Raw genomic sequence first — 55,385 nt, forward strand, 5'->3', positions numbered from 1 at the left:
CGCGCATCCGTAACAACTACGCCGCGCTGCTGTATCAGCGCGGCGAGTACGCCAAGGCATGCGAGCAACTGCGCGTCGCCAGCGACGATATCACCTATACCAACCGAGCCCAGCTCTTTGCGAATCTGGGCCAGTGCGAGATGGCCAGCGGCGATGCGACTGCAGCTCGCCAGTATTACGAGCGCGCGCTAGATATCGATGCGCGCGACGCACGTAGCCTGCTGGCTCTGGCTCGCATCGATCATACGCAGGGTAACAACGAACGTGCCTGGGAACGCCTGCAGCGTTATTTCACCGTGGCTGGCACCAACGCCGACAGCCTGCGCCTGGCCAGCGAGATCGCCAGCGCCCAGGGGGATTCGGCACGTGCTGCCTTTTACCGCCAGCAGTTGAGCGGCGCCTGAGGCCAACAGACCCCGTACTCGAGCCCTGCTCGGGAAAAGATCAGAAGGATTTTCGCCAATGAGCGAAATGAACGAATCATCGACCAAGCAACACGACGCACCCGGCCACGCTTCCGAAACGGCGGGTGACATGCTCCAAGGCGAGCGCGAACGCCAGGGACTGAGTCTCGAGGACGTCGCGCTGCAGCTGAATCTGAGGCCGATCGTCGTCGCGGGTCTCGAGGAGGATCGCTTCGATCAGGTGCCCATCGCTGCCTATCGCCGGGGTTACGTGCGAGCCTACGCGCGCTTGCTGGGGCTCGACGAGACTCGGGTCGTCGGGGCCTACGACGCCAAGCACGGCCGCGGCGACATGGAACGAAAACTGGCCCCAGTGCACACCGCCCGCCCGCCCTCCCGGGTTGGCGCCTGGATCTTCCGCCTGTTCACGCTGCTGGTCATCATCGGCCTGATCTCTCTGACACTGCTGTGGTGGCAGAGCCGCGAGGGCAACGATATCTTCGGTGGCGGCAGCGACGACAGCCCGATCGCCGTCGACCGTCTCAACGATGACGGCGCTGGCGTTTCTGCCCAGGCGCCGGCGACGGACAGTTCGGCGATGACGCCCAACACCGATACCCAACTACCGCCGCTGCCCACGCAGCAGGACACGCCGACAGCCGGGGCGGACGCTTCGACGGACGGCGTCGGCGCCACGGACAGCGGTGCGGGCGATGGCACCGGCGTTTCCGCCTCGGCGGAGACGACGCCGCCGAGCGGTGACGAACGTCAGGCCCAGCAGGTCGGCTCGACGGCCAACGATCTGGTCGCGTCCACCACGGCGCCGGCAAATGACGAGACAACGCCAGCCGCGGCCAGCGCCAACACGCTCTCCCTGACTTTCAACCAAGAGTCATGGACCGAGATATATGATGCCAACGACGACCGAATTTTCAGCGGTCTGCAGTCCGCCGGCAGCCAGGCGAGCGCGGAGGGAGATCCCCCCTTCCGGCTGACCATCGGCAACGCCAGCGGCGTGACGCTTCGATATCGCGGTGAATCGGTCGATCTGAGCCAATACACGGGCGGCAACAACGTCGCTCGCTTTACCCTGGGAGACTGAGAAGCGCCATGAATATGCCATCTCCGATCACCCGCCGCGCCTCCCGACGGATCCACGTCGGTGACGTCCCCGTCGGAGGCGGCGCCCCGATCGCCGTCCAGAGCATGACCAACACCGACACCAACGACGTCGCCGCCACCGTCGCGCAGATCCAGCGCCTTCAACAGGCCGGCGCCGACATCGTGCGTGTCTCGGTACCGGACATGGATGCCGCCGAAGCCTTCGGCAAGATCAAGCGCCAGGTCAGCGTTCCGCTGGTGGCCGATATCCATTTCGATTACAAGATCGCCCTGCGGGTGGCCGAGCTCGGCGTCGACTGCCTGCGCATCAACCCCGGCAATATCGGGCGCGAGGATCGGGTGCGGGCGGTGGTCGACGCGGCACGCCACCACGGCATCCCGATCCGGATCGGCGTCAACGCCGGCTCGCTGGAGAAGGATCTGCAGAAGAAGTATGGCGAACCGACCCCGGAGGCGCTGGTCGAGTCGGCCATGCGCCACATCGATCATCTCGACCGGCTCGATTTCCCCGACTTCAAGGTCAGCGTCAAGGCCAGCGACGTGTTCATGGCCGTGGCCGCCTACCGGCTGCTGGCCAAGCAGATCGAGCAGCCGCTGCATCTGGGCATCACCGAGGCCGGCGGTCTGCGCTCCGGCACGGTGAAGTCCTCCATCGGCCTCGGCATGCTGCTGATGGATGGCATCGGCGACACCATCCGCGTCTCGCTGGCCGCCGATCCGGTGGAGGAGATCAAGGTCGGCTTCGACATGCTGAAGAGCCTCAAGCTGCGCGCCAAGGGCATCAACTTCATCGCCTGCCCCAGCTGTTCTCGTCAGAATTTCGACGTCATCGCCACCATGAATGCCCTGGAGGAGCGCCTCGAGGACATCATGACGCCGCTGAACGTCTCGGTCATCGGCTGCGTGGTCAATGGCCCCGGCGAAGCCAAGGAGACCGACATCGGCCTCACCGGCGGCAGCCCGGCCAACCTGGTCTACATCGATGGCAAGCCGGCGAGCAAGCTGCGTAACGATCATCTCGTCGACGATCTCGAAGCGCTGATCCGCGAGAAGGCAAAAGAGAAAGAGAGCCGCGCTGACGCCCTGATTGCCCGCGAGGCGTGAATCCAGCGTCCCCGAGCTCCCACGCATGAGCGCGAGGCTTGACGCCTCGCGGCCCATCATCAGAGAGTAACCGACGAACGCCCAGGCGGGTGCCTGTGGCGTTTTGCTATAGGCAGGAGTGTCAGTTGAGCAACAAAATCCAGGCCATTCGCGGCATGAACGATCTGCTGCCGGATCGGTCGCCCGCGTGGCAGTATCTCGAGCGCCAGCTGCGCTCGCTGGTGGACCGCTACGATTACCGCGAGATCCGCACCCCGATCGTCGAGCAGACCGCCCTGTTCGCCCGCTCCATCGGCGAGGCGACGGACGTGGTCGAGAAGGAGATGTACACCTTCGACGACCGCAATGGCGAAAGCCTAACGTTGCGCCCGGAAAATACCGCCGCCGTGGTGCGGGCGGCGATGGAGCATGGCCTGCTCCACAACCAGACCCAGCGGCTCTGGTACATGGGTCCGATGTTCCGCTACGAGCGCCCGCAGAAGGGTCGCTACCGCCAGTTCCACCAGATCGGCATCGAGGCCTACGGCATGGCTGGCCCCGATATCGACGCCGAGATCATCCTGCTCTCCGCTCGCCTCTGGCGCCAGCTCGGCATGGCGGAACACGTCACGCTCGAGCTCAATTCGCTGGGCACGCCGGAAGCCCGCGCCGCCTATCGCGACTCTCTGGTCGCCTATTTCGAGGCCCATCGCGAGGTGCTCGATGAGGATTCCCAGCGTCGGCTGACGACCAATCCGCTGCGAATTCTGGACTCCAAGAATCCCGCCATGGCCGAGATGCTGGCCGGGGCACCGCAGTTGCTCGACCACCTGGACGACGCCTCCCGCCAGCATTTCGAGCAGTTGAAATCGACGCTCGATGCCGCCGGCGTGGCCTATCGCATCAACCCCCGGCTGGTCCGCGGGCTCGACTACTATTCACGCACCGTGTTCGAGTGGACCACCACCGCCCTCGGCAGCCAGGGCACCGTCTGCGGCGGCGGGCGCTACGACGGCCTGGTCGAGCAGCTCGGCGGCAAACCGACGCCGGGTGTCGGCTTCGCCATCGGCCTCGAGCGCCTCATGCTGCTGCTCGATACGCTCGACCTGATTCCGGCGGAGGCCCACGGTGGCGCCGACGCCTACCTATTGGCGATGGGCGACTCGGCGGAGCGCAACGCGATAGGACTCGGCGAGCGCCTGCGCGATGCTCTGCCGGCGCTGCGACTTCAGGTACACTGCGGCGGCGGCAGCTTCAAGAGCCAGATTCGTCGCGCCGATCGCAGCGGCGCCAGCGTCGCGCTGATCCTCGGCGAAGACGAGATCGAAAAGGGCTGCCTGACAATCAAGCCGCTGCGCGAAGATGGCGAGCAGCAGACACTCGAACTGGACGACGCCATTGCTTGGCTGGACCGCCAGTTCACCTGAAGCCTGAACGGGTACCGGCAGCCGCATGACTGCCGACGAACGCAGAAGGAGACCGCCCGTGGCGGAGCTTAGGACCGAAGAAGAGCAGCTGGACGCGATCAAACAGTGGTGGAAGTCGAACGGCAGCGCGCTGCTGGTGGGGATTGCCGTCGCCGCCGCCGGCGTCTTTGGCTGGCATGCCTGGCAGCGCTATGAGGAAGGCCAGTCCGCCGAGGCGTCCAACGCCTATCAGCAGCTGATCGCCATCGCCAGCAGCGACACGCTCGACGACAACGCGCGGACACAGGCCTTCACCCTGGCGGATGGCCTGCAAAGCGATCATGGCAGCACCCTCTACGCCGACCTGGCCGGGCTGCTGGAAGCCAAGATCGCCATCGGTGCCGACGATACCGACCGCGCTCGCCAGGCGCTCGACGATGTCGTCGCCGACAGTGACCGCCCCTACATGAAGGGCCTGGCGCGCATCGACCTGGCCCGTCTCCAGATCGCCAGCGACAACCCCGAAGCGGCGCTGGAGACCCTGAAGGACGCCGTGCCCGGCGCACTCGAGGCGCAGCGCCAGAACGTTCTCGGCGACGCCTTCGTCGCGCTGGAACGCCCGGACGACGCGCGCAAGGCCTATCAACAGGCGCAAAGCCTGGCCCAGGATGCTGACCAGACGATCTACGGCCTTCAGCTCAAGCTAGACGATCTCGGTGTGGAGGACGCCACCTGATGAAACTGACTCACCTACTTCTGCCCCTGGGCCTGACCGCCACGCTGCTGGCCGGTTGTGCCGGTAGCGTCGAACCGCAATATCCGCCCAAGGAGCTTCAGGACTTCACGCCCAAGGTCAGCCTCGAGGAGCGCTGGGATCAGGGCATCGGCGAAGGGCTCGGCCGCGCCCGCTATCCGCTCACGCCGATCGTCGATGACGGAACCCTGTATGCCGTCGACGAAACCGGCGACCTGCGGGCGATCGATACCGACAGCGGCGATACCCAATGGGACGTCAAGCTGGGAACGCCCATCTCCAGCGGCATCGGCGCCGACGGCGGGCGTCTCTACCTCGGCACTCGCAATGGCGAGGTGCTGGCGGTGGATCGGCGAGACGGCAGCATCGACTGGAAATCGCGGGTCTCCAGCGAGGTGCTGGCCGCGCCCCAGGTCAATAGCGAGCTGGTAGTGGCCCAGAGCGTCGACGGTGCGGTCACCGCCCTCGACCGCCTGACCGGCAACGAGAAATGGGTCTACTCCAGCTCCCAGCCGGCACTGACGCTGCGCGGTACCGGCGCGCCCCGGGTCATCGAGCCGGTCTCCTTCGCCGGCTTCGCCAACGGCCGCCTGGTGACGCTGGACAACCGCAGCGGCCAGCCGCTGTGGGACATGCGCGTCGCCGTGCCCAAGGGACGGACCGAGGTCGATCAGCTCGTCGACCTAGACGGCCAGCCGGTACTGACCCCGGATGGCCGGCTGTTCGTGACCAGCTACAACGGCCGCCTGCTGGCGCTGGAAGCCACCTCCGGCAAGGTGCTGTGGGAACACGAGGAGTCCAGCTACCTGACACCATTGGTGGTCGGCAACTACCTGTTCACGGTCAACGCGGCCAGCCACGTGATCGCGATCGACGCCGACACCGGCCGTGTAATGTGGGATTCCGATACCCTGGAAGGCCGCTCGCTGACCGCCCCCTCGTTCGTCGACGGCAACATTGCGGTGGGCGACTACCAGGGCTACATCCATCTCATCGACGCGTCGACCGGCGAGATGAGCGGACGCATCCACTTGGGTGGCGACGGCCTGTCGCTGCCCCTGCTGACCGGCGACCGTCGTCTCTATGCCCTTGGCAACGATGGCACCCTGGTTGCGTACGACCTGAAGACGCTCTCCGATCAGAACTGACCGGCACCGCGCTCTGCCAATCGGCCCCGCCTGAGCGGGGCCGATTGCGTTGGGAAGAATGGAACCGCCCGGCTCGGACTTCCCGCTGTTCGCGTGCTAGAATGACCGGCTATCAAGCGGTCGTACCGGGCTTCCTCGCAGCCCCTCCCGCCGGCCGTCCACCTTGTCACCGCCTTTTTGCGAATCGCCATGAACCCCGTTATCGCCCTGGTTGGCCGACCCAACGTCGGCAAGTCGACGCTTTTCAATCGCCTGACACGTACCCGCGACGCGCTGGTGGCCGATTTCCCCGGCCTGACCCGCGACCGCAAGTACGGCAGCGGCCAGCTCGGCGACAAGACCTACACCGTGATCGACACCGGCGGCATCAGCGGTGACGAGCAGGGTATCGACGCGGCCATGGCGGAGCAGTCGCTGACCGCCATCGACGAGGCCGATATCGTGCTGTTCATGGTCGACGGGCGTGCCGGGCTGATGCCGGCCGACCAGGCGATCGCCAACCACCTGCGCGTCAACCAGAAGAAGACCTGGCTGGTGGTGAACAAGACCGATGGCCTCGAAGAGCAGACCGCGATGGCCGATTTCTGGGCGCTCGGCCTGGGCGATCCGCGACCGATCGCCGCCTCCCACGGACGCAACGTCACCACGCTGATCGACGAGGTGCTGGAGCCGTTCCCCGAGCGCGACCCCAACGCCGGCCCGGCCGGCTATCATCCCGGCATTCACATCGGCGTCATCGGTCGCCCCAACGTCGGCAAGTCGACGCTGGTCAACCGCATGCTGGGCGAGGAGCGCGTGGTCGTGTTCGACGAGGCCGGCACCACCCGCGACGCCATCGAAGTGCCTTTCGAGCGGCGCGGCAAGCCTTACGTGCTGGTCGATACCGCGGGTGTGCGGCGGCGCAAGAATGTCAGCCTGATCGCCGAGAAGTTCTCGATCATCAAGACGCTCGAGGCGATCAAGGAGTGCCACGTCGCGATCATGGTGCTGGACGCCCGCACCGGCCTGGTGGAGCAGGACATGCACCTGCTCGACTACGTGCTCAGCAGTGGGCGCGCGCTGGTGCTGGCGGTCAACAAGTGGGATGGCCTGGAAGGGGAAGCCCGCGACAAGATGCGCTCGGACATCAAGCGCCGGCTCGGGTTTGCCGACTACGCCGAGCTGCACTTCATCTCGGCCCTGCACGGCACCGGCGTCGGCGACCTCTACAAGTCGGTCGACAAGGCCTTCGACAGCGCCAACAGCCACTGGTCGACCAACCGGCTGACCTCGATCCTGCAGGATGCCGTCAGCGAGCATCAGCCGCCGATGATCAATGGCCGCCGGATCAAGCTGCGCATGGCCCACCAGGGGGGCAGCAACCCGCCGATCATCGTCGTCCACGGCAACCAGACCTCGTCGTTGCCGGAAGCCTACCGACGCTACCTCACCAACACCTTCCGCAAGGTGTTGAAAGTCCGAGGTACGCCAATCCGATTCGAGTTCCGTTCGGGCAACAACCCCTACGACAACCAGGCTGGCGCCAGCGACCGGGAAAAGGCCCGCGAGCGCCAGTTGAGCCGCACCCGCGAGGCGAGAAAGAACCGCCGCTGACCTGCCTGGCGAGGCCAGCGGCGCCCGCGCCGTTCCTCGCCGCCGCGACGCCGTCGCTGGTCACGGGGCAACGGCGACCCGGGTCTGATTCCTTCCCCCCTGCTTGGCGTCGTACATCGCACGGTCGGCGGCCTCGAGCAGCGCCTCGGCGGGTTGCCAGTCGAGCGTACTCGCCACCCCCGCACTGAATGTGACGTTGAAGGTCTCCCTCGCTGCCACGCACTCGAGCTGAGAGAAACTGACCCGGATACGCTCGATCGCTTCGCGAGCGTGCTCCAGCGAGCACGAGGGCAACACCGCCACGAACTCCTCGCCGCCGTAGCGGCCGACATGATCGACCCGGCGCAGCCGCTGGCGCAGCAGGTTGGCGAGCAGGCGAATGACATAGTCGCCGGTGCCATGACCGTAGGTATCGTTGATCGACTTGAAGCGATCGATGTCGATCATCACCACGCAGGCCTCCGAGCCGGTACGCTCGGAGCGCGCCTGTTCGATCTCGATCAATTCCTTGATCGCCGGGTGCTTGATCAGGCCGGTCAGGCCATCACGGGCCAATGCCAGACTGAGCTGCCGGGAGCGCTGTGCCCTCGCCGTGACCGCAGCCACCAGCGCCACGTCCGCGATCGGCTTGACCAGAAAGTCGTCACCGGCCTGGGCCAGGGCCTGCGCCTGGCGGTGGACGTCGGATTCCGCCGACAGATAGACCAGTGGAATTCGCAGCCAGTCGTCGTCGAAGCGAATGAGGCGCGCCAGTTCCGGTCCGGAGCACCCCGGCATGTTGATGTCGATCAGTACCAGATCGGGCACGAAATCGCGCAGGCCCCGCAACACGTCGCGGGGCGCGGTGATGACCCGGGACTCGATCCCGGCGCCCTTCAAGGTCAGGCGAAAATGCTCGGCGAGCTCGAGGTCGTCGTCGACGATCAGCACCCGGTAGGGATCCTGCTGCGGAAGGTTGACCAACTGGCGGAGATGGCGCTCCAGCGAAGGCACATCGACGGGATGGGCAAAGAAGCCGTGAGCCCCGTCACGAACCGCCTGGAGACGAGCATCGAACCCGGTGTCGTCGCTCAGCAGTATCAGCATCGCCTGCGGCATGTCGGCGATACGATCGCGCCAGGTGACGCTGTCGACCCGGGCCGTGTCGACGATCGCGACGTCCGGCTGCCACTCACGAAACGACCTCTCCGCCGAGAGCGCGCGGCAGTCGTAGCCGAATCCGGTCAATGAATGGACCAGGGCGTCGGTCTCGCCATCCGCCATGACCGCGATCCGAATGGGCCGATCGCCGCTGGCGAGGTCATAGCCGGCTTGCGGCTCGGCGACGGCCGCTGCAGCGGTGGTGGCGAGCAGACGATAGCTGTCCCGAAGGCGGTCGTGCAGCGCCGAGAGCATCGGCGGCGTGGGCGCAGCCGCGCTCTCGATCACGGTCTGAAGCCACATCTCCATTTCACGGGCATCGCGGCTCAACTCGGGATAACCGAACGTCCCCGCGGAGCCCGCGATCCGATGCAGACCCTGTTTCAGTACCTCGAGCATCGCCGGATCGAGTCCGCTCTGGCGCGCGCTGAGCTCGCGTGCCTGAGCGGTGAGGGTCTGCAGGTCCTCGCCGAGACGCTGACTGTATTGTGCCTTGAGCGCCGCCAGCCGCGCCTGTATGTCACTATCCTGCATGGGATCGCTCCCAGATCTCCCGCAACTGCGTCGATAGCATCATGGGATCGAATGGTTTGATGACCACATCCAGGGCGCCGATGGCGCGGTAATGCTCGATCTCGCTGGGCTGGACCTTGGCCGTCATGAAGATGACCGGAATCGATTGTGTCGACGCCTGTTCCCGCAACCGGGTCAGCGTGGTGGGGCCGTCGATGCCCGGCATCATCACGTCGAGCAGGACCAGATCCGGCTGCCATTCATCGGCACATGAAAGCGCAGACTGGCCGTCATCGCAGCTGCGGACCTCGAAGCCGCCGACGATCTCGAGCGCGACCTTGGCCACCTCCTGGATCGAGATATCGTCCTCGACATGCAGAATCCGTTGGAGAGGTTTCATCTCAGCGGGTTTCCTCGTTTTGATTGTCCGACGGCGTAGCACCGCCCCGAAGCTGACGACCGAAGGCTTCCATGAGCGCCTCGGCAGAGAGACCGGGCTTGGCGATCGCCGTATCCATTCGTCCCAGCAGCGTCGGTGCCAGCGCCTCCTCGGACAGGATGATGACAGCCGGCTGGCGGGCCAATTGGCTCAGCATCGGAATGATCTCCCAGCCGGGCGATTGCGGCCCGGTGAGATCCAGCGATATCAAGCCGTAGTCATGGCTGTCGAGCAGATAGCGCGCTTCCTGCAGCGAACGCGCCACATCCAGCGTCATGCTGGGAGCGATCTGTTGCGCCACGCGGTGAGTCAGCTCGGCATCGCTCTCGACATGCAGGATACGCTCGCGCTGGGGCTTCAGACTCAGCGAACTTTGCAGTGCGCCAGCCAGCCGCTTCTCGTCGAGCGGTTTGGCCAGCCAATCGACGGCATCCAGGCGGCCGCCGATCTCCAGCGCCCCCTCTTCCGCCGCCGCCGAGACGATCAACACCGGCAACTCGCGGGTGCGCGGTTGCTCGCGCAGTTGACGCAGCAGCGTCAGGCCGTTGCCGTCCGGCAGCAGCAGATCGAGGGTGATGGCATCGAAGCTTCGGCGCTCGAGCCATTTCAGGGCTTCGCCAATGGTGTGCGCGGTTTCGGCCTGATAGCCCCAGTGCCTGACCAGTGTGGCCAGCAGCACTGCCGTGTCCGGATCGTCCTCGACGATCAGCAGCCGGGATCCGGTGGTTTCGATCTCGTGGCCGTCGACAGGCGCTGGCGACGCTTCCACTGACACTCTGGACTCGGGCGCCTGAGCCATCTCCGTGCAGGGCAGCTCGAAGAAGAAACAGGCGCCCTGCCCGGCTTCCGAGAAGAAGTTGATCGACCCTCGCATCCGCTCGATGAGCTCACGCGTGATGGCAAGGCCCAGCCCGGTCCCGCCCTGCTTGCGCGTGGTGGAGCCGTCGGCCTGGGAGAACTTCTGGAAGATGCGATCGTGAAACTCGGCGGGAATGCCCGGGCCGTGGTCGATGATGCTGACTCTTACCCGGTCACCGATCGGCTCTACCCGAATTTCGACCTGGGTGTGCGGTGGAGAGAACTTCGCCGCGTTGGAGAGCAGATTGCTCATCACCTGCTGAAGGCGCATCGGATCGACGTTGACACTCGCGCGATCCATGCGATCGGTCACCACATAGCGAGTCTGGAACTGGTCGGCGTAAGCCTGGTTGGCCTCGATCGCCTGGTCGACCAGTGGCATCAGCGGCTGTTCCTGCATCTGGAACGTCATCTTGCCGGCGACCAGTTTCTCCATGTCGAGCAGATCGTTGATCAGCAGGATCAGGCGCTGGGAATTGCTGTGGGCGGTCTTCAGCATCCCACGCATCGCATCCGGCGGTGTTCCGAGCGCGCCGCCCTGAATCAACCCCAGCGCACCGGAAATCGAGGTCAGCGGCGTGCGTAGCTCATGACTGACGGTGGAGATGAACTCGCCCTTGAGACGCTCGTCGCGCTTGCGCTCGGTCACGTCGTGGAGGAAGCCGTGCCATATCGTCCCGCCATCGTCCTCCCGCTCGGGGATCGACTGGCCGGCAAGCCAGATGACCCGACCATCGGGATGCAGAATGCGATACTCACACTGCCATGGAGTCAGATTCTCCCTCGACTCGGTGATAGACCGCAGAACCATCTCCCGATCCTCTTCCAGGATCGCCTCGATGACCGCGGAGGAGTCCTGTGCCGCCTGCTCGGGGGTGATCCCGTAGAACGCCTTGATCGCGTCACTGGCGTAGGGAAACGAGGGCCGCCCATCGGCATCGACCCGATACTGATAGATCATCCCGGGGGTCTGGGAGGCAATCTTGCGCAGCCGCTTGCTCAACTCCTCCCGCGCTTCGACTTCGTGCCAGCGCATCAGCGTGGCACCGACCCAACGCGCCAGCAGGCGCACGAACTCCTTGTCGACTTCGTCGAATCGACGGGGATGCGGCCGATCGCTGCTGAAGGCCAAGGCCCCGTAGCGCTGCCCATGTACCCAGATAGGGGCACCGATATAGCTCTTGAGCGAGTAACGCAAACGGCAGCGGTGCTCGCCGAAGCCATCGGTGTCGGCATCGGCGAAGGCGACGACGTCGGCACTGGCCATGGTCAATTCACAGAACGTGTCGCTGGTCTTCAGGTGCTGTCCCGGCTCGAACCGCTGATCGATGGAGTAGGCGGCCTGGATCAGATAATCCTCACCCTCGATACGGTTGGCAACGGCAAATGGCATCCCAAGATGCTCGGCACCTGCCTGCAGCGCCTTTTCCACCAGACGCTGGAAAGAGGTTTCCTGGAAGGCTGCGATATCGTTGAGGGTCTGCAGCGTCTCCTTCTGTGCCTCGAGGCGCTGGTTGAGGGACTCCAGGGTCGATTTCTGGCCCTCGAGCCGCTGCTGATGACGAAGCATGGTGTCACGGGTCACACGACGCGTGCCCCACAGCAGTAGCAGCAGGCAGGCCTCGGCGATCAGCCACGCCACCCCCCAGCGCAGCCAGGTGCTGATGATCAGCGCATCGCGATGCTCGAGTTGCGTCGTGATATCTTTCCAGACCGCCACCGCCGCGATCGCTCGCGAGCTGTCGTCCCCGGATTGGCTCAGCGGGACCAGCGTCAACAGATAGCCGCGTCCGTCATCGCCCTCGACCACGGACCAGTTCGCGCGGTCTTGCACCACCGGCATCTGGGTGCCGGACAACCAGTCATCGATCAGCGCGTTCGAGCGCTTGGTCACCCGCCACCGGGGTACGGCCCCATCGATATCGCCCTCTCGGGAAAGCACCGCGACACCGCTATTCAGTTGACCGGAGAGCCTGGCGACGTCGGGCACCACGGCAAACTCCACCTCGAGAAGCCCGACGAGCGTATCGCTCTTCTCGTCCTCGGGTCCGAAGATCGGCGCGACACCAGCCGTGGTCGCTCGGGAACCGTCGAACTCGATGCCGTAGACCGCCTCTCGCGTTTCCAGGCTCCGCCGTAACAGATAGTCGCTGTCCCCGGAGACCGGGGACGCGTCATGCGACTGCAGGCTCAGGAAAGGACTCGCGTCGTCGTCACCGGGCAGGAAGAGGTTGAGTTCCAGCGCATTGCCCGCTTCCAGCGCCCTCCAGTAGGGAGCGAGATTCTCGCGAAGTCGGGTCCGGATCGCCTGCAGCCGAGCTAGCGAGACGGGGCCCGTCGCCTGGGCCATGAGTCCGCGAACGACCGGATTGGCGACCAGCGTGGTCGCCAGCAGCTGGACTCGACGTTCGAGCCCGGCACGCGAAGCATTGATGGTGATTCCCTGTTCCTGAGACTGGAAATTCAGGTCCCGGGAAAAGGCCTCACGATCATTGAACAACGCCTGCAACAACATCCAACCGAAGAACAGCGTCAGCAGGATGCTGCCCAGGACAATCAACCATGTCGGTAAGCGAGAGACCTTCACCCGTCTGTCTCCTCATGAACGGTTCCCAAGCAAAGCATGAAATGACTCATGCTTTTTCATGAGGATAACGCATTCGCTTACGCCGTTGGCCGTTGAATGGATTGCGAACCGACCCACTGGCAGGCGAATTGCCACGCGGCACGACCGCTGCGCACGCCGCGCAGCGTGGCATAGCGCACCGCGTCGGCACGGGCCGCCTCGCTCCAGGCACCGTCTCCTCCCAGATGGGCGACCCAATGGCGGCAGGCCTCGAGGTAGGATTGCTGGTCGAACGGGTGAAACGCCAGCCACAGGCCGAAACGATCCGACAGCGAGATTTTTTCCTCCACGGCATCGCCATGGTGCAACTCGCCATCGACCAGGTGCGTCTCCTGATTGTCGGCCATCGACTCCGGCAATAGGTGCCGACGATTCGACGTGGCATAGAGCAGCACATTCTCCGGCGGCCCGGTCAGCGTGCCATCGAGCACGCTCTTCAACGCCTTATAGGCATCGTCGCTGCCCTCGAACGACAGATCGTCGCAGTAGACGACGAATCGTTCCGACCGATCCCGCAACCGCTGCACCAGGATCGGCAGCGCGACCAGATCGTGACGATCGACCTGGATCAGGCGGAGCCCCTCGCCGGACAGCGTATTGAGCAGGGCGCGCACCATCGACGACTTGCCGCTGCCCCGCGCGCCCCACAGCAAGGCATGGTTGGCGGGGTAGCCTTGGAGAAACGCTCGGGTGTTCTCCAGCAAGGCGCGCTTCTGGCGCTCGACCCCGATCAGATCCTCCAGCCGGACGCTATCACGCGGCGATACCGCGACCAGCTGTCCGCCGAGCGGGTGGGATTGCCACAGGGCCGCGACATCACGCGCCCAGTCGATGGCAGGCGGCTGCTCGGGCAGCCATCCCTCGACACGATCCAGTAAACGGCTCAGACGTAGCGCCAAATCACCATCCATCCTCGACTCTCCTTGAAACGAACAGGGTCAGACGATTCCGGCAACGGGCTCTAAGAGTGGGGGAAAGTAACGATGGAAATCGATCTTCCCGGAGGATTGCAGGCTGCCGGAAACGGAGTATCTTGTGCCGGCTGGCCCCTCGGGTCCAGTCGCGGCCCTCGGTCGACCCGCATTTTCGGCCTGGGAGTACCGATTCGGCACCGCCGCTCACCCAGACGTTTCCCATGGCTCATTTCAAGGAGTGACGATGGCGTTTCGCTTCCGCTGGCTCGCCGCATCGATCCTGGTGACTTCGCTCACCGGCTGCCTGGCGCTCCCCCAGGTCGGCTTCATGCTGGGACGAATCGCGCTGTCGTCGATGGGCGTCGAGAACGTGCGCATCGGCAACTACCACTTCTCGCCCGGCCTGGAAGGCATCGACGAATTGACGCTGCTGAGTTCGGGGCTGGCGCTGGCCGGCCTGCCGGTGAACGTCGATCTGCCGCTGGCGATGGTGCTGCCGGCGGGGACGCCGTCGGTCACGCTGCAGGGCTTCGACTGGCAGCTCCAGGTGCCCGGCGCGGAACCCGCCGCCGGCGAAGTCACCGAGCCGATTTCGCTGACCGGCGGCGAGCCCGCGACCGTCACCCTGCCGGTCTCGCTGGAGCCGGAAGGCCTCGACGCACTCTCGTCCAGGGCCGATCGCGTGTCGTCCCTGCTCTCGCTCGCCCGACGGTTGAGTCGCGCCGGCGAGCTGCCGACAGGCAGCCAACTGACGCTGACGCCCACACTGCCGGCCGCGCTCGACGGCATCGTCACGGCGCCGACCCTGACCCTGGACATCGGTGAACCCGCCGACGGCGGCCAGCAAGCCCCGTCGGCTTGACCGCCCTGCCAGGCCGGGTATCTTGGGCCAATCGGCACCCCCAACAACCTATGACCAGAGAGTTTCGGAGACCATCATGTCAGGAAGACCTTCCCCCCGGCTGATTGGCGCCCTCGGCCTCGCCGCCCTGCTGAGCGCCTGCAGCACCTCGCCGATGGGCCGCAACCAGTTGGCCTTCTACTCCGACGACGAGCTGGCGCAGATGGGCCAGCAGAGCTTCGCCCAGTACCAGCAGGAGCTGCCCACGGTCAGTGGCGCCCAGGCCAACTACGTGCAGTGCGTGGCGAAAGCGATCACCGCCGAGGTCCCCGCCAGTGCCGGTATCTCCGAGTGGGAGGTCAAGCTGTTCAAGGACGACACCGCCAACGCCTTCGCCCTGCCGGGCGGCTATATCGGTGTCAACACCGGGCTGCTCGACGTCGCCACCAACCAGGACCAGTTGGCTGCGGTCATCGGCCACGAGGTCGGTCATGTGCTGGCGCATCACGCCAACGAGCGCGTTTCCACCCAGGCAGCGACGCAGAGCGGGCTCTCCGTACTGCAGACGGTGGCAGGCCTGCAAGGCGCGGGTGGCGAGCAGGTGATGGGGCTGCTGGGGGCGGGTGCGCAATACGGCGTGATTCTGCCATTCTCGCGCCAGCAGGAGTCGGAAGCCGACCTGGTAGGGCTGGACCTGATGGCCGATGCCGGGTTCGACCCCAGCGCCAGCATTCAGCTGTGGCAGAACATGTCGGCCAACAGCCAGGGCGAGCCGCCGGCCTGGATGTCCACCCACCCCAGCAACTCGCAGCGGATGGAAGGCCTGCACAATCGCCTCAGCGAGGCCCAGTCGCGCTACGAACGGGCCAAGGCCAACGGCAAGCGACCCAACTGCAAAGCTTGATCCTCTCGCGTTCGGTCTCCCGGCAAGAGCCAATACGCTCGGGGTCTCCACCCAATGACGCCTTCCAGACGACGCTGGACGACAGTCACCCGTGCCGGGTCTTGCGTCATGGATGGCGCAAGCGGCGCGTTGGGCAGGGATGCCCTTTCGCGCCGACCCGCGCACGGGAGAGGAGAGTGGCGTTCGGGTTTTCGTCGTCTGGGGCGTCAAAAAGGGGAGCGCGAGGGGCTTGCCCCTCGCATTCATGAGCCAAAGCATCGTTGAGACTCGGCCAGTGGTAAGCTGATCCTGCTCGAATTCGTTGCCTCGCCAAAGCCCTAGCTACAACTCCCGCCTCAGCAGCTCCCGCAACGGCGCGGTATCCGGGCGCACCTGACGCCACAGCCAGAAGGACTCGGCAGCCTGCTCGATCAGCATGCCAAGCCCATCCACCGACCGCGCGCCCCGCTCGGCGGCCCAGCGCAGGAAGACGGTCGGCTCGGCGGCGTACATCATGTCGTAGGCCAGGCCATCCGCCGCGAAAAGGTGATCCGGCAATGGTGGCAGGTCGCCGGCAAGACTGGCGCTGGTGGCATTGACCACCAGATCGAACGGACCCTCGATGCGATCGAAGCCGCAGCCGGTGACATCACCCTTGCCGACGAACAGCGCCGCCAGCGCCTCGGCCTTCGACACGGTGCGGTTGGCCACCGTCAACGTCGCGATCCCGGCCTCCAGCAGCGGCTCGATCACCCCGCGCGAGGCCCCTCCCGCGCCGAGCAACAAGACCCGCGCACCGGTGAGCGGCGCAGCGTGGGCGTCCAGGTCGCGGACCAGGCCGACACCGTCGGTGGTATCGCCGTGCAATCGCCCATCCTCGCCTATCAGCAGCGTGTTCACCGCACCGGCAAGCTGGGCTCTCGGCGACAGCACCTCGGCCAACGCAAAGGCTTCTTGCTTGAACGGCACGGTCACGTTGCCCCCGCGGCCGCCGGCATCGACGAACGCCTGCCAGGCCCCCGCGAATCCGTTCACGGGAGCCTCGATAGCGTCGTAACACAGCTTCTGGCCGGTCTGTTCGGCGAAGGCGGCGTGAATGCGTGGCGATTTCGAGTGGCCAATGGGGTGGCCGAAAACGGCATAGCGGTCGGTCATTGGGGTAACGGTTCCTCGGTGGTATTCAGCCAGTCGCGGGGTTGGAGATAGGCGAGCAGACGCGCTTCCTCGGAGCCCGGCTGCGGCGCCCACTGGTATTGCCAGCGCGCCAGCGGCGGCATCGACATCAGGATCGACTCGGTCCGCCCGCCGCTCTGCAAACCGAACAGGGTGCCCCGGTCCCAGACCAGATTGAACTCGACGTAACGGCCCCGACGGTAGGACTGGAACTCCCGCTCCCGCTCCCCGAACGGTGTCTCGCGACGGCGTTCGGCGATCGGCACGAACGCTTCCAGGAAGCTGTCTCCCACTGACCGCTGGAAAGCAAAGCAGGTCTCGAACGGCCATTCGTTGAGGTCATCGAAGAACAGTCCGCCGACCCCCCGGGTCTCGTCGCGATGCTTGAGCGTGAAGTACTCGTCGCACCAAGTCTTGAAGCGGGGGTACACCGACTCGCCGAACGGCTCGCAGGCCTTGGCGGCGACCCGGTGCCAGTGTTTCGTGTCCTCGAGACTGGGGTAGTAAGGGGTCAGGTCGTAACCGCCGCCGAACCACCATACCGGTTCTTCGCCCGCCTTGTCGGCGATGAAGAATCGCACGTTGCCGTGCACGGTCGGCACGTGCGGATTGCGCGGGTGCAGTACCCACGAGACTCCCACCGCGTGGAAGCTGCGCCCCGCCAGCTCCGGACGCGCGACACTCGCCGAGGGCGGCAGTTTTTCACCGTGGACATGCGAGAAGTTGACGCCGCCCTTCTCGAACAGCGCGCCCTCCTCGATCACCCGCGAACGCCCGCCGCCCCCTTCGGCGCGCTCCCAGCTCTCCTCGCGGAATCGCCCACCACCGTCGAGCGCGGCCAGCGAGTCGCAAAGTGAGTCCTGCAGCGTGAGCAGATAGTCCTTGACGCTTTCGAGGTGGGAATGTGCCACGGTCGTCTTTCCTTCGGTCCGGAGAATAGGGATTCGGGGTGTATCGGCACGGCGGCTGCGTGCGACTTGGCCCTTTCAGGCGCGCAGCAGCCGCCCGGTCGTCAGATCGCGGATGGTGCTGGGCCGGTCGCGTCCACCGAGTGGTCCATCGACGATCGCGCCCAACGCCTCGCCGAATGTTTCACGCACCTCATCGGCGCTCATCGCCGGCGCTTCACCGGCACGATTGGCCGATGTCGACACCAGGGGTCCACCCCAGGCGGCGCACAACTCCTGCACCAGCGGATGGTCGCTGACCCGAACCGCCAGCGTGGAATGCTCCCCACGCAGCAGCGGTCTGGCCCGCCCGTTATCGGGTATCAGCCAGGTATGGGGCCCTGGCCAGGTCTCGAGAAGGCGTTGGCGGGCTCGCTCGTCGATGCCCTCGAGCCACTCAGAAAGCTGCCGGATGTCACCGGCGATCAGGATCAGGCCCTTTTCGCTGGCGCGCCCCTTGAGCGCGATCAGCGATGCCAGCGCCCGATCGTCGTCCGGGTCGCAGCCGAGCCCCCATACCCCTTCGGTCGGATAGGCGATGATTCCCCCCTGCCGAAGGGAGGAGACGGCAGCCGAGAAATCTTGACGCATCTGGGTCTCTCTTCCACGAAAACCTGGGTCTCTCTTCCACTAGCATCCGGGCCTGGCTTTCACCAAAGCCCGACTGCCGGTTCCACGACAGTCGAGCCGCTGCCCATGGCCCGAATTCTAACACGCCGACAAGCCGCCGGGCCGTGCGCCAACGTCGCACCCAGGCGCGCTCGAGGTGGCGAATGCCCGCGTCGGCGGCCATATTGAGAAATCGGGTACTTCTCCATCGGACCGGACAATCAAGGAACCGCCAATGCCTCGCTCACCGCTGCCCCCGATACTGCTCTCACTGGCGCTGACCGGCGGTCTCGCCGCCTGCGCCCAGCAGCCGGCCCAACCGCCCGCCCCGCAGGCCTCTCTCGCTGACGAGCTGGTGATGGCGACGGCCTGGATGCAATCCTCCGGCGAGTACGCTGCGCTGAGCCACCAGGCCTTCAATCTCGCCCGCATGAACCTGGATCGCGCGCTGGCCGCCGCCGGCAGCCAGACGCAGCGCCCGCCGGCGATCATCGTCGACGTCGACGAGACGGTGCTCGACAACAGCCCCTACGAGGCGTGGCTGATCGCCAATGACGAGAATTACGCCAGCGATAGCTGGCACCAGTGGGTGGAGCGGGCCAGCGCGGCACCGATGCCGGGAGCGAGGTCCTTTCTCGATTATGCCGCCTCGCGGGGGGTAGAGGTCTTCTACGTCACCAACCGCCGCGACGACGAGACGGAGGCGACGCTGCGCAACCTGCGTCAGGTCGGGTTCCCCGACGCCGACCACGAGCATTTCCTGCCGCGTACCGACTCGAGCGACAAGACGTCCAGGCGCCAGCGCGTCGCGCAGTCGCACTGGGTCGTGCTGCTGATGGGTGACAATCTGGGCGACTTCTCCCAGGGGTTCGACCGCGAGAGCGCCGCGGCGCGACGTGCCGCCGCCAACGCCCAGGCCGACGCTTTCGGCAGCCGCTACATCGTGCTGCCCAATCCGGCCTACGGCGCGTGGGAGGAAGCGATCTACGGCGGGGACTGGAGCCTGAGCGACGAGCAGAAATCCCGTGCCCGCCGCAACCACCTCGAGGCGTGGGGCGGGCCGACCCGCTGAAGCGTTGCCCGGGCGGCGAGTGTGGCGGGCGTCAACGCCCTCTTCTGACCCAGCCGCCCGTGGTCTGGGCGACCCAGCCATCGAGTTCGAGTTCGAGCAGCCCCAACTGGACGTCGGCGACGGACAGCCCGGTCAGGTCGACCAGCAGATCCACCGGCGTCGGCGCATCGCTGAGTGCAGCCAGCAGCGGCGATGTCGGCATCTCGGTCGCCGCCGCTCCGTTCGGCGGCGCCGGGCGGGCGTTCGTCGCCGGCCTGGGCCCAGCCGGACGCTGGCGTGGCGGTCGGCCCGGCGAATCCATCGTATGCGCGGTCGGGATGGCAGCATCGGGGGCAGACACCGGCACCTGCCAGGGCGAGAGATCGCCCACGATATCCTCTATGTGACGCACCAGCGCAGCCTCGCCCTGACGAATCAGGCGCAGGCAGCCCTCGGACTGGGGGTTGTGGATCGATCCCGGTATCGCGAACACCTCCCGGTTCTGCTCCAGCGCCAGCCGCGCGCTCACCAGCGAGCCGCTCTTCTCCGCGGCCTCCACGACCAGCACGCCTTGGGACAGCCCCGTGATCAGCCGGTTGCGGCGAGGAAAGAAACGCGGATGGGCCCGCGTCTCCGGCGGATGTTCGGAGATCAGCAGCCCCTCGCCTTCCCACAGTTCCCGGAAGAGCGCGGCATGGCGTGGCGGATAGACCACATCCACTCCACAGCCGAGCACGCCGATGGTTGCGCCGCCGGCCTCCAGTGCCGCACGCTGTGCGGCACCGTCGATACCCAGCGCCATGCCGCTGGCGATACAGAATCCCCTGGCGACCAGTTCCCGGGCGAACCGCACCGCATTGTCCTGCCCCTCCCGCGTGGGTCGGCGAGTGCCGACCATCGCGATGGCGGGCTGCGACAGTATCGAGAGCTCGCCCTTGGCCCAGAGCACCGTCGGCGGATCCGGCAACTGGGTCAGCAGTTCGGGCCAGGCCGGATGCCCCGGATGGAGCAGATGCCGCCGCGAATCGGCGCGCTCCCACTCGAGCGCCGCGTCGACCGCCGGTGTCAGCGGGCTACGCGAGGGGTGCTCCAGCCACAGCCGCAGCGGCTGGGCCAGATTGGCGGGCAGTGCCGCCAGCCACCCCTGCGGCCACGCCATGTCGCCTCCCTCACGCCAGCGACGCAGCAGCGGTGCCAGACGAACCGGGCCCAGGCCGGGCAGCGCGCTCAACGCCAACCAGTCGCGCAGCGTCGGGCTCACTGCCGGCACCTGCCGGTGTGACGCCACGCCGTTGTCAGCGGCACCGCGCTCAAGGCGCTCCTCCCATGGCCACCGCCTCGCGAAGATCGCGCGGCACGACGAGGCGGTCGCCCACCGCCAGCGGCTGGGACGCCCGCATGACCAGGGCGTAGCTCAAGTGATCGAAGACGCGAAAGACCATCACCGCGCCCGCCTCGGTGTCCGGCAGCTTCACCCAGGTATCGCGGCTATCGTCGTGCACGCGTTCGCCCTGACGCATCGCCTGCAGCACATGGCCGGCCTCGAGTCCGTCCGCACTGCCACGGTCGATCGCCACCACGTCGTAGCGACCGATGAAACGCACCCCGGCCGGAACGGACAGAATCGTCGCCTCCACCGGCGTGTCCGGTGCTCGAGGCTCGAACCGAGTCGCGATGCCGCCCTCGGTCAGCGCCAGCAGATAGTCGCCACTGCGGATCTCCTGAACGGCGTCCAGCACCTCCAGTTCACCGACATCTTCCACGTTTCGAATCACTTTCACGTGTCCGAGCCGGCGCAGCTCCAGCCCGCGCAGCGTCCCGGCGAGGTCCTCCTGACCCGGCGTCGTTCCGACATCCGGTTGCCGTGCTGCCTGCCGGGGCGCGCCGGTCGAGCGTGGAATCCGGTAGTCGGTACCGGGACGATAGACCCCCAGCGTCGCACCTGCAGCCGGCAGAGCGCCATGGGCATACAGCCTGTCACCGGCACCACTCAGCAGCCGCTGCGACTGTCCGGCAACGACCGTCGGTGCATCCTCGAGAATGGCGGGATCGACGATCTGATAGGCATCGAGGAAGACCTTGATGCGATCCAGCGGCAGTCCCGGCACGGCATCCCGTGTCGGCGCCCGGCGGACACCGGGCGAGAGCCGAACCGTCTGGCCGCGCCCGCGCTCCAGCGACAGCCGGGGCGCACCGGCCGCGCCGGCATCGAGGCTGAGCACATCGCCCGGATAGAGTTTCTGCGGCGAGGCGATCTGCGGGTTGTGCCGCCACAGCGCCTGCCACTGCCACGGCGAGTCGAGAAATCGCGAGGCGATGCCCCACAGCGTGTCGCCCTCGCGCACCGTATAGTGGGCCGGCGCGTCCGCCTTGAGCGACAACGCCCATACCGGGTTCGAAAACACTGCCATCACGCCAAGGCCGCCGACCAGCAGCCAGCGCCACATCATGGCACGGCAGCGGTGTGGCCTCGGCCCCTCCAGACTGATCATTATCGTCGTCCCACCGGTGATTACCTCGAGGTATTGCTGCATAGATCGGCGCCACCCCGCCGGACTTGAGCGTTCGGCGCCCCGCGATCGCCGTCCGCGGCGTCGAACCGGCACGGCGGTTTCCCCGCCAGCGCTGGCGATCTACAATAGGGAGATCACGTCACTCATGCCGATAGGCACGCAAAACGACTATGGCCATCAGAACCATTCTCCAGTACCCCGATCCGCGCCTTCGCACCAAGGCCACCCCGGTGGATCACGTCGACGACGAGATCCGCACCCTGGTCGACGACATGCTGGCAACGATGTACGACGCCTCCGGCATCGGCCTGGCAGCGACGCAGATCGACGTTCACCAGCGCGTGATCGTCATGGACGTCAGCGACGACCGCAACGATCCGCTGGTGCTGATCAACCCGAGCTACGAGCCGCTGGACGACGAGCGCGAGCCGCTGCAGGAAGGCTGCCTGTCGATCCCCGACTACTACGCCGAAGTGCCGCGGGCGCTGCGCGTTCATCTCAAGGCGACCGATCGCGACGGCAACGCCTACGAACTGGACGCCGACGGCCTGCTGGCCCACTGCATCCAGCATGAGTGCGATCACCTGGAAGGCGTCCTGTTCGTCGACTATCTGTCGCCGCTCAAGCGCGACCGCATTCTCAAGAAGATGCAGAAGCGCCAGAAGCAGGAAGCCTGATCGCCTGCCTGACCGCTCCCCGGACTTGCAAAGGCCGGCCGTCCCCGCGACGCCGGCCTTCGTCATTCGCGGGCATCGTTCATCTTCAAGCATCACTCATCGGGAACCTATCGAATGCGTCACCGTGTTGAAGGGCAGTCGCTGCGGATCGTCTTCGCCGGCACGCCCGACTTCGCCGCCGAGAGCCTGAAAGCGCTGCTCGCCTCCCGCCATCAGGTAGTCGGCGTCTATACCCAGCCGGATCGCCCCGCCGGGCGCGGCCGCAAGCTCACGCCCAGCCCGGTCAAGCGTCTCGCCGAGCAACACGATCTGCCGGTGGAGCAGCCGCTCAGTCTCAAGGACGAGGCGGCCCAGCGGCGGCTGGCCGAGTTCGAGGCGGACGTGATGATCGTCGTCGCCTACGGCCTGCTGCTGCCCCAGGCGGTACTCGACACGCCCCGGCTCGGCTGCCTCAACGTGCACGCCTCGTTGCTGCCGCGCTGGCGCGGCGCGGCGCCGATCCAGCGCGCCATCGAGGCCGGCGACAGCGAGAGCGGTATCACCCTGATGCAGATGGATGCCGGTCTCGACACCGGCGACATGCTGCTGATCGAACGCACGCCCATCGATGACGCCACCACCGGTGGCGATCTTCATGACCGCCTTGCCGAGCTCGGCGGCCGGACACTGGTCGAGGGCGTCGACGCGCTGGCCGAGGGCAGCCTGAGCCCCACGCCGCAACCGGCGACCGGCGTCACCTACGCCAGCAAGCTCTCGAAGCCGGAAGCGGAGCTCGATTTCCGCCAGCCGGCGGCGGCACTGTCCCGCCGGATTCGCGCCTTCAATCCGTGGCCCGTGGCCTGGACCCGGCTCGACGGCGAGCCGTTGCGGCTATGGTTCGCCGTGCCGGATACCGGACCCGGCGAGGGAGATGCCGAGCCTGGAACCCTGCTGGCGCCGGACGGCGAGGCACTGCGCATCGCCTGCGGCGTCGACGGCCGCGACGTGCTGCGCGTGACCCGATTGCAGATGCCGGGCGGCAAGCCACTCGCGGCCCGCGATCTGCTCAACGCCAACCACCCTCGTCTCAGCCCCGGCCAGCGCCTGGGCCAGCCCAAGGAAGCCGACCGATGAATCCTGGCGATACCCGCGCCTTTGCCGCGCGACTGCTGGTACCGGTACTCGACGGCAAGGGGTCGCTCTCCGGTCTCGATGCCGACCTCGCCGCCAGCGTGATCAAGGAGCGCGACCGAGGCTTCGTCAAGGCACTCTGCTACGGTGTCTGCCGCGCCCATCCCCGCCTCGATGCCCTGGCCGGCCAGCTGCTGCGTCAGCCCATGAAGCAGCGCGACACCGACATTCAGGCACTGCTGCTGATCGGGCTGTACCAGCTTCTCCACATGCGGGTACCGCCTCATGCCGCCGTCAGCGAGACGGCGGGCGCCGCGCGCGCGCTCGGCAAGGCGTGGGCGACGAAGGTGCTCAACGGCTGCCTGCGCCGGTTCCAGCGCGAGTCGGTGGCCCTGCAGGCGAAGGTGGACAAGGACGCGCCGGTCGCCCTGTGGCATCCCCCCTGGCTGCTGCTGGAGTTTCGCGACGCCTGGCCCGACGACTGGCGTGCGATCTGCGCGGCCAACAACGACGCGGGGCCGATGACGCTGCGCGTCAACCGGCGTCGCGTCACTCGCGAGGCTTACCTGAAGCGGCTCGAGACGGCCGGGCTCGACGCAGTACCCTGCGAATTCGCCGCAGATGGCGTCCGACTGACCACCGCCTGCGACGTGTCCCAACTGCCCGGCTTCGCCGACGGCGACGTCAGCGTCCAGGACGAATCGGCCCAGCTGTGCGCCGACCTGCTGGCACCGGCGCTGGCAGGCGACGCCACCAGGCGGGTTCTGGATGCCTGCAGCGCTCCGGGCGGCAAGAGCGCTCACCTGCTGGAACGTTTCGACACCGAGCTCACTGCACTGGACGTCGACCCGGCCCGCCTGAAGCGGGTCTCGTCGACGCTGCAGCGACTGGGGCTGGAAGCCCGCCTTCATGCCGCCGATGCCAGCCGCGCAGAGGCGGATAGCGGCTGGTGGGACGGCCAGCCGTTCGACGCGATCCTGCTCGACGCCCCCTGCTCGGGTACCGGCGTGATTCGGCGCCATCCGGATATCAAGCTGACCCGTCGCCACAGCGACATCGCCGAACTGGCGGCGCTGCAATCGCGCCTGCTGGATACGCTGTGGAGCAAGCTCGCGCCGGGCGGTGTCCTGCTCTACGCCACCTGCTCGGTGCTGCCGGCGGAAAACGAAGCCCAGATCGACGCCTTCCTGGCACGCACGCCGGAGGCCGACGCCGACATGCCCCGCGAGCTCGACTGGGGCCGGCCAAGCGGCCACGGCCGGCAGCTGCTGCCCACCCCGGCCGGCCACGACGGCTTCTTCTACGCCCGGCTGCGCAAGCGCGTCTGACCGCCCCTCCGCCGCCCACTCGCCTCGACCGCCACGCCGGCGGGGCAGTGCGATGCTCCGATCTGCACCACGCTGCATCGGGGGGGTGGCGCACTTGCGACATCCTCGCCCGCCTTCGATACTGAGGACGAATCCGCCACTCGGGAAGCACCCGTCGTGCCTGACAACGAGGTCATCGATACTACACAGACCAGCGGGACGCAGACCAGCGAGACGCCGATCACCGAGACGCAGCCCGCCGGGCTGGCGCTCGGAGGCGTCTCCCCTCACAGCGCTCTGATCGTCGTCGACGTCCAGCCGGACTTCATGCCCGGTGGCGCGCTGGCCTGCGCCGAGGGCGACCAGATCCTGCTGGGACTGGAGTGGCTGCTGTCCCAGCACGCCTTCGCCCACGTGGTGGCAACCCAGGACTGGCATCCGACCAGGCACGTCTCGTTCGCGTCCAGCCATCCACCGCACCAGCCGTTCGAGGCGATCGAGCTCTACGGCCACTCCCAGACGCTATGGCCGGATCACTGCATTCAGCGCACCGAAGGCGCGGCGCTGCACCCGGCCATCGACTGGTCGTGCTGCGATGCGATCATCCGCAAGGGAACCGATCCCGGCATCGACTCCTACAGCGCGTTTCGCAACAACGTCGGCCCCGACGGTCATCGCCCCGCCACCGGGCTGGCCGGCTGGCTTCGCGACCGCCGCGTCACCGACGTCTATCTCTGCGGCCTGGCCCGGGACGTCTGCGTGCTGTGGACCGCCGAGGACGCGGTAGCGGCGGGCTTCAACACCCATTTTCTCTGGCCGCTGACGCGTCCCGTCACTTTCGAAACCGACGACGACACCCGGCAACGGCTCTCGGCCCTGGGCATCACCGTCGTCGACGCCTGAGCCATTGCCAGGACCCGAGGAATTTCCCGATGCCCCATGGATTCCAGGGGCTTCCGGCCACCGGTGGCGATCGCCGGGGCCTTCTCAACCAAGGAGCTGTCTCATGAGCGACCACGTCTACAAGCAGATCGAACTGACCGGTTCTTCTCCCACCAGCATCGAGGATGCCGTCCAGAACGCGCTGCAGAAAGCCAGCAAGACGCTGCACGGCATGCGCTGGTTCGAGGTCACCGAGACGCGCGGCCATCTCGAGGATGACAAGCTGGCCCACTGGCAGGTGACCATCAAGGTCGGCGTCTCGCTGGATTGATCGGCGCGGCCTATGATCGCGGGCGGGATCTCGTCCGCGGTCCTGTCAATCGGTGGCCCGGCTCGTTATGCTACGCGCTGATTTCGGTGCCGGGCGGGTTGCACTCCGATCCTCCGGGGCCGGGTAAACTGGCAGGCGGTACGCTGTATTTCCGTGATGGTTTGGCATGAAAATTATTATTCTGGGTGCCGGTCAGGTCGGCGGTACGTTGGCAGAACATCTGGCCAATGAAGAGAACGACATCACGGTGGTGGATATCAACGAGGAGCGGCTGCGAGAGCTGCAGAATCGGCTCGACATCCGCACGGTGATCGGTACCGCGTCCTACCCCAACATTCTGCGTCAGGCCGGCGGTGAAGACGCCGACATGCTGATTGCGGTGACCAGCTCCGACGAGATCAACATGGTCGCCTGTCAGGTGGCGCACACGCTGTTTCGCACGCCGACCAAGATCGGTCGCGTACGCTCCACCGCCTACCTGACGCGCAAGAGCCTGTTCTCCAACGACGCCATCCCGGTGGACGTGCTGATCAGCCCCGAGCAGGTGGTCACCGATCACATCCGCCGGTTGATCGAGTACCCTGGGGCGCTGCAGGTGCTCGATTTCGCCGGCGGCCTGGCCCAGCTGGTGGCGGTCAAGGCCTACTACGGCGGCCCGCTGGTGGGCCAGGAACTCGGCTTCCTGCGTCGCCACATGCCCAATATCGATACTCGCGTGGCGGCGATCTACCGTCGCGACCGGCCGATCATCCCCACCGGTGACACCGTCATCGAGGCCGACGACGAAGTGTTCTTCATTGCCGCACGGCGCGATATCCGCACCGTGATGGGGGAGCTACGCAAGGTCGACCGCGACTTCCGGCGCGTGCTGATTGCCGGCGGCGGCAACATCGGCGAGCGCCTGGCAGAGACGCTGGAGCACAAGCATCAGGTCAAGATCATCGAACATGACCTCAACCGCTGCGGCGCGCTCTCCGAGAAGCTCGACCGTACCGTGGTGCTCCACGGCAGCGCCACCAGCAAGCGGCTGATGCTCGAGGAGAACATCGAAGACTGCGATATCTACTGCGCGCTCACCAACGACGACGAGGTCAACATCATGTCGTCGATGCTGGCCAAGCGTCTGGGTGCCAAGAAGGTACTCACCCTGATCAACAATGCCGCTTACGTGGACCTAGTCCAGGGCGGCGAGATCGACATCGCGATCTCTCCCCAGCAGACCACCATCGGCAGCCTGCTCACCCACGTTCGTCGTGGCGATATCGTCAACGTCCACTCGCTGCGCCGCGGCGCCGCCGAAGCGATCGAGGCGATCGCTCACGGCGACAAGCGCTCCTCCCGGGTGGTCGGGCGCACCATCGGCGAGGTCGACCTGCCCAGCGGCACCAGCATCGGCGCCATCGTGCGCGGCAAGGAAGTGCTGATCGCCCACGACGATGTCATGATCGAGAGCGGCGATCACCTGATCCTGTTCGTGATCGACAAGCGACGCATCCGTGACGTCGAGCGGCTGTTCCAGGTCGGCCTGACTTTCTTCTGATGGTCCATTCATCCGACACCGCCTGCCCGTCCCGACCGGTGGGGGACGCCGCGTGAGCCTACTGGTCATTCTCCGCATCGTCGGCCTGCTGCTGATGCTGTTCAGCCTGACCATGGTGCCGCCGATGGTGATCGCGCGAATCTTCCACGACGGCAACTGGCACGCCTTCGGCGCCGGCATGGCGATCTCGGTCATCACCGGTGCGCTGCTCTACTGGCCCAACCGGCGTGCCAAGCGCGAACTGCGTACCCGTGACGGCTTCATCATCACCGTGCTGTTCTGGAGCGTGCTCGGGCTGTTCGGCACGATCCCGTTCATGGTCTCCGATGCGCCGTCGATGTCGTTCACCGACGCCGTGTTCGAATCCTTCTCCGGACTCACGACCACCGGCGCCACCGTGCTCAGCGGCATCGATCACCTGCCCGCCTCGATCCGCTTCTACCGCCAGCAGCTGCAGTGGCTGGGCGGGATGGGGATCGTGGTACTCGCGGTAGCGATTCTGCCGACACTGGGCATCGGCGGCATGCAGCTCTATCGGACCGAGATCCCCGGCCCGCTGAAGGACTCCAAGCTGACCCCGCGGATCACCGAGACGGCCAAGGCACTGTGGTACATCTACGTGATCCTGACCGTCGTCTGCGCGCTGGCCTACTGGCTAGCGGGCATGAACTGGTTCGACGCCATCGGCCACAGCTTCGCCACCGTGGCCGTCGGCGGGTTCTCCACCTACGACGCCAGCATCTCGCACTTCGATAGTGCCACCATCGAGATGATCTGCGTCTTCTTCATGATCGTCTCCTCGGTCAGTTTCGGTCTGCACTTCGCGGTATGGCGGGAACGGCGCCTGCTGCAGTACATCCGCGACCCGGAGTTCCGGTTCTTCGTCACGTTTCTCGGCATCCTGATCGCGATCACCGTCATCACCCTGTTCGCCACCGGTACCTATCATGACGCCACCGGCATTCGACACGGGCTGTTCGAAGCCGTTTCGGTGGCGACGACATCCGGCTTCAGCGTGGCCGATTTCACCCTGTGGCCGGGGGTGCTGCCGATCATGCTGTTCATGGCGGCCTTCGTCGGCGCCTGCTCCGGGTCGGCGGGGGGCGGCATGAAGGTGATCCGCATTCTGCTGGTTCTGAAGCAGGGCATCCGCGAGATTCACCGGCTGATCCATCCCAACGCCGTGTTTGCCGTCAAGGTCGGCAAGATGCGCATCTCCGAGGGTGTCGCCGAAGCCGTCTGGGGCTTCTTCTCCGTCTACATGATGCTGTTCGTGGTGATGCTGCTGGCGCTGCTGGCCACCGGCCTCGATCAGGTGACGGCGTGGTCGGCGATCGGCTCGGCGCTCAACAACCTGGGCCCGGGACTGGGTGATGTCTCGACCGACTACGGCGACATTCCCAGCGCCGCCAAGTGGATCCTGGTGCTGGCGATGATGCTGGGAAGACTGGAGATCTTCACCATCCTAGTGCTGTTCACCCCGGCATTCTGGCGACGCTGACCGGTCATTCGCGAACAATCTCTCTCGCTTACCCAAGGCAAATCATTTTTTTACCATCCGCTCGGCCAATCATCGGTGAATGACACTAAAGGTTGAGCCAGCGACAGGATTTTCGACGAGTTCGACCGGGAGAGCGGTGGTAGAATGCCGCCCTTCGCGGCCACGCCGCCACCTCGGCAACCCAAGAGAGAGTCATGTCCGCCAGTTCCGACACCCGCACCGCGTCCTCGCTTCTGCCCCGCATCGGGCTCATTCCCCAGATCCTGATCGGGATCGCGGCCGGCCTGCTCCTCGCCACCCTGGCGCCGTCGATCGCGCCATCGGTGGCCATCCTCGGCGACCTGTTCATCGGCGCGCTCAAGGCCGTCGCCCCGGTGCTGGTCTTCGTGCTGGTGATGGCGGCCATCGCCAGCCACCAGCGTGGCCAGCCGACCCAGGTGCGCGGCGTCCTGATGCTCTACCTGACCGGCACGCTGGCTGCCGCGCTGATCGCGGTGGCGGCGAGCTTCCTGTTCCCGACCTCGCTGATCATCGACGCCCCGCGGGCCGATGGCACGCCGCCGACCGGCGTCGCCGAGATCCTGCGCAACCTGGCCATGAGCGCGGTGGACAATCCCATCCACGCCCTGACCGATGCCAACTTCATCGGCATCCTGGCCTGGGCCGTCGGGCTCGGCCTGCTGCTGCGTCGCGCCAGCGACACCACGCGGCGGTCGCTGGCCGATCTCTCGGATGCGGTTTCTGGCCTGGTCCGCTGGGTGATCCGGCTCGCCCCGCTGGGCATCTTCGGGCTGGTCGCCAACACCTTCGCCTCCACCGGCATGAGCGCGCTGGCCGACTACGCCCAGCTGCTCGCGGTACTGCTGGGCTGCATGGCCTTCGTGGCACTGGTGAGCAATCCGCTGATCGTGTTTCTCTACACGCGCCGCAATCCCTACCCGCTGGTCTTTACCTGCCTGCGCGGCAGCGCCATCACCGCCTTCTTCACCCGCAGCAGCGCGGCCAACATTCCGGTCAACATGGAGTTGTGCAAGCGCCTCGACCTGCACGCCGACACCTACTCCGTCTCGATCCCGCTGGGCGCCACGATCAACATGTCAGGCGCCGCGATCACCATCACGGTGATGACACTGGCGGCCGCCAACACCCTGGGAATCGACGTGGATTTCGCCACCGCGCTGCTGCTCTGCGTCGTTTCGGCGCTGGCGGCCTGCGGCGTCTCCGGCGTCGCCGGCGGCTCGCTGCTGCTGATACCGATGGCGGCCAGCCTGTTCGGGATCTCGGCGGACGTCGCCATGCAGGTGGTAGCGATCGGCTTCGTCATCAGCGTGATCCAGGACTCCACCGAAACCGCACTCAACTCCTCCACCGACGTGCTGTTCACCGCCGCCGCGTGCCGTTCACCGCGTGCCCAGGAGCGCCTTGCCGGCGAGTGATCGACCGTCGAGCAGGGCCGCCGTTGACCGCGACTGACGTTTTTCGCTGTCAACGGCTTGGAATCGGCGACGTGACGTGCAATATGGGGCAACTCTCTTCCTAAGCCTTGGATTGCCCCCTTGATGCCCGACAACGCCGCCGGACCTCGCGAGACCGTGGATCTCGCCGCCCACCACTTGACCCTGCTGGGCACTGCCCACGTTTCCCAGACCAGCGCCGACGAGGTGCGCGAGCTGATCCGCTCCGGCGAGTTCGATGCCGTCGCGATCGAGCTCTGCACCTCGCGCCATCAGAGCCTGGTCCAGCCCAACGCCATGGCCAAGCTCGACCTGTTCCAGGTTCTCAAGCAGGGCAAGGCCGGCATGGTTGCCGCCAGCCTGGCGCTCGGCGCCTTCCAGCAACGGGTGGCGGAGCAGTCGGGGATCGAACCCGGTGCGGAGATGCGCACGGCGGTCAAGGAGACCCAACGGGCCGGCCTGCCGCTCTATCTGATCGATCGCGAGATCGGCGTCACCCTCAAGCGCATCTACCAGAACGTGCCGTGGTACAAGCGCTTCAGCCTGATATCCGGTCTGCTCGGCAGCGTGCTGTCGCGGCAGAAGGTCTCCAGCGAGGAGATCGAGAAGCTCAAGCAGGGCGACGTGCTCGAGTCCACCTTCGCCGAATTCGCCGAGCAGTCCCAGACCTTGTACGAACCCCTGATCACCGAGCGTGACCGCTACATGGCGCTCAGGCTGGTGGAAGAACTACCGGAGGGCGGGACCCAGCGCGTGCTGGTAGTGATCGGCGCCGGCCACCTCAAGGGCATGAAGGCCCACCTCGAGACCCTGAACCAGCATCCGCCCGAGCTGGACAGCGTGATCCAGGAGCGCGCCAATCTGGAGTCGACCGCGCCCCGCGCGCGCTGGTGGAAAGCGATCCCGTGGGTGATCGTCGCCCTGGTGCTGACCGGCTTCGCCATCGGCTTCAGCCGCGATACCGCCTTCGGCTGGTCACTGGTGGGCGAATGGGTGCTGATCAACGGCAGCTTCTCGGCGCTGGGGGCGCTGATCGCCCTGGGTCATCCGCTGACGATCGCCGCCGCCTTCGTCGGCGCCCCGCTCACCTCGCTCAACCCGACCATCGGCGTCGGCTTCGTCACCGCCGGGGTCGAACTCTACTTCCGCCGCCCCACTGTCGGCGACTTCTCGCGCCTGCGCAGCGATGTCAGCCACTGGCGCGGCTGGTGGCGCAACCGCGTCGCCCGCACCCTGCTGGTCTTTCTGCTCTCGAGCCTGGGTTCCGCCATCGCCACCTGGGTCGCTGGCCTGCGCATCGCCGGGCAACTGCTGGGCTAGGCCGGGGTGCTCGGCTCGTCCTCCGCGAGCCGAGCACGCGCCAGCGGGGCCGTTCAGCCCGCAGGGTTATTGGCCAGCAAAGCGGAAAGTCTCTCACGCTGGGCCGAAATGGCGCCTCCCCGCGCGTGCGCTCATCACACCTGCCACGCAGGCCCACTCTTCTTCTCCCCCCCTCTTGAAAGCCGTCCGACCGCCACCATTCTCTGCTCCGGGTACCGCCGAGACCGCTGATAGCGGGGCCGGGCGCGGGAGATAAAAAATCTCGCCACGTGATGCACTCCCCCCTTGAAAGCCGTCTGGGCGACCCTATTTAACATAATGTCGAGAGGGAGCCGACTGGCAGACGGCATCTTGCATGCGTCATCCCCTCGACAGCGGACGCCGCCGAGCGGGTCCGCGAGCGGTGACCCGGGATAGGCCCGGGCCCCCAAGACTTCGCTGTCATTCAGGAGGTTGCACCATGAATACGATGTCTCTTTCTCCGCTGTTCCGCCGTTCCATCGGTTTCGACAGGCTCAACGATCTGTTCGAGACCGCGATGCAGAACGACGTGCCCAGCTATCCGCCCTACAACGTCGAGAAGTATGGCGAGAACGACTACCGCATCGCCGTGGCCACGGCCGGATTTGCCGAGCAGGAACTCGACGTCAACGTCGAAAAGCGTGTGCTCACGATCACTGCCGGCAAGGGCGATCGCCAGCAGGACGACAAGGTGCAGTACCTGCACCAGGGTATCGCCCAGCGCGCGTTCAAGCTGTCGTTCCGCCTCGACGAGAACATCGAGGTCCAGGGCGCCCGGCTCGAGAACGGGCTGCTGATCGTCGACCTGCTGCGGGTGGTGCCGGAAGAGCAGCGCCCGCGCCAGATCCCGATCAACGGCAGCCAGGGCCGTCTGGAGACGCACTCGGCGGATCAAACCGTCGCCGTCTGAGCCAGTGGCGATAGGACCGCGCCGCCGCCATGGCAGCCATGGCAAAGTGCCGCGGTGAAATGGCAACGCCCCCGACGGAGCAATCCGTCGGGGGCGTCGTCGTTGGGGGATCGGCCCGGCTTCAGGGCATCGGGCGAGTCGTTGGCGAGTCGTCCAGCACGCCTTGCGCCCTGGCCATCGCATAGGCCGCCTTGGGCCCGTGCCACAGTGTCGGCACCAGCAGCATCGCCACCGGCACGGCGGGGATCACCAGGAACTGCTGGAGCACGCTGACCTGCCCCTCGCCCATGCCCAGCAGTATCGCCGCCATCAGCGCGAAGACGATCCCCCAGAACGCGCGTAGCGCCGAGCCAGGATTGTCGTTGCCGGCACAGACGACGGACACGGCATAGCTCATCGAGTCCCCGGTGGTCGCCACGAACACCGTGGTCAGCACCAGCACGGCCAGCGCCATCCAGACACCTCCCGGCAGCGCCTGGGCCACGGTCAACGTCGCCACGTCGAACTGGAAGTTCTGCAGCGGCTGGCTGAGGTCGATCGCGCCCTGAAGCTCGTAGAAGATGCCGGAACCACCCAGCAAGGTGAACCAGACGGTGGTGACCACCGGCGCCATGACCGCCGTGGCGATGATCATCTCGCGCACCGTGCGCCCGCGGGAGATCCGGGTGACGAAGATCGCCATGGGCGGTGCGAAGCCGACGAACCAGGCAAAGAAGAAGACCGTCCACCACTTCATCCAGCTCGGCGAGGCAGTCACCGTGGTCATGGTCGACATCTCGAAGAAATGGCCGAGATAGGTGCCGAAGCCCTGGAACCAGCTATCGACCAGAAACTGGGTCGGCCCGAACAGCAGGATGATGGCACCGATCACCATGGCCAGAATGACGTTCAAGCGACTCAGCACCTGAATACCACGGTCGATACCGGTCACCGCCGACGTCACGTAGATCGCCCCCAGCGCCGCCAGGATCCCCAACTGCACCTCATAGCCGCGCGGAAAGCCGAACAGGTCGTGGAGACCGAAGCTGACCTGGGTCGCCAGGAAACCCAGCGGCCCGACCGTGCCTGCGGTGACGGCGATCGCGCAGATGGCGTCGACGACGCCACCGAGGAAGCCGCGCACCAGGCGGTCACCGAGTACCGGTGCCAGCAGCGTTCGTGGCTGAAGCGGCATGCCGCGCTGGTAATGCTGGTGCGAGAGGATCGCGACCGGCAAGGTGCCGAGAATCGCCCAGCCGGTGAATCCCCAATGGAAGAAGGCCTGGGCCAAGGCGTTGGGTACGGCCTCGGCGGTGCCGGGCTGGGAGTCGAAAGCCGGCGGCGTGACCACGAAGTGATAGATCGGCTCACCGGCGGCAAAGAAGACGCCGCCTCCCGCCAGCAGCGTGCACAGAATGATCGACACCCACCGGAAGGTACTCATGTCGGGCCGCTCCTGGGACCCGATTCGCGCCCGCCCGGCCGGGGAGAGCGCCACGCCGATGGCGATGAAGAAGGTCAGCAGCATCAGCCACTGGAACAGGCTGCCGAAGGTTCTAGCCGACCAGGTGAAGCCGATATCGATCACTCGGGCGACGGTATCCGGCGCCACCGCCGATGCCGCCAGAAAGATCAGGATGAAGCCGATGGTCAGCACAAGCACGACGGGATCGCCAAAACGGCCACCCTGCGTCGATGGCACGTTGGTGTCGGAGGTCATATCAGAGGGAGGATTCTTTGGGCATGAAGCGCGCCACCCTACCGACCTTGGTCTAATACCGCAAATTCACCATCACTAATTCAGGTGCTGCTCTACACCAAAATGCCAATGGTGACGGCCTTCGAAACGGTTCTAATCTCAAGGGGAATTTCGCCGCCGATGGGGTAAGGTCCATGAAAAGCACACCGTTCATCACCGAGAGTCTGCTGCAGCGCTGTCGCAGGGAACAGGCCAACCAGTTCCAGCGGGCACGCCAGAGCTACGACCCCGCCTCGCTTGATGATCGCAAGGAGCTTTCGCTGCTGGTCGAAGAGGCGATTCGGGAGGGGGAAAACTACACCTCGATCGCTCGCGGTCATCAGCACATCGGCCTGACCGAATCGGACCTGCTGGATCTCATCGGCCCCGAGAACGCCATCCGGGAGCGCATCGAGCGATTTCAGCAGATTTGAACCTGCCGTTCAGTTGCCGCAGTGGCGCCGATACCGCTCGGATTCGGCGCCCAGCGTCACGCGCTCGTTGACCTTGCTGTAGTAGAACGGCGAGAAGGATTGGTCCGGGCCCGCCACACGATACTCGCCGCAAACGCCGTAACCCTTCTGGATCTCTCTCGTCGCCTGCAGCTCGATCTCGTCTTCGCCACCCAGTTGGCTAGCGATCAGGGACTTGATGTCGTCATCGACCTGGCTGTCCGACAGGGCCTGCCCGCCGAAGATGATGGCGAACGCCAGCAGGATGGCAACGACGGGGATATAGAGATTGTGCATGGAGAGAGCGTCTGGCCGGCGGGGGAAAGCCGATGATAGCGGATCCCGCCATGTTTCGCACAGGCGCGGCGGGCGATGCGTCGCCGTGACGCAGTCGATTGCCTCATCCTCGAGAAATGTAATAACATTACAAAATCAACCGAACGGAGAAGTCCATGAAAGCCGGCATCCACCCCGAATATCGTCAGGTGATCTTCCACGACACCAGCGTCAATCAGTACTTCAAGATTGGCTCGACCATGACCTCCGGCGAGACCATCGAGTGGGAAGATGGCAATACCTACCCTCTCGTCCACCTCGATATCTCATCGGCATCCCACCCGTTCTACACCGGCAAGCAGCGCGAGGTCGGCACCGAGGGCCGTGCCGCACAGTTCAAGCGTCGCTTCGGCAGCGTGACATCGCGTCGCCAGAGCTGAATCGCGGGCCGGGCAGCACACGTCACGGCCGCGCCAGCGGCCGTGACATCCAGCCGGGAGCGGCTCCCGCTCCCTTCAACGCATCGCGTTATCGGCGTAGCGCGTCGTCACCCCATGAGGCAGCGTTTCCGCCAACCGGAAATTGACCGCCACGATGGGGTCGGGGTCACCCGCCAGCGTCTGGTAATGCGTCACGCAGCCGCACGCGGCGCACCGCAGGAACTCGATCTCCCGGTCATCACGCTGATACGACGCCCTGCCCGCCGCGCCAGTGACGACCTCGACCTCATCAAGGCGAAAATAGCCCCAAAGCGCCATGTAGCGCCGACAGATTCCGCAATTGCAGCAAGTCACCTGCGACGGCTCGGGGGCGAAGAGCCTGACGTTACCGCAGTCGCACTGCAGTTCCATCACTCGGCGAATCCTGTTGGTGGCTGCATCAACTCGACGACGCAACCATCCGGCCCGACGATATACATCACCTTCGTTCCTTTCTTCTCACCTGCCGGTATGGTCTGCACCTCGCCCTGCGCCTGCCAGCCGTGAAGGCCGACGCTGCCGAGAGTGGCCTCGATGTCGTCGACATCGAGCGCGAGATGAGCCACTCCCTGGCTGTAACCGCCGCTGCGTGGAGCCTCGGCTTCAAGTACATACTCCAGCAGCTCGACAGGAAAGCCATCGATGTCGACGATGGCCATTTTCACGGTCGTATCTGGCGCACCGGTCACATGGGAGAGAAACGAGCCGGACATCTCGCCTTGGCGAACCAGCGTGGCACCGAAACATTCGCACCAGAACCGTATCGATGATTCCAGAGAGCGAACGCTGAAACCGACATGATTGACTCGGGGAGCCGCCGGGTGACGGAGATTGGGCATGAGACCTCCTGGAGGGCGCAACGATCGCTACGAAACGTTCCAGCCCCATGTTCACCGACTGCAGACACAAAAACACCAAGGCCCGCGTTAGCGGGCCTTGGTGCTGGAATCTCTATCGCGCTAGGGCGATGGATCTACCGAAAGTCTTAGAGCGGCTTGATGTTAGCAGCCTGAAGACCTTTTTTGCCCTGAGTGACGTCGAAAGAAACTTCCTGACCGTCCTGCAGAGACTTGAAGCCGTCGGCTTGGATCTCGGAGAAGTGTGCGAACAGGTCGTCGCCACCGTCTGCCGGAGAGATGAAGCCAAAGCCTTTAGTGTCGTTGAACCACTTAACTGTGCCAGTTGCCATGTTCCGAATTCCTTATGCGCTTAGCGCGTAATTACGATTGCCGGGTGCTACCCGATGTAGTGGGTAAAACAAGGGGATATAACCAGGCTACCGAATGATTCGAGTGCAACTGACAATATGCGACTTGCTAACCAACTGATCGCCAGTCTGCGCCGTCATGGACGGATAGTCAACAGGTGTGTTGGTCGTAAGACGAAAATCTTGCCATCTCGGCCTAACGTCCTCATTTTCCAGCGCATCGCAACCCGGCTTTCCCCCGCCGCCCGGCTCGCCAGTCGTGACCACCTCACCCCGGAACCGCGGGCGTCTCCACCTCTTCGGTTATCGCGCTGACCAGGCCGCGAACCGCACTCGAGTGACGCTGTCGCCCGGTGCGGAGGAGATAGACGATCGGCGGCGGCTCGGGAAACGGCGCCTGCACCACCTCCATCTCCGGCGTCACATGGCGGCGGTTCAACAGCGTCACGCCCAACCCCGAGAGCACTGCCGACTTCACGCCGGCAATGCTCGCGCAGGTCATGACGGTCGTCAGTCCCGGGGAGCTCGCCTGCCCCGCCTCCATCGCCCACCGGCGATAGAAACAGTCGTCATCGAAGGCGACGAACGGAATCGAGCGGGTCATGTCCAGGCTCCAGTCCCGGGACTTCACCCAGTGCAGCGGCTCTCTGGCGACGACGGTGTCGGACGCTCGCTGGCGATGCTCGAACACCTGCATGAAGCCGACGTCGATCTCGCCCCGGTCGAGCTGCCCCTCCAGGGAGAGACTCTGGCCGACGTGGGTCCGCACCGCGACGTCCGGATGCCGTCGGGCGAATCGCCCCAGGATACGGGCCACGCCGCCGCTGGTCGTATCCTCGGTCACGCCGAGCCTAACCGTTCCGCGCAATGGCTCCGTTCCCAGGGAGGAGACCGCCTCGTCGTGCAGATCCAGAATGCGCCGGGCATAGCCCAGCAGCTTCTCGCCTTCCGGCGTCAACAGACTCGCCCCGCTGCGCCTAGTCAGCAGCTCGCAGCCGATCGCCATCTCCAGCCGGCGGATCTTGTGGGAGATCGCCGACTGGGACAGCGCCAACGACTGCGCCGCCCGCGTGATCCCGCCCGTCTCCACGATCGCTGCCAGCGCCTGCAGCGCTCCTAGCTCCAGCCTCGCGCTCACGTTTTCCGCTCCTCGACCTGCGGGTCCCGGCCACGATAGCGGCGACCCATCTCATGACAAAAATAGATGGTTTTCATCATATAACGCATTTGTGTCATGCGAGAAGTTTTCGCAAGCTCATCGACACCCACCCAATGCGGAGCCGAACCATGAACCCGATCGCGACCGACAATGTATTGATCGATGGCCAGCGTATCGCCCACGGCGTCTACGGACAGGGCGAGCCCATCGTGCTGCTGCACGGCACGCCCTCCTCCTCCCTGATCTGGCGTGACGTCCTGCCCCGGCTGGTCGAGGCCGGCTATCGCGTCCATCTCTTCGACCTGCTGGGTTACGGCCACTCCGAGCGCCCCCGGGATCCATCGGTCGATACCTCGATCTCCGCCCAGGTCCCGGTGCTGGAGGCCCTGATGGACCACTGGGGGCTGGAGGCGGCACATATCGTGGCCCACGACTTCGGTGGCGGCATCGCCCAGCGCCTCGGCGTGTTTCACCCGCATCGCTTGCGGTCGCTGACACTGATCGATGTCGTCAGCTACGCCAGCTATCCCTCGCCCAGAACCCGCCAGCAGATGGCCGCGGGGCTGGAGCGACTGATCAAGGTGCCCGACGACGAACACCGCGCGCACTTCCGGGAATGGCTGTTGACCGCGGTCCACGACCCGCGGCGCCTCGAGGCATCCGCGCTCGCGACCTACCTCGACTTCATCAGCGGGCCCATCGGCCAGGCCAGCCTGTTCCAGCATCAGATACGCCACTACGACCCGAAGCACACCACGGAGGTCGCCGCCCGGCTGCCGGAGCTCGGGAGAATGCCGGTCAAGCTGATCTGGGGCGCGGAGGACGCCTGGCAGAGCGTCGATTACGCCCATCGGCTGCACGCCGACATACCGGGGTCGGATCTCAGCGTCCTCGAGGGGTGCGGTCACTTTTCACCTGAGGACCGGCCGGAAGAGATTGCCCGCCTGGTCATCGAGTTTCTGAAGCGCTGACGACGAGACGACTCAGCGCCCGGCGTCATGCCCGGGCTGTGCCGACGCGGAAATCCGCGTGGTGACATCCTCCTGGCCGAAGTTGTCGGCCAGGAAGTCGATCAACTGGCGCACGGCCGGCAGCAGGCCACGGCGCGACGGGAAGATCGCCTGGACCACGCCATCGCGGGGCACCCAGCTCGGTAGCACATCCACGAGACTGCCCTCGGCGATGTCCGGCCCCGCCACCAGCATCGGCAGCTGCACGACCCCCAGGCCCGCCAGGGCCGCGCGGCGCAGGGTGACCATGTCATCGGTCACCAGTCGCGGGCGATGATCGATCAGCGTGCTCACCCCATCCGGCCCTTCGAGGCACCAGGTATGGCCCGTGCCCGGCCGCTCCCAGTCGAGGGACGGCAAGCCGTGGAGATCCCCCGGCACCGCCGGGCGGGCGAAACGCTCGAACAGCGCGGGCGACGCCATCAGGCGCTGCGGGCTGCGGGAGAGCACGCGCTGGCTGAGATCGCTGTCCTCGATGGGCGGGAATCTCACCCGAATCGCCAAATCGAACCCCTCGCGGACCACGTCCACGCGCCGGCCACTCGCCTCCAGCTCGACCCGGACCAGCGGATGCCTCGCCATGAACGCGGTGAGCAAGTCACCCACGATGAAGCAGAGCAGCCCCGGCGGGCAGCTCATCCGCACCAATCCCTGGGGTTCGGAGATCGAGCGGTCGATGGTCTCCTGGGCCGCCTCGGCCTCCACCACCATGGCGGCGCAGTGATCGTAGTAAGCCCGCCCCAGGTCGGTGACGGCTAGGCTGCGCGTGGTGCGGTGGATCAGGCGCACGCCGATGCGAGCCTCGAGTTCGGCCACGCGCCGGCTCAGCTTGGACTTCGGCACCCCGATCGCCCGGCTCGCCGGTGCGAAGCCGCCATGCTCCACCACCTGGACGAAGTAGTAGAGGTCGTTGAGGTCCTGCATATGATCGTTCCATGAGTGAGACGCTGCGTTGGATTTTACCCCGCTAATCACTCGAATGTCCTACCTGTAAATTCGATCTATCGATTCAGCCCATCACCGCCTGCCTTCGACACGGCCGGATAATGGGTGACGCATCGCCCGAGGAATCATCGAAAGACGGGAGGTCAGGATGAAAAACATCACCGGTATCTACTCCGCGCCTCGAGCCCACTGGGTCGGCAACGGCTTTCCCGTGCGCTCGCTGTTCACCTACGAACGCCTGGGCGCGCATCACGTCACGCCGTTTCTGATGCTCGATTACGCCGGGCCGAAAGAGTTCAAGCCGGCGGTCAAGCCACGCGGGGTCGGGGCCCACCCCCATCGCGGCTTCGAGACGGTGACCATCGTCTACGAGGGCGAAGTCGAGCATCGGGACTCCACCGGCAGCGGCGGCGTCATCGGCCCAGGCGATGTCCAGTGGATGACCGCCGGCAGCGGCATCATCCACGAGGAGTTCCACTCCCCGGCGTTCACCGAGCGCGGCGGGCGCTTCGAAGTGGTCCAGCTGTGGGTGAACCTGGCGGCCGCGGACAAGTCGGCGCCCCCGGCGTATCAGTCGCTGAAGGCCGCCGAGATCCCCCGCCTCGAACTGGCGGAAGGCGCGGGACAGTTGGCGGTGATTGCCGGTGAAGTCGCCGGGAAGCGTGGGCCGGCGCGAACGTTCAGCCCGGTCAACGTCTGGGACCTGCGTCTGAACCAGGGCGGCGCCACCACGCTCGACGTGCCGGAGGGCCACACCACGATGATCGTCGTGCTCAGCGGCACCGTGCAGCTCAACGGCACCAAGATCGTCCGCGATGCCGAGCTCGCCCTGTTCGCGCGCGAGGGCCGCGAGATCGTGGTCGAGGCCAACAACGACGCCAAGCTGCTGGTGCTGACCGGTGAGCCGATCGACGAACCCGTCGTCGGTTACGGACCGTTCGTCATGAACTCGAACGAGGAGATCGAGGAGTCGATCCGCCAGTTCCAGGCCGGCAAGTTCGGCGCCACGGCGTAAAGGATTCGGGTGCTCTCGGGAGCGCCCGATAACTCGCGGGATATCGACGCCGATATCCCGTCGCTTCCCAAAAGAAGGAGATGCGTGATGGCCTATTCCTACCAGAGACTCGACAAGAACGATGTCGCCGTGCTGATGATCGATCACCAGGCCGGCCTGCTGTCGCTGGTTCGCGACTTCGGTCCCGACGAGTTCAAGAACAACGTGATGGCGCTTGCCGATATCGCCGAGTTCTTCGACCTGCCGACGATCCTGACCACCAGCTTCGAGGATGGTCCCAACGGCCCGTTGGTGCCGGAACTGAAGGCGAAGTTCCCCGGTGCGGCCTATATCGCCCGCCCCGGCCAGATCAACGCCTGGGATAACGAGGAGTTCGTCCAGGCCGTCAAGGATACCGGCAAGAAGCAGCTGTTGATCGCCGGCGTGGTCACCGATGTCTGCGTCGCCTTCCCGGCCCTGGCCGCGCGCGAAGCAGGCTACGAGGTCTTCGTCGTCACCGATGCTTCCGGCACCTTCAACACGACCGTGCGCGACGCCGCGTGGAGCCGCATGTCCCAGGCCGGCGTGCAGTTGATGAACTGGTTCTCGGTCGCCGGCGAACTGCACCGCGACTGGCGTAACGACATCGAGGGCTTCGGCGGCATTCTTGCCAATCACCTGCCCCACTACTCGAACCTGATCCAGAGCCGCGATGCGACGCTGAAAAACTAGCCGAGCACTGCAACCGCGCTGCCGCCGCCGGTCCACCCGGCGCGGCAGCCCCTCGCACTGCGCGAATTACCCCAGCGCGGTCTTGCCCACCAGCACCACGCCGAAGACGATCAGCATCATGAGGACCACCTTGCGGAAGGATTCGGCGCCCATGCGCTGGCGCACGGCCCCGCCAAGCCGGGTGCCGACGAAGACCGGCACCAGCCCCGCCAGCGAAATCCAGATCGAATCTGCCGTCATCAGGCCGAGCTTCGCCAGCCCCAGCGCCATGATCAGGCTCGACAGCGTGAAGGAGATATTGATCGCCTGGATGAACCGTTTCGGATCGAGCCGCAGCGCCAGCAGGAACGGCAGAATCGGCATCACCTGCGAGCCGGTCGTGCCGTTCACCAGTCCCGTCAGGAATCCCGAGACCGGTGCCAGCTTGCGCCCCAACCGATCCGATAGCGGCCGCCCGGGGCGAAACAGCGTGAACGCCCCGTAGACGATCAGCACGACGCCGAGTATCGCGCCGGCCACGAGACTATCGATGAGATCTAGCACGGCGAGACCGAGCAGCAGGCCGGGAACGGTCGCCAGGAACATCGGCCAGAAGCGCCGCAGCGTCTCGCCGAAGTGCCCCGCCTGCCGCATCACGATGAGATTGCTGACCAGCGAAGGGATGATCACCAGCGGCATCCCCGACTTCAGCCCCAGGCCCAACGCCAGGATGGGCAGCGCGGAGGTCGAAAAGCCGAGGCCAGTGGCACCCTTGACGAAGGCCGCCACCAGGTAGGCAAAGGCGATGATAAAAATCGTTTCGAGATTCACGAGCGTTTCGACATTGACGACGCATCCCTGCAGGCGAAGGACCGAATGGCCGATTGGACAGAGAGTGTGCGCCGCGCCTCGCGGGCTGGCAATTTGACCAATGCCGAATTGCCCGCTTCAGGGGAAGACTTTTTCGAAGCGCTCCAAGACCACGGCGCTATCGAAGTTAAATGTATCGCCGAGCCGTTCGGCTTCTCTTTCGAAGAACTGGATATGAGCCCGCCTCCATCCTTCATAGGTTCGGTCCCCTTCCCCTTCGAGATAGGCAAACTCCTCCGGGACTCGATCGAAGGGCGCGATCTGGACGTCCGTCGTCCTGACGATACACACTGGCCACTGGCGCCAATCGAGGACAACGGTCAACTTGCCAGCCACAGGCAAGTCCTCCCCCTCGACCTGATAGGACTTCAGCAACCCGCAGCTCGCTCGCTTGATGCCTGTGGCGACCAGATGCGCGCAGGCATTGGCATCGACTTCGTTATCACAAAAATGCTCGGCGCCTATCGCGGGTATCGAAAGACGCTCAGCCTCGCTCAATGTCGCGAGATAGCGTAATAACATTCGATGCGGCTCATGAGTCATAACATTCCACGCCTTGCATTCGGGTTTCGCCGTACCGGGCTTTGACCACCACGACACGTCACGATGGCGGCAGCGAGATCCCTAGCGCATCAGTATCGGAAACCGTCATCGAGAAATTCTCCAGGGCCAGCATGCTGCCGTTCGAGAGCTTCCAGTCGTAGAAATCCGAGAAATCGCCCTTGGACAGTGCCCGGATCACCTTGGCAACGACACCGTGTGCCACGAGCAAGATATTGTTCGTGGGATATCTCGATGCCAGCTCGGACAAGCCGCCGCGAACTCGCGCCACAATCTCATGAATTGACTCACCGCCATCTGGCGCGGCATCCCATTGGCGAGTGATGTTCCTTGCCCAGAGCCCCGGGTATCTCTCCCTCGCCTCGGCTTGAGTCAGCCCTTCGAAAACGCCAACGCTTCGCTCTCGGAAGCAGTCCATTATCTCGACGGGAAGCCCTCGCTCCTCATTCAGGATCATGGCCGTTTCCCTGGCCCTCAGCTTCGGTGAAACAATGATGACGTCGAGTGCTTCCGGCAATCGCCCACCAAGCGCCTCGGCCTGCTGCCGACCCAGAACGGTCAGTTCTGGATCAAGGGCTCCAAGGTAACGTTGTTCGGCATTGGCCCAGGTTTCCCCGTGCCGCACGACGTATAAGTGCATGGAATCCCTCTCGGCAGGTCGATCCTCGCAGTGTAATCATTTCGAGCCGTCCCCGTCGGGGGATCACGGCGTGACGAATTCGCACCCAGGCAGCGAGGTCGGAGCGGGACTGGTGATGCCTCCAGCGCCATGGAGAAACGATCCTTATCAACGGACTGCAGACCGCCACAAGGCGAGAAACGTCCGCTGCAGGATCGTTCAAGATTCGCCGCCTTCAACGCTCTAGCCTATCGACCCAACCGGAACTGATCATCGATGAGGCAGAGAGATGGAGATCGTTTTGTACGCGTTCACCGTGATGTACACGCCCGGCCCGGTGAACCTGCTGAGCCTGAACGAGGGGCTGAGCGCTTCGCTCAGGAAGACGTGGGGGTTCTTCGCCGGCGTGGCACTGGCGATCTTCTGCTGGTTCGCCGTGATCGGTTTCGCGGGCCAGATCCTGATTGTCCGGGACCTGGTCCCCTACATCGCGCTGGCCGGCAGCGCCTATATTCTCTACCTGGCGTTCAAGGTATTCACCTCGACCCCGACGACGACCGGGGATGGGAAGGTCTACGTTCAGGGCGGTTGAGCTTCGCCAATGGATTCTTCATGCAACTGCTCAACCCGAAGAACTCACTCGTCGTCATCCCGATCACTACGGTGATGCTCCCGGGCAGAGGAATCACCGGCACAGCGTTGATCGGCTGTTCGGCGCTCATCGCGCTGGGCGGCGGCGGTGCTCCCGCGCTCTACTTCTGGGCAGGCAAGATCGTTGGCAAGCAGATCCATCAACCGAGATACTTTCGACTCTGCAACCGGATCATGGCGATTCTGCTCGTCGTGGTCGCAGCGATGATGTTCTTCGATTACGTTGTCGCACCGCTGCTATGACAGGAATCGCCATGGCCGATAACAGTGCCGACTGGTGCATCGTGGGCTCGCCTTCTCGTATCGAGCGTCTGGAGGCGCGCTTTCAGGGTCATGCCTACGACACCCACCGCCACGACACCTTCGCCATCGGCATCACGCTGGATGGGGTGCAGAGCTTCCACTACCGGCGCGACTATCGGCACAGCCTGCCCGGCACCGTCATGGTGCTCCACCCGGACGAGGCTCACGATGGCCACGCCGGCGACGAGCACGGGTTTCACTACCGCATGCTCTACATCGCCCCGGCGCTGATCCAGACCGCGCTGGGCGGCAGGACCCTGCCCCACATTGCCGGCGGCCTGTCGACGGACCCGCGATTGAGGGACGCCGTCCGCTTTCTCCTGACCTCGGTCGAGGCGCCTCTGGATGCGCTCGAGGAGGAGAACGGCATTGCCGACCTGGCCGCCGTGCTGGAAGCCAACAGCGATACCCGGATCGCCCGCTCGCGAACGACACCCGACTACCGCGCGGCAAGCCGGGTTCGGGACTATCTCGATGCCCGCACTCAAGAGGGCGTGACGCTGGACGATCTCGAGTCGATATCCGGCCAGGAGCGCTGGACGCTCTCCCGCGACTTCCGCGCGCTGTTCGGCACCAGCCCCTATCGCTACCTCACGCTACGTCGGCTGGATCTCGCCAGGCAGTGCATCGCCACCGGCATCAGCCTGAGCGAAGCGGCGCTCTTGGCGGGATTCGCCGACCAGAGCCACATGACCCGCGCCTTCGGTCGCGCCTTTGGCATGACGCCCTCGCGGTGGCGATCGCTGCTGCGGCGGGGTTGAGATTTTAGCGGCGGTTCGACTACCGGGCCAACCAGACCGTCGAACTTCCAGAACGTGTGCATGCCTAGCCCAGGAGGTGTCGCAACAAACCCGTCGAGATCACACTGATCATGACCGTGGAAAGCAGCGAAAAGCGGATGGCTGCCAGCACGGTAATCGCCAGTGCCAGCAACTCACCCATATCCCCGGTGACGAATCGAGGTGCTATTACCGTGATGAGCACGCAGCCGGGAGCAACTTCCATGACGCGAGTCGCTCTGGTATTCAATACCAGACGACTGACCGCCAAGAAGCCGATCAGGCGAGTGGAATAAGTGGCTAGCCCCATGAGAGCTATCGTCAACGCCGCATCGACCGAGACCATCAGCGTTCGCCCCCCGACAGATATGCCACCAATAATCCGCCAGTCGCCCCAGCCGGGACGTACCATCCCTGGGGTAGCCATAACCACGCCCCTAAAGCGACCAATAGACTGGTCACCCAAGGCAATGCGGAGCTACGCCCTCTGCACATGCCTCTCATCAATACGAGGAATACGGCAGGAAACACCATGTCGAAACCCCAGCCCCGGATATCGCTCAAGGCTGGGCCGATCAGCGCACCAACGGAGGTAAAAGCCACCCAGTTGAACCAGAGCAGCAGCGCAACACCCAGATAATAGTGGAAGCTGAAAGATAGGGGTCGCGACGAACTTCTTGTATCGGTAAGCCCCATCGCCCAGCTCTCATCACACATGAAGAAAAGAGCAGGCACCGTCTTGCGGTAAGGCAGATGTTTCAGCAGAGGAGCCAGCGTGGCCCCCATCACGATGTGACGACTGTTGATCAAGAATGTCATTGCCACGATCAGAGCGATATCCGGTGACGAGGACCACAGCTCGACCGCCGCGAACTCGGATCCGCCGGCGTAGTTGAGCGCGGTCATCAACGACACCTCGGCGATGCTCATTCCCTTCTGACTCGCTTGCGCGCCCAGTACCAGCGCCAATGGAACCAGACCGATAATGACGGGAAGCGCATGCTTGCCCCCCCGCTTTAGCTCTCCCCAACGGCGTGTCTCTACTGCAGATCCCGAGTGCATAAGCGTTCTCGTCGATAGTGAATGCATATCCATCCTATCGACCCGAGCACGAAATTTGATTTTTTATGCGCTATAAAACCGGTATATCCTGGCATAGGATTTCAAATAGAGAGGGATAAATTGAATTCAAAACCATACCCACTCGACAAGACGGACAGGCGGATCCTCAATGCACTGCAGCGAGACGGCCGCGTGCAAAACCTGGAGCTCGCCAAGCGTATCGGGCTCTCCCCCTCAACCTGTTTGCGCAGAGTGCGCCTACTGGAAGAAGCCGGCGTCATTCGCGGCTATGCCGCACTGCTGAATAGCGCGAAAGTCGGCATCGGTGTGAGTGTCTTCACGCGTGTGTGGCTGACCGGTCAAGACAAAGAAACGGTCAACCAGTTCATCGAACTGGTGAAGGAGATGCCACAGGTTCTGGAGTGCCACCTGATGGCGGGTGACTGTGACTTTCTACTAAGAGTGGCCGTCGAAGACTTGACCGCCTACCGGGAATTTCAGATGCAGCATCTTACTAACCTGAATATCGTTCAGAGCGTCAAAACCGAAATCCCGATGGAAGAAATAAAATGCACCTCGAAAATTGAACTTTAAAGGCTGGGCACTCACTTTCCAAACGCCTAGCACCTAACAACACTGTCCATTTCATTCTGAATTCATCTACCAATATTGGATAAGGCCGAATAGCAGTGGACTAAGTTTGAGAGCGGCTGACGGGCAGTCGGACGAGGCCGAAGCAGGATTATAAAAACGTCCTAAATATATAATTTAAAAGGATTAAGACGTCGTAGAAAAATAGATCAATGCCATTAGGTATGCCATAAAATTAAATCGGAGGGTCTTACCTCCCCCTGTACGATAGCTCGCCTCCAGGGGGTTAGGACCATAAGTCGATGTAGAGTCAAAGCTGATATAACGCCCGGCTCACGTGCCGGTTTGGAGCCACGAAGCGGCGGAAAACGGTCGCTGTACAGCCGATTGTTAGTCACGCGGTTGAATATCAGCGGTGAAGTTGCGGGCACTTCCATCACACTGAATGGAAGAATCACAATCAGGGCAAGTGAACAAGAAATGTACTTTTTTCATTGTGGGAATGCGCCACATTAATTGCGTTTGACACCCAGGACAATTCCTCCGTACAGGCAGTTTAGCAGCATCGGAATTTACAGAAACTTCCCCATCGTTCTTTCGATGGACAGGAAACAACGCCCCACATCCATCGCACTCTGGCCATGCTGTTGATCCATTCTCGGAGCCCAGCGACGTGCTGACCTCTGAACCACAGTTCGGACAGGCGATGAGTTCACGCTCATTAATTGGCAACGGCGCCCGGTTTCGAATTCTTGCTAGGGCAAGACGGAACTCATTTTCGAGCTTTATTCTTTCGTCTTGGTCTGCGGCTGCACCAATTTTCTGCTTGTACTCTAGCGCAACCTCTTCTGTTTCGAGGGTTAGCCGCTCCTGCAATTCAAAGACTTCTCGCATTAAGTCTCGCCAAGCCCACTTGGCACTATCTATGTCTAGCAGCCATGACTCAAGGACCTCTGCGCGAGCTGGACCGCTCTGCATTTGTTGCCTCAATTTTACGGAAAGTGCATCAATGTTGCGCCATGCCAATAGCCCGTATCTTGTTAAACGTTCCTTGTCAGCGTTTCTCGAATATACCCAACTGGCCCATACACCAATGCCAGCAGCGATTGCCGTAGTGATTAGCCCAAATAGTGCCTGAGCCACACTATTGCCTTGAATAACGAAAGGGCCGACAATGATCGCCACAAATGTAATTAAGCCGACAACAACTAATGACCAACGCATGAACTTTCCTTTTTGTTGATTAATGCCCGCAACACCGGATAACCTGAAACGGTGCGGGAAATTGTACTGCGTGCTTACGATTGTTATATCTTATAGCTCTATACACGTACTATTCCCGTTCCCGGAGTTCTGAGCTCTCGGAGCCAATTGGTAATGCTGCCTCTATTTACTTCTTCTATGGGGTAGCTCCGGGCTTCTATTGTGGAACGAGCCCCTACGCTAAATTCACAAGATGTTACAAGCACTCCGAGCTTACATCCTTCCTGCAATACATCGGCGTACAATCCTTTAATTGTCACCTTGTCAATTTTTGATTTAACTCTCTTGCACTGAATAATAAACTCGGGAGTTCCATCTTTTTCGTTATTCCACACTCTTAAATCAACACCATCGTCATTACTTCCCGGCCCCAGGTCAACATTGTAGCCAAATCGTCGAAAACACTCAGCAGTCAACTCCTCGAATTTTCTCCAATGAATCTCACCCAACTTGTGAAAATTATTTGAAAGAAAGTCTATAAAGCGCTGATCAAGGAATGCGCCCTTCTCTGCAACTGGATTGTACTGCTCAAACAAATCTTCCAAATTTACAATATTAGTGTACTGGTGAAACTTCATTGCAGTAAACGGGCTATGCCTCATCAAATCATCATACACTTGGATCAACAACACAATTGAATCTAAGCCTGCCTTTCCGTGAACCTGGGCAGCTTCTCTCATCATTCCTTCTGGGCTTAATGATTTTCTTCCCTCATGGACGGCGTTCTTCCTTTCGATCTCTATATGTCGATGATAAATATCATGAATAGAGTGAGCGAATTCGGCACCATTTCTACGCTCTAATTCCCTCGATATTTTAAATATCTCAAATATCCCATCTAACGGCTTGTCGGTAACTCCCACCTTATGTAGAAGCATGTAATAGAGTGAGTCATAATCTTCGGATCTAATTCGAATCCCGTGTTCCTCAGAAGAAACAATTTCGTCATCAAACCCTGTACCGCCAAGCAGATCGCACATATGTTCAATTGAAGCGGCGACACCGGATTTATAGCCAACGATCTCATGGAGGTGGTCGGCAAAATCATGCTTATCAAACCAAATTGCTCCCATGCTTAGTCCTCAGATATAACAGGTATTGGGTAACAGACGCGTTTCTCACGTGAACGAGCGTGCGCACCTAACATTCTTATGCTGCAATCTAACCACCTGATTTTAAGTCGCCCCCTAATACAGACTGCGAAATAACACTAACAAACAAGTTCGCTGCCTTTGCCTGCATACCATCAAGTGCGAAACCCGGTAGACCTCTCAAGCCCTATCAGGAATACTATTTGTATCAATCTGCCACATTCCATTTCAATTCTCTATCTAATACACCCACCTTTAGTCGGGCCGGTACAAAATGCATCATTTTGCATCGTTTTTCCGGGCCTCTAATCGCTCCGCCGCCCCAGTGCTGGTGCGGCTTGGCGCCACTTGCAACGCTGCATCAAAACCGGCCCATTTAGCGCAGGCGGGGCGGGGAGTCGACAGCGCGCTGGCGGGTTGCGGCAAGATGATGGCCACAGCGGCGTGGCCACCCACTTTCCGCGACAGCGACTCAATGATTTTGCGGTCGACCTGCCCGCACGCCCCGCTCGTCATGTTGTCAATGAGGCGGAGTCGGCATTGCCTTGGAAGAAGTCGAGGAGCGCGCTGGCCAGCGCCTCCGGCGCTTCCTCAGCCATATGATGGCCACAGTCGAGCCCATGCCCCACTAGCGATGTCGTCCAGGGACGCCACACCTCCAGCACGTCGCCATAGAGCCGTTCCAGGTCGTCACGTAATGACCACAGCACCATGGCCGGGCACTGGATCCGTCTCCCCTGCTCGCGGTCCTCGCGGTCGTGCAGGTGATCCACGCTCAGGCCGGCGCGGTAATCCTCGATCATGCCGTGGACAGTTGCGGGATCGTGAATGGCTCTATGGAAGTCGGCGAATGACGCTTTCCCCATCGCTTCGGGATCGCCGCCGTACCAGGCATCCGGATCGGCCAGGACGGCTCGCTCTGGCTTTTCAAACTGCGCGAAAAAGAACCAGTGCCACCACTCGGTGGCGAATCGCGCATCGCACCGTTCCAGCGCCTCGAGAATCGGCACGCCATCGAGAATGACGGCTTTTTCGATAGCCTCGGGATGATCCATCGCCGTGCGGAAGGCCGTGTAACTGCCTCGGTCGTGGCCGACGATGGAGAAGCGGTCGAAGCCGAGGTGCCGCATCAGCTCGATGCAGTCCCGCGCCTTGGCGCGTTTGGACGATCCGGAGTGGTCGGGTGTGTCGGCGGGCTTGGAGGACTCTCCGAACCCTCTCAGGTCGGGGCAGACAACGGTGTGATGAGCGGTCAGTAGCGGCGCCACGCGGTGCCAGGTCGTGTGCGTCCGCGGATGGCCATGCAACAACAGGATCGGCGGTCCGGATCCGCCATACCGCACTCTCAAGGTCGCTTCTGACAGCGCTACCCTCTCCAACTGAAACCGTTCAAACATCACGCCCCATCCTTGTCCGTGATTGGCACGGATTCAGGGTAGTCGCAACGCCCCTCGTTCGCTCACCGGGAGAGAGGGGGGGGGCCGGGGTTAGGGCACTACGCCGGGTCTCTCCGTGACGGACGAGGTCATGTCCGAAGAGGTGGCAGCAGTCTGGCCGCTATCTGCTTGGCTCGCTCGACAGGCTCGAGATTGCCCTCTCGTAGCACGCCCATGACGGCACCATCGATAAGCAGTTGAAAGTCGCAGGCGAGTTCGTGACTCGGTGAGTGGCCGGCTTGCTCGAGCACTCGAGCGATGATCCGTATCTGCGCCAGCTTGTGCTCTCTGGCGATGCGATGGGTCTCGCTGCCACGGTCGGCGGCTTCCACCATGGCGTTGATGAAGGCACAGCCTCGAAAGTCGGCTTGTCCGTAGCGCTCTGCGATGACATCGAACACACCGAGGGGCGAGCTGTCATTGGCGGCGAGACCTGCCTCGAGTGATGCTAGGGCGATCTCATTGCGGTGACGTAGCACGGCATGGACCAGCGCATCCTTGCTGTCGAAGTGACGATAGAACGACGCGCGTCCCACGCCGGAGGTTTCTATCAACTCGCTGATGCCGACCGTATTGATGCCTCGTTGATAGAAAAGCGCTTCCGCCGTCGCTATCAGTCGTTCACGAGCCTGTATCGGCATGGCTGCTCCTCTCTACGATCTTGACAGTGAATGGTAATGATCAGTACCGTTTAACGCAAACGGTACTGATCGGTTCCGTAACGGGGCTAGCATGTTGCGGTCGCTATCGCTCTGAGAAGAGCGTATTCGGAGATGAAGAGGCTCATGTCGCAAGTCGCCACACTCGCTATCACGGCCATGCTCTTGTTCGGATCCCCGGGGCCGGGGCCAATGACCATCGTGGCGACATCCGCTACCTTTGGCGTCCGCAAGACGCTCTCGCTCTATGCGGGCATTCTGACCGGGCTGGCGATCTCGATGGTGGCCGCGGCCCTGGGCCTGGCAGCGCTACTGGCGGCCTGGCCCAGTGCAAAGCTGACGCTGCAAATCGTGGGCGGGCTCTACGTGCTCTACCTCGCCTACCGCATTGCGTCCACGCCACTCGACATCAACGCAGCCGAAGGCGCCCGCCTGACGATGCGCGATGGGGTTCTCCTCAATGTGCTCAACCCCAAGTCCTACGCGGTGTTACTGGTGATCTACTCTCAGTTCTTACTGCCGCTATCGCCGACGGCTATCGCTTACGTTGCCACCATGGGGGTTTGCCTGGCGGTTGCCGTCTTCACCAATATCTTCTGGATGTGCGTCGGTGGCGCCATTCGGCCGCTCGTGCAGCACCCTCTCTTCTCCCGATTGCTCCGCCTTACCTTCGCACTGCTGATGATCGGGGCGGTCTCCTGGGCTTTCGTTCAGAGTTGAGTCCCTATTCATCATACGAGAGGACCATGGCCGATAGTGCCTGGTTCTAAAATGCATCTCGTCCCAGCTTCCAACGTTCCAACGCCAACGGGAGGAGCTCTTTGTCGGGTCTGCATATCGAGGCAATAGGCGTCGTCAGTGCGCACCTGGAAGTGATGCTCCATGTACGCTGCGTTGTTGCCAAGATTGGTCTCTATCCCGCCGAATAGCGCCGTCGGCGCGGCATGAAACGCCCCAGTTTGCTCGCGCTGGCCTAACGCGATCGTCGGCCTGGCCATTGCGGCGCCCTTTCTGCATTCGGCTTGGCAGGTCTCGGGCGAGGCGTGAGGGGCGTGGCGAAAAGCGGGCTGGTCAGGGACACGGCGAATACATTCATCTGCCCAAGAGTGAACGGATGGGCAAATGGAATCAGAGCTTGTAACCGCCGCTAGCTTCGATCACCTGCCCAGTCACCCAGCGCCCCTCTTCCGAGGCGAGAAAAGCCACGACAGCAGCGATGTCCGACGGTTCGCCAAAGCGTTTCAGTGCGGTGTCGGCTTCGATGACGCTCACCATTTCGGCGCTTTCGCGGACGGCCGCATTCATGTCGGTGCGTGTCCAGCCGGGGGCTACGGCATTCGCCGTGATACCGCGAGGCCCCAGTTCCATCGCAAGAGAATGGGTGAACGTGTTGATGCTTCCCTTGGCCATCGAGTACATCGATGCCATTGGCGAGGGACGGGTGGCGAAAGCGGACGACACATTGATGACACGTCCGCCATCGGCCAAACGACTCAGCGCAGCCTGAACGATGAAGAAAGGCGCACGAACGAAGACGCCGAACATGGCGTCGAAGCTCTCGAGCGTCGCGGTTTCCAGACCGCCGAAACCAGAACCACCGGCATTGTTGACCACGATATCGATGGTTTTGCTGCCATAGCGTTTTGTCAGTTCGGCGTCGAGTTGTTCGAAGAGCGGTGCAATGGTGGAGGCGTCAAGCAATTCGACTTTCAGCGCGAAGGCGTGGCCACCAGCCTGCTCGATGGCGGCGACGGCCTCGTCTGCACCTGCCTTGCTCGAGTTGTAGGTCAGGGCGACGGTTGCACCGTCAGCGGCTAGACGCTCCGCTATCGCCCGACCAATGCCCTTGGACCCTCCGGTTACGAGGGCAGTTTGTCCACTCAGCGGCAGCGACATGTGATTATCCTTTGTTGAGCCAAAAGCGAATTCGGTGATCTTGCGGATCAGATTGCTCGGCATGTCAGTCGAGCCGTTCGCGCACGATCGGGCCAGGGTTAGCTTCGATCACTGCGGGGGCGAGGCGAACCAGGTCGATGTCTCCGCCGTATTCATGGTTTGCTACGTGGTGCAGGAGCACGCCGAGTTGTTCCAGTTGCCGGGCCCCCTTGAGAGGGCCGGTGTTGACAGGCTTGAACCCAGCGTCGCTGATGAGCTCACGGGTGACCTTCCCAGCGCTGGGGTCATCACTCGCGTAGAAAATGCTCGGCTCGACTGGCGATGACGCCCATGCCGCCGCTTCCAGCGCCGGAGCCGCCAACAGATTGAATGCCTTGACGATCCGAGCCCTTGGCAGCCGCCGCTGCAGATCCTCCGAGGTCGAGTTGTCGCGCATGAACTCCAGATCATGGAAATGCACGAAGTCGGCGGTGACGCCAAGCGGATTCATAGTCTCTATCACGACCTTTCCATCTAGCGCATCGCCGACTTCGCCCACAATCGCCTCGACTCGTGGCCAGTAAATGGAGAACAGAACGGCCTCGCCGAACTCGGCAGCCTCACGGGCCGTACCGAGCCGAGCCTTGTCACCTAGTTCAGTGAGTAGGGGGGCGATCTTGCGATCCTTTCCATCCTTGGCAATAACGAGATCATGGCCTGCGGCCGCCCAGGCCCGTGCGAGCCGGCTGCCGATGTTGCCAGCGTTCAGAATCCCTATCTTCATTGCGGCTTCCGCTTCCTGTTTTTTCCGGGTAGGCACACTTTAGGCACGACATTAATATCGATAAATAGCATCGAAAACGACACACTGTTGCCCATGAAGACATCAATAGATTGAGCCAAACACCCAGCCGTCATGGCCAGGACGCACATGACGGTTCCTGAGCCGTTAAACATCGACAAAGCGAACGCCGGTCGCATGCTTTGGTTTGGAAGAGGGACTGAGGTTCGTGGGCTCAAACGCTCGATTGGCTATTCGAGCGTGGCCAAGGTGGGGTGGCTGATGTCGGGCATACCAAAGCATCCATGCGGAGAGCTGTCATCGGTCATCAACAGTAAGGTGCCTGGTCTCTAGGCTCGACTGCCTGGTGGTATCGCGACAAGTACCTGATCGAGGAACGGATTCGGCTGCTACGTGGGTTAGCACGGCGTTGATTCTATGGAATCAACGCGGTCTGGATAGAAAGCGAGGTGATCCTTGATTATCAGCATAGGATCGAAAGGATCCTCATACGACCAAGCGATATCTTTAGTGCCACCATGGCGCGCGCTGAAATAACTTGCGTCTCCCTTGAAAGGACAATGAGTGAGCGTCTCGCTAGCACGAAGTTCCTGCATCGCTACATCGTTACGCGGTATATAGATGACTGGCGGCAAGCTGGCCTCACGAAGGATCAGAGCATCCGTACTTTCCGCGAGGATAATGTCGTCTATTCGCACGGTGACCCTTTCTAGCGCGGGTTCAACGGTGATGGGGTGATCGGGGTTGGGTTGCTTACCGCCTTGCATGAGTATCACTCCTTGATGGTGAAGATCCGCGCGGCG

At 63.7% G+C, this 55,385-nt stretch carries 58 protein-coding genes (1 of these 58 running past the window's edge); 30 read left to right on the plus strand and 28 right to left on the minus strand.

Going from position 1 to position 55,385, the window contains the following annotated elements:
• From pilW to der, 7 genes are all read left to right on the plus strand, one after another.
• A protein-coding gene (gene pilW, locus AAGT95_RS20335; protein ID WP_110598474.1) for a type IV pilus biogenesis/stability protein PilW crosses the window boundary here: on the plus strand, window positions 1-404 show its 3' portion. 334 nt of this gene lie to the left of the window's left edge; only the last 404 of its 738 coding nucleotides appear in the window; its start codon lies beyond the left edge, outside the window; its stop codon occupies window positions 402-404.
• Window positions 405-462: 58 nt separating this feature from the next.
• Complete coding sequence (locus AAGT95_RS20340; protein ID WP_342594956.1) at window positions 463-1,506, plus strand: RodZ domain-containing protein; 1,044 nt, start codon at window positions 463-465, stop codon at window positions 1,504-1,506.
• A gap of 8 nt (window positions 1,507-1,514) precedes the next feature.
• Entirely contained in the window at window positions 1,515-2,630 is a 1,116-nt protein-coding gene (gene ispG / locus AAGT95_RS20345; protein ID WP_342594957.1) for a flavodoxin-dependent (E)-4-hydroxy-3-methylbut-2-enyl-diphosphate synthase, read from the plus strand.
• A 125-nt stretch (window positions 2,631-2,755) separates the two neighbouring features.
• Window positions 2,756-4,036: a histidine--tRNA ligase gene (gene hisS, locus AAGT95_RS20350; RefSeq protein ID WP_342594958.1), complete on the plus strand. Its 1,281-nt coding sequence runs from the start codon at window positions 2,756-2,758 to the stop codon at window positions 4,034-4,036.
• Window positions 4,037-4,094: 58 nt separating this feature from the next.
• A complete protein-coding gene (locus AAGT95_RS20355) occupies window positions 4,095-4,751 on the plus strand; it encodes a YfgM family protein (RefSeq protein WP_110598478.1) in 657 nt (218 codons plus the stop codon).
• On the plus strand, window positions 4,751-5,917 hold the full coding sequence (gene bamB / locus AAGT95_RS20360) for an outer membrane protein assembly factor BamB (protein WP_342594959.1): 1,167 nt from the start codon (window positions 4,751-4,753) through the stop codon (window positions 5,915-5,917). Before AAGT95_RS20355 ends, bamB begins: the two co-directional genes overlap by 1 nt.
• Before the next feature lie 189 nt (window positions 5,918-6,106).
• A complete protein-coding gene (gene der / locus AAGT95_RS20365) occupies window positions 6,107-7,510 on the plus strand; it encodes a ribosome biogenesis GTPase Der (RefSeq protein ID WP_110598480.1) in 1,404 nt (467 codons plus the stop codon).
• Between the two features lie 60 nt (window positions 7,511-7,570).
• Here der and AAGT95_RS20370 read toward each other — a convergent pair whose 3' ends face one another.
• From AAGT95_RS20370 to AAGT95_RS20385, 4 genes are all read right to left on the minus strand, one after another.
• Complete coding sequence (locus AAGT95_RS20370; protein ID WP_342594960.1) at window positions 7,571-9,184, minus strand: diguanylate cyclase; 1,614 nt, start codon at window positions 9,182-9,184, stop codon at window positions 7,571-7,573.
• Window positions 9,174-9,563: a response regulator gene (locus tag AAGT95_RS20375; RefSeq protein ID WP_342594961.1), complete on the minus strand. Its 390-nt coding sequence runs from the start codon at window positions 9,561-9,563 to the stop codon at window positions 9,174-9,176. The genes AAGT95_RS20370 and AAGT95_RS20375 overlap by 11 nt, the downstream gene beginning before the upstream one ends.
• A 1-nt stretch (window position 9,564) precedes the next feature.
• Window positions 9,565-13,047, minus strand: coding sequence for an ATP-binding protein (locus AAGT95_RS20380; protein ID WP_342594962.1), 3,483 nt, complete (start codon window positions 13,045-13,047; stop codon window positions 9,565-9,567).
• A 77-nt stretch (window positions 13,048-13,124) separates the two neighbouring features.
• Window positions 13,125-13,997: an ATP-binding protein gene (locus tag AAGT95_RS20385; protein ID WP_110598484.1), complete on the minus strand. Its 873-nt coding sequence runs from the start codon at window positions 13,995-13,997 to the stop codon at window positions 13,125-13,127.
• Between the two features lie 247 nt (window positions 13,998-14,244).
• Between AAGT95_RS20385 and AAGT95_RS20390 the strand changes: the two genes are divergently transcribed.
• Window positions 14,245-14,862: a hypothetical protein gene (locus AAGT95_RS20390; protein WP_342594963.1), complete on the plus strand. Its 618-nt coding sequence runs from the start codon at window positions 14,245-14,247 to the stop codon at window positions 14,860-14,862.
• Window positions 14,863-14,938: 76 nt separating this feature from the next.
• Complete coding sequence (locus tag AAGT95_RS20395) at window positions 14,939-15,745, plus strand: M48 family metallopeptidase (protein WP_342594964.1); 807 nt, start codon at window positions 14,939-14,941, stop codon at window positions 15,743-15,745.
• Between the two features lie 321 nt (window positions 15,746-16,066).
• Here AAGT95_RS20395 and aroE read toward each other — a convergent pair whose 3' ends face one another.
• From aroE to AAGT95_RS20410, 3 genes are all read right to left on the minus strand, one after another.
• Window positions 16,067-16,879, minus strand: a complete 813-nt coding sequence (gene aroE, locus AAGT95_RS20400; RefSeq protein ID WP_342594965.1) for a shikimate dehydrogenase — start codon at window positions 16,877-16,879, stop codon at window positions 16,067-16,069.
• Window positions 16,876-17,808 (minus strand): oxygen-dependent coproporphyrinogen oxidase, encoded by a 933-nt coding sequence (gene hemF, locus AAGT95_RS20405; RefSeq protein WP_342594966.1) that lies wholly within the window; start codon window positions 17,806-17,808, stop codon window positions 16,876-16,878. Before hemF ends, aroE begins: the two co-directional genes overlap by 4 nt.
• Before the next feature lie 75 nt (window positions 17,809-17,883).
• Window positions 17,884-18,435, minus strand: a complete 552-nt coding sequence (locus AAGT95_RS20410) for an L-threonylcarbamoyladenylate synthase (protein ID WP_110598489.1) — start codon at window positions 18,433-18,435, stop codon at window positions 17,884-17,886.
• 253 nt (window positions 18,436-18,688) lie between these two features.
• Here AAGT95_RS20410 and AAGT95_RS20415 point away from each other — a divergent pair, with 253 nt between their 5' ends.
• Window positions 18,689-19,525, plus strand: a complete 837-nt coding sequence (locus AAGT95_RS20415) for a 5'-nucleotidase, lipoprotein e(P4) family (protein ID WP_110598490.1) — start codon at window positions 18,689-18,691, stop codon at window positions 19,523-19,525.
• 31 nt (window positions 19,526-19,556) lie between these two features.
• Here AAGT95_RS20415 and dprA read toward each other — a convergent pair whose 3' ends face one another.
• Together dprA and AAGT95_RS20425 are read right to left on the minus strand one after the other, a co-directional pair.
• Window positions 19,557-20,765 carry a DNA-processing protein DprA gene (dprA, locus tag AAGT95_RS20420; RefSeq protein WP_342594967.1) on the minus strand — a complete coding sequence of 403 codons (1,209 nt, stop codon included), beginning with the start codon at window positions 20,763-20,765 and terminating at the stop codon, window positions 19,557-19,559.
• Between the two features lie 49 nt (window positions 20,766-20,814).
• Window positions 20,815-21,996: a LysM domain-containing protein gene (locus AAGT95_RS20425; RefSeq protein WP_342594968.1), complete on the minus strand. Its 1,182-nt coding sequence runs from the start codon at window positions 21,994-21,996 to the stop codon at window positions 20,815-20,817.
• A 191-nt stretch (window positions 21,997-22,187) separates the two neighbouring features.
• On the opposite strand from AAGT95_RS20425, the gene def reads away from it, so the two are divergent.
• The 10 genes from def (at window position 22,188) to AAGT95_RS20475 (ending at window position 33,070) form a co-directional block, all read left to right on the plus strand.
• A complete protein-coding gene (def, locus tag AAGT95_RS20430) occupies window positions 22,188-22,694 on the plus strand; it encodes a peptide deformylase (RefSeq protein ID WP_110598492.1) in 507 nt (168 codons plus the stop codon).
• Between the two features lie 114 nt (window positions 22,695-22,808).
• Window positions 22,809-23,807, plus strand: coding sequence for a methionyl-tRNA formyltransferase (gene fmt, locus AAGT95_RS20435; RefSeq protein ID WP_342594969.1), 999 nt, complete (start codon window positions 22,809-22,811; stop codon window positions 23,805-23,807).
• Window positions 23,804-25,132 (plus strand): 16S rRNA (cytosine(967)-C(5))-methyltransferase RsmB, encoded by a 1,329-nt coding sequence (rsmB, locus tag AAGT95_RS20440; protein WP_342594970.1) that lies wholly within the window; start codon window positions 23,804-23,806, stop codon window positions 25,130-25,132. Before fmt ends, rsmB begins: the two co-directional genes overlap by 4 nt.
• A 156-nt stretch (window positions 25,133-25,288) precedes the next feature.
• Window positions 25,289-26,014, plus strand: a complete 726-nt coding sequence (gene pncA / locus AAGT95_RS20445; RefSeq protein WP_342594971.1) for a bifunctional nicotinamidase/pyrazinamidase — start codon at window positions 25,289-25,291, stop codon at window positions 26,012-26,014.
• Window positions 26,015-26,117: 103 nt separating this feature from the next.
• Window positions 26,118-26,324, plus strand: a complete 207-nt coding sequence (locus tag AAGT95_RS20450) for a dodecin (protein ID WP_110598495.1) — start codon at window positions 26,118-26,120, stop codon at window positions 26,322-26,324.
• 166 nt (window positions 26,325-26,490) lie between these two features.
• Window positions 26,491-27,864: a Trk system potassium transporter TrkA gene (trkA, locus tag AAGT95_RS20455; RefSeq protein ID WP_110598496.1), complete on the plus strand. Its 1,374-nt coding sequence runs from the start codon at window positions 26,491-26,493 to the stop codon at window positions 27,862-27,864.
• A gap of 52 nt (window positions 27,865-27,916) precedes the next feature.
• A complete protein-coding gene (locus AAGT95_RS20460; protein ID WP_110598497.1) occupies window positions 27,917-29,365 on the plus strand; it encodes a TrkH family potassium uptake protein in 1,449 nt (482 codons plus the stop codon).
• Window positions 29,366-29,559: 194 nt separating this feature from the next.
• Complete coding sequence (sstT, locus tag AAGT95_RS20465; protein WP_342594972.1) at window positions 29,560-30,801, plus strand: serine/threonine transporter SstT; 1,242 nt, start codon at window positions 29,560-29,562, stop codon at window positions 30,799-30,801.
• Window positions 30,802-30,924: 123 nt separating this feature from the next.
• Window positions 30,925-32,139, plus strand: coding sequence for a TraB/GumN family protein (locus AAGT95_RS20470; protein WP_342594973.1), 1,215 nt, complete (start codon window positions 30,925-30,927; stop codon window positions 32,137-32,139).
• A 460-nt stretch (window positions 32,140-32,599) separates the two neighbouring features.
• Window positions 32,600-33,070, plus strand: a complete 471-nt coding sequence (locus AAGT95_RS20475) for an Hsp20 family protein (protein ID WP_110598500.1) — start codon at window positions 32,600-32,602, stop codon at window positions 33,068-33,070.
• 121 nt (window positions 33,071-33,191) lie between these two features.
• Here AAGT95_RS20475 and AAGT95_RS20480 read toward each other — a convergent pair whose 3' ends face one another.
• The gene (locus tag AAGT95_RS20480) at window positions 33,192-34,769 is read right to left on the minus strand and encodes a BCCT family transporter (RefSeq protein ID WP_342594974.1); all 1,578 of its coding nucleotides are present in this window, start codon (window positions 34,767-34,769) and stop codon (window positions 33,192-33,194) included.
• A gap of 173 nt (window positions 34,770-34,942) precedes the next feature.
• On the opposite strand from AAGT95_RS20480, the gene AAGT95_RS20485 reads away from it, so the two are divergent.
• Entirely contained in the window at window positions 34,943-35,221 is a 279-nt protein-coding gene (locus AAGT95_RS20485; protein ID WP_110598502.1) for a hypothetical protein, read from the plus strand.
• Between the two features lie 9 nt (window positions 35,222-35,230).
• Here the strand turns inward: AAGT95_RS20485 and AAGT95_RS20490 are convergent, their stop codons facing one another.
• Window positions 35,231-35,536, minus strand: coding sequence for a hypothetical protein (locus tag AAGT95_RS20490; RefSeq protein ID WP_342594975.1), 306 nt, complete (start codon window positions 35,534-35,536; stop codon window positions 35,231-35,233).
• A 155-nt stretch (window positions 35,537-35,691) separates the two neighbouring features.
• Between AAGT95_RS20490 and AAGT95_RS20495 the strand changes: the two genes are divergently transcribed.
• Window positions 35,692-35,955: a type B 50S ribosomal protein L31 gene (locus AAGT95_RS20495; protein WP_342594976.1), complete on the plus strand. Its 264-nt coding sequence runs from the start codon at window positions 35,692-35,694 to the stop codon at window positions 35,953-35,955.
• Window positions 35,956-36,030: 75 nt separating this feature from the next.
• On the opposite strand, the gene AAGT95_RS20500 is transcribed toward AAGT95_RS20495, so the two are convergent.
• The 4 genes from AAGT95_RS20500 to AAGT95_RS20515 form a co-directional block, all read right to left on the minus strand.
• A complete protein-coding gene (locus AAGT95_RS20500) occupies window positions 36,031-36,366 on the minus strand; it encodes an aldehyde-activating protein (protein ID WP_342596557.1) in 336 nt (111 codons plus the stop codon).
• Window positions 36,366-36,833, minus strand: coding sequence for a VOC family protein (locus AAGT95_RS20505; RefSeq protein WP_342594977.1), 468 nt, complete (start codon window positions 36,831-36,833; stop codon window positions 36,366-36,368). The genes AAGT95_RS20500 and AAGT95_RS20505 overlap by 1 nt, the downstream gene beginning before the upstream one ends.
• Window positions 36,834-36,979: 146 nt before the next feature.
• The gene (locus tag AAGT95_RS20510) at window positions 36,980-37,183 is read right to left on the minus strand and encodes a cold-shock protein (RefSeq protein ID WP_071229947.1); all 204 of its coding nucleotides are present in this window, start codon (window positions 37,181-37,183) and stop codon (window positions 36,980-36,982) included.
• Window positions 37,184-37,469: 286 nt separating this feature from the next.
• Window positions 37,470-38,339, minus strand: a complete 870-nt coding sequence (locus AAGT95_RS20515; protein WP_342594978.1) for a LysR family transcriptional regulator — start codon at window positions 38,337-38,339, stop codon at window positions 37,470-37,472.
• Between the two features lie 149 nt (window positions 38,340-38,488).
• Between AAGT95_RS20515 and AAGT95_RS20520 the strand changes: the two genes are divergently transcribed.
• Entirely contained in the window at window positions 38,489-39,331 is an 843-nt protein-coding gene (locus AAGT95_RS20520) for an alpha/beta hydrolase (protein ID WP_342594979.1), read from the plus strand.
• Window positions 39,332-39,343: 12 nt separating this feature from the next.
• Here AAGT95_RS20520 and AAGT95_RS20525 read toward each other — a convergent pair whose 3' ends face one another.
• Window positions 39,344-40,294 carry a LysR substrate-binding domain-containing protein gene (locus tag AAGT95_RS20525; protein WP_342594980.1) on the minus strand — a complete coding sequence of 317 codons (951 nt, stop codon included), beginning with the start codon at window positions 40,292-40,294 and terminating at the stop codon, window positions 39,344-39,346.
• Between the two features lie 169 nt (window positions 40,295-40,463).
• On the opposite strand from AAGT95_RS20525, the gene AAGT95_RS20530 reads away from it, so the two are divergent.
• Window positions 40,464-41,330 carry a pirin family protein gene (locus AAGT95_RS20530; protein ID WP_342594981.1) on the plus strand — a complete coding sequence of 289 codons (867 nt, stop codon included), beginning with the start codon at window positions 40,464-40,466 and terminating at the stop codon, window positions 41,328-41,330.
• Between the two features lie 87 nt (window positions 41,331-41,417).
• Window positions 41,418-42,041 carry an isochorismate family cysteine hydrolase YcaC gene (gene ycaC, locus AAGT95_RS20535; protein ID WP_110708311.1) on the plus strand — a complete coding sequence of 208 codons (624 nt, stop codon included), beginning with the start codon at window positions 41,418-41,420 and terminating at the stop codon, window positions 42,039-42,041.
• A 66-nt stretch (window positions 42,042-42,107) separates the two neighbouring features.
• Here the strand turns inward: ycaC and AAGT95_RS20540 are convergent, their stop codons facing one another.
• From AAGT95_RS20540 to AAGT95_RS20550, 3 genes are all read right to left on the minus strand, one after another.
• Window positions 42,108-42,851 (minus strand): sulfite exporter TauE/SafE family protein, encoded by a 744-nt coding sequence (locus tag AAGT95_RS20540; protein ID WP_342594982.1) that lies wholly within the window; start codon window positions 42,849-42,851, stop codon window positions 42,108-42,110.
• Window positions 42,852-42,968: 117 nt separating this feature from the next.
• Window positions 42,969-43,412, minus strand: coding sequence for an ASCH domain-containing protein (locus AAGT95_RS20545; protein WP_342594983.1), 444 nt, complete (start codon window positions 43,410-43,412; stop codon window positions 42,969-42,971).
• A 79-nt stretch (window positions 43,413-43,491) separates the two neighbouring features.
• On the minus strand, window positions 43,492-44,091 hold the full coding sequence (locus AAGT95_RS20550) for a histidine phosphatase family protein (RefSeq protein WP_342594984.1): 600 nt from the start codon (window positions 44,089-44,091) through the stop codon (window positions 43,492-43,494).
• 268 nt (window positions 44,092-44,359) lie between these two features.
• Here AAGT95_RS20550 and AAGT95_RS20555 point away from each other — a divergent pair, with 268 nt between their 5' ends.
• From AAGT95_RS20555 to AAGT95_RS20565, 3 genes are read left to right on the plus strand one after another with little or no spacing between them, the layout of a single operon-like run.
• The gene (locus AAGT95_RS20555) at window positions 44,360-44,662 is read left to right on the plus strand and encodes a LysE family transporter (protein ID WP_342594985.1); all 303 of its coding nucleotides are present in this window, start codon (window positions 44,360-44,362) and stop codon (window positions 44,660-44,662) included.
• 20 nt (window positions 44,663-44,682) lie between these two features.
• Window positions 44,683-44,964, plus strand: a complete 282-nt coding sequence (locus tag AAGT95_RS20560) for a hypothetical protein (protein ID WP_342594986.1) — start codon at window positions 44,683-44,685, stop codon at window positions 44,962-44,964.
• 11 nt (window positions 44,965-44,975) lie between these two features.
• The gene (locus AAGT95_RS20565; RefSeq protein WP_342594987.1) at window positions 44,976-45,785 is read left to right on the plus strand and encodes an AraC family transcriptional regulator; all 810 of its coding nucleotides are present in this window, start codon (window positions 44,976-44,978) and stop codon (window positions 45,783-45,785) included.
• Window positions 45,786-45,849: 64 nt separating this feature from the next.
• Here AAGT95_RS20565 and AAGT95_RS20570 read toward each other — a convergent pair whose 3' ends face one another.
• Complete coding sequence (locus AAGT95_RS20570; protein WP_342594988.1) at window positions 45,850-46,149, minus strand: AzlD family protein; 300 nt, start codon at window positions 46,147-46,149, stop codon at window positions 45,850-45,852.
• Window positions 46,149-46,898, minus strand: coding sequence for an AzlC family ABC transporter permease (locus AAGT95_RS20575; protein WP_342594989.1), 750 nt, complete (start codon window positions 46,896-46,898; stop codon window positions 46,149-46,151). Before AAGT95_RS20575 ends, AAGT95_RS20570 begins: the two co-directional genes overlap by 1 nt.
• Between AAGT95_RS20575 and AAGT95_RS20580 the strand changes: the two genes are divergently transcribed.
• Window positions 46,887-47,459, plus strand: a complete 573-nt coding sequence (locus tag AAGT95_RS20580) for an Lrp/AsnC family transcriptional regulator (RefSeq protein ID WP_342594990.1) — start codon at window positions 46,887-46,889, stop codon at window positions 47,457-47,459. The genes AAGT95_RS20575 and AAGT95_RS20580 overlap by 12 nt on opposite strands.
• Window positions 47,460-47,846: 387 nt before the next feature.
• On the opposite strand, the gene AAGT95_RS20585 is transcribed toward AAGT95_RS20580, so the two are convergent.
• From AAGT95_RS20585 to AAGT95_RS20600, 4 genes are all read right to left on the minus strand, one after another.
• The gene (locus AAGT95_RS20585) at window positions 47,847-48,680 is read right to left on the minus strand and encodes a hypothetical protein (RefSeq protein WP_342594991.1); all 834 of its coding nucleotides are present in this window, start codon (window positions 48,678-48,680) and stop codon (window positions 47,847-47,849) included.
• Between the two features lie 98 nt (window positions 48,681-48,778).
• Window positions 48,779-49,792: a restriction endonuclease gene (locus tag AAGT95_RS20590; RefSeq protein ID WP_342594992.1), complete on the minus strand. Its 1,014-nt coding sequence runs from the start codon at window positions 49,790-49,792 to the stop codon at window positions 48,779-48,781.
• A gap of 530 nt (window positions 49,793-50,322) precedes the next feature.
• Window positions 50,323-51,207: an alpha/beta hydrolase gene (locus AAGT95_RS20595; protein WP_342594993.1), complete on the minus strand. Its 885-nt coding sequence runs from the start codon at window positions 51,205-51,207 to the stop codon at window positions 50,323-50,325.
• Between the two features lie 128 nt (window positions 51,208-51,335).
• The gene (locus AAGT95_RS20600; RefSeq protein ID WP_342594994.1) at window positions 51,336-51,887 is read right to left on the minus strand and encodes a helix-turn-helix domain-containing protein; all 552 of its coding nucleotides are present in this window, start codon (window positions 51,885-51,887) and stop codon (window positions 51,336-51,338) included.
• A 144-nt stretch (window positions 51,888-52,031) separates the two neighbouring features.
• Between AAGT95_RS20600 and AAGT95_RS20605 the strand changes: the two genes are divergently transcribed.
• Window positions 52,032-52,625, plus strand: a complete 594-nt coding sequence (locus tag AAGT95_RS20605) for a LysE family translocator (protein ID WP_342594995.1) — start codon at window positions 52,032-52,034, stop codon at window positions 52,623-52,625.
• Window positions 52,626-53,033: 408 nt separating this feature from the next.
• Here AAGT95_RS20605 and AAGT95_RS20610 read toward each other — a convergent pair whose 3' ends face one another.
• The 3 genes from AAGT95_RS20610 to AAGT95_RS20620 all read right to left on the minus strand — a co-directional run bounded on the left by AAGT95_RS20610 (window position 53,034) and on the right by AAGT95_RS20620 (window position 55,349).
• A complete protein-coding gene (locus tag AAGT95_RS20610) occupies window positions 53,034-53,864 on the minus strand; it encodes an SDR family NAD(P)-dependent oxidoreductase (RefSeq protein WP_342594996.1) in 831 nt (276 codons plus the stop codon).
• Window position 53,865: 1 nt separating this feature from the next.
• A complete protein-coding gene (locus AAGT95_RS20615) occupies window positions 53,866-54,564 on the minus strand; it encodes an NADPH-dependent F420 reductase (RefSeq protein WP_342594997.1) in 699 nt (232 codons plus the stop codon).
• Window positions 54,565-54,980: 416 nt separating this feature from the next.
• A complete protein-coding gene (locus tag AAGT95_RS20620) occupies window positions 54,981-55,349 on the minus strand; it encodes a DUF427 domain-containing protein (RefSeq protein ID WP_342594998.1) in 369 nt (122 codons plus the stop codon).
• Window positions 55,350-55,385: the final 36 nt, after the last annotated feature.

It is taken from the genome of Salinicola lusitanus (assembly GCF_038648475.1).
Classification (GTDB): domain Bacteria; phylum Pseudomonadota; class Gammaproteobacteria; order Pseudomonadales; family Halomonadaceae; genus Salinicola; species Salinicola lusitanus.

Excerpts from the sequence above, each read along its gene's own strand:
- rsmB (WP_342594970.1), top strand. The coding sequence starts at position 23,804 with ATGAATCCTGGCGATACCCGCGCCTTTGCCGCGCGACTGCTGGTACCG.
- AAGT95_RS20530 (WP_342594981.1), top strand. The coding sequence starts at position 40,464 with ATGAAAAACATCACCGGTATCTACTCCGCGCCTCGAGCCCACTGGGTC.
- AAGT95_RS20585 (WP_342594991.1), bottom strand. The coding sequence starts at position 48,680 with ATGCGTTGGTCATTAGTTGTTGTCGGCTTAATTACATTTGTGGCGATC.
- ycaC (WP_110708311.1), top strand. The coding sequence starts at position 41,418 with ATGGCCTATTCCTACCAGAGACTCGACAAGAACGATGTCGCCGTGCTG.
- AAGT95_RS20475 (WP_110598500.1), top strand. The coding sequence starts at position 32,600 with ATGAATACGATGTCTCTTTCTCCGCTGTTCCGCCGTTCCATCGGTTTC.
- AAGT95_RS20520 (WP_342594979.1), top strand. The coding sequence starts at position 38,489 with ATGAACCCGATCGCGACCGACAATGTATTGATCGATGGCCAGCGTATC.
- AAGT95_RS20620 (WP_342594998.1), bottom strand. The coding sequence starts at position 55,349 with ATGCAAGGCGGTAAGCAACCCAACCCCGATCACCCCATCACCGTTGAA.
- bamB (WP_342594959.1), top strand. The coding sequence starts at position 4,751 with ATGAAACTGACTCACCTACTTCTGCCCCTGGGCCTGACCGCCACGCTG.
- AAGT95_RS20415 (WP_110598490.1), top strand. The coding sequence starts at position 18,689 with ATGCCTCGCTCACCGCTGCCCCCGATACTGCTCTCACTGGCGCTGACC.
- AAGT95_RS20595 (WP_342594993.1), bottom strand. The coding sequence starts at position 51,207 with ATGTTTGAACGGTTTCAGTTGGAGAGGGTAGCGCTGTCAGAAGCGACC.
- AAGT95_RS20495 (WP_342594976.1), top strand. The coding sequence starts at position 35,692 with ATGAAAGCCGGCATCCACCCCGAATATCGTCAGGTGATCTTCCACGAC.
- AAGT95_RS20570 (WP_342594988.1), bottom strand. The coding sequence starts at position 46,149 with ATGGTCTCGGTCGATGCGGCGTTGACGATAGCTCTCATGGGGCTAGCC.
- AAGT95_RS20550 (WP_342594984.1), bottom strand. The coding sequence starts at position 44,091 with ATGCACTTATACGTCGTGCGGCACGGGGAAACCTGGGCCAATGCCGAA.
- AAGT95_RS20615 (WP_342594997.1), bottom strand. The coding sequence starts at position 54,564 with ATGAAGATAGGGATTCTGAACGCTGGCAACATCGGCAGCCGGCTCGCA.
- def (WP_110598492.1), top strand. The coding sequence starts at position 22,188 with ATGGCCATCAGAACCATTCTCCAGTACCCCGATCCGCGCCTTCGCACC.
- AAGT95_RS20545 (WP_342594983.1), bottom strand. The coding sequence starts at position 43,412 with ATGTTATTACGCTATCTCGCGACATTGAGCGAGGCTGAGCGTCTTTCG.
- AAGT95_RS20560 (WP_342594986.1), top strand. The coding sequence starts at position 44,683 with ATGCAACTGCTCAACCCGAAGAACTCACTCGTCGTCATCCCGATCACT.
- AAGT95_RS20340 (WP_342594956.1), top strand. The coding sequence starts at position 463 with ATGAGCGAAATGAACGAATCATCGACCAAGCAACACGACGCACCCGGC.
- AAGT95_RS20555 (WP_342594985.1), top strand. The coding sequence starts at position 44,360 with ATGGAGATCGTTTTGTACGCGTTCACCGTGATGTACACGCCCGGCCCG.
- aroE (WP_342594965.1), bottom strand. The coding sequence starts at position 16,879 with ATGACCGACCGCTATGCCGTTTTCGGCCACCCCATTGGCCACTCGAAA.
- AAGT95_RS20410 (WP_110598489.1), bottom strand. The coding sequence starts at position 18,435 with ATGCGTCAAGATTTCTCGGCTGCCGTCTCCTCCCTTCGGCAGGGGGGA.
- AAGT95_RS20480 (WP_342594974.1), bottom strand. The coding sequence starts at position 34,769 with ATGACCTCCGACACCAACGTGCCATCGACGCAGGGTGGCCGTTTTGGC.
- AAGT95_RS20450 (WP_110598495.1), top strand. The coding sequence starts at position 26,118 with ATGAGCGACCACGTCTACAAGCAGATCGAACTGACCGGTTCTTCTCCC.
- trkA (WP_110598496.1), top strand. The coding sequence starts at position 26,491 with ATGAAAATTATTATTCTGGGTGCCGGTCAGGTCGGCGGTACGTTGGCA.
- fmt (WP_342594969.1), top strand. The coding sequence starts at position 22,809 with ATGCGTCACCGTGTTGAAGGGCAGTCGCTGCGGATCGTCTTCGCCGGC.
- AAGT95_RS20500 (WP_342596557.1), bottom strand. The coding sequence starts at position 36,366 with ATGGAACTGCAGTGCGACTGCGGTAACGTCAGGCTCTTCGCCCCCGAG.
- AAGT95_RS20575 (WP_342594989.1), bottom strand. The coding sequence starts at position 46,898 with ATGGATATGCATTCACTATCGACGAGAACGCTTATGCACTCGGGATCT.
- AAGT95_RS20590 (WP_342594992.1), bottom strand. The coding sequence starts at position 49,792 with ATGGGAGCAATTTGGTTTGATAAGCATGATTTTGCCGACCACCTCCAT.
- AAGT95_RS20525 (WP_342594980.1), bottom strand. The coding sequence starts at position 40,294 with ATGCAGGACCTCAACGACCTCTACTACTTCGTCCAGGTGGTGGAGCAT.
- AAGT95_RS20600 (WP_342594994.1), bottom strand. The coding sequence starts at position 51,887 with ATGCCGATACAGGCTCGTGAACGACTGATAGCGACGGCGGAAGCGCTT.
- AAGT95_RS20605 (WP_342594995.1), top strand. The coding sequence starts at position 52,032 with ATGTCGCAAGTCGCCACACTCGCTATCACGGCCATGCTCTTGTTCGGA.
- AAGT95_RS20485 (WP_110598502.1), top strand. The coding sequence starts at position 34,943 with ATGAAAAGCACACCGTTCATCACCGAGAGTCTGCTGCAGCGCTGTCGC.
- AAGT95_RS20565 (WP_342594987.1), top strand. The coding sequence starts at position 44,976 with ATGGCCGATAACAGTGCCGACTGGTGCATCGTGGGCTCGCCTTCTCGT.
- AAGT95_RS20505 (WP_342594977.1), bottom strand. The coding sequence starts at position 36,833 with ATGCCCAATCTCCGTCACCCGGCGGCTCCCCGAGTCAATCATGTCGGT.
- AAGT95_RS20385 (WP_110598484.1), bottom strand. The coding sequence starts at position 13,997 with ATGGATGGTGATTTGGCGCTACGTCTGAGCCGTTTACTGGATCGTGTC.
- AAGT95_RS20375 (WP_342594961.1), bottom strand. The coding sequence starts at position 9,563 with ATGAAACCTCTCCAACGGATTCTGCATGTCGAGGACGATATCTCGATC.
- AAGT95_RS20390 (WP_342594963.1), top strand. The coding sequence starts at position 14,245 with ATGGCGTTTCGCTTCCGCTGGCTCGCCGCATCGATCCTGGTGACTTCG.
- AAGT95_RS20490 (WP_342594975.1), bottom strand. The coding sequence starts at position 35,536 with ATGCACAATCTCTATATCCCCGTCGTTGCCATCCTGCTGGCGTTCGCC.
- AAGT95_RS20395 (WP_342594964.1), top strand. The coding sequence starts at position 14,939 with ATGTCAGGAAGACCTTCCCCCCGGCTGATTGGCGCCCTCGGCCTCGCC.
- der (WP_110598480.1), top strand. The coding sequence starts at position 6,107 with ATGAACCCCGTTATCGCCCTGGTTGGCCGACCCAACGTCGGCAAGTCG.
- AAGT95_RS20470 (WP_342594973.1), top strand. The coding sequence starts at position 30,925 with ATGCCCGACAACGCCGCCGGACCTCGCGAGACCGTGGATCTCGCCGCC.
- ispG (WP_342594957.1), top strand. The coding sequence starts at position 1,515 with ATGAATATGCCATCTCCGATCACCCGCCGCGCCTCCCGACGGATCCAC.
- sstT (WP_342594972.1), top strand. The coding sequence starts at position 29,560 with ATGTCCGCCAGTTCCGACACCCGCACCGCGTCCTCGCTTCTGCCCCGC.
- AAGT95_RS20610 (WP_342594996.1), bottom strand. The coding sequence starts at position 53,864 with ATGCCGAGCAATCTGATCCGCAAGATCACCGAATTCGCTTTTGGCTCA.
- AAGT95_RS20510 (WP_071229947.1), bottom strand. The coding sequence starts at position 37,183 with ATGGCAACTGGCACAGTTAAGTGGTTCAACGACACTAAAGGCTTTGGC.
- AAGT95_RS20425 (WP_342594968.1), bottom strand. The coding sequence starts at position 21,996 with ATGATCAGTCTGGAGGGGCCGAGGCCACACCGCTGCCGTGCCATGATG.
- AAGT95_RS20370 (WP_342594960.1), bottom strand. The coding sequence starts at position 9,184 with ATGCAGGATAGTGACATACAGGCGCGGCTGGCGGCGCTCAAGGCACAA.
- AAGT95_RS20580 (WP_342594990.1), top strand. The coding sequence starts at position 46,887 with ATGCATATCCATCCTATCGACCCGAGCACGAAATTTGATTTTTTATGC.